This is a genomic window from Streptomyces sp. SP17BM10, from assembly GCF_036322405.1.
Classification (GTDB): Bacteria; Actinomycetota; Actinomycetes; order Streptomycetales; family Streptomycetaceae; genus Kitasatospora.
Genome location: NZ_JAQYXB010000577.1, coordinates 115343 through 171878 on the forward strand (window position 1 = coordinate 115343; position 56536 = coordinate 171878).

Here is a 56536-nt window from a genome sequence, read left to right on the forward strand (position 1 = left end):
CTGGTCTGCAGCGTCCAGTTCTGCTCCGGGACGACCTGCTCGCCGGGCGCCGCGGCGGCGGTCAGGCCGCGGGCGTCCACCGCGCAGTTCGGGTTCACGGTCGGGGAGCCGGAGGCCGACGGGGACGCCGAGGCGGACGGCGCCGAGGCGGAGGCGGACGGCGCGGCGGACCCGGACGGCGCGGCTGAGGCACCGGACGAGGCGCTGGCCGACGGCGCCGGCTTGGTGGGCGCCTTGCCGGCCGCGGGCGGCTTCGGGGCCTGGGTCACCGTGCCGGCACCGGGCACCTGTGCGGACGGCTGGGTCGGGGGCTGCGGCTGTCCCGGCTGGACCGGGGCGCCGACCCTCGGGGCGGGGGCGGCGGGCGCCGCCGTGGTCGCCGGGGCCGGGGTGGCGGTCGGCGACGCGGAGGGCGACGGGGATGCCGAACCGCCCGGGTTCAGAAGGTTGTTGATGCCGCCGAGGATGTCGTCGATCAGCCCGGCCTGGGACGCCTTGGCCGTCCCGTTCGCGTCGCCCTGGTAGACCGCGCTCACCGCCCCCGCGCCGCCGCTGGCGGCGGACCGGACGGCCGGCGCGGTGGTGGTCGCCGTCGCCGTCGGGGCGGCGGCCGGCGTCTTCACCGGCGCGGACGGCTGCGGGGTGGGCGCCGCCGTCGGGGCCTGCGTGGGGACGCTCGTCGCACCGGCACCCACGGAGGGCGTCGCGGACGGACCGGGCGGCGGCGCCGGCAGCTCGCTCTTGGGCACCGGCGTCTCCTCGATCGGCGAGACGTCCGGCACCGCCACGGGTGCGGTGGGGCACGCCTTGCCCGCCGTGGACTCGGCCGACGCCGGATTCGGCGTGTAGGCGGCGGCCATCAGCAGCGCCGTCGGCACCGCGGCCATCGCCAGCGCCCGGCCCCGCAGCCGCACCCGGACGGGCGTCCGGCGCGCGGCGTGGCGCCCGGAGCGCTTCGGTTGGTCGTCGCCCGTGCTCACCGCGCCTCCCCGGGGTCCGCCGTGGCAGGCTGCTCCCCCGGCCCGGCCTGGGCGGGCAGCTTGGCGGTGGGTGCCTCGGCGGACGCCGGGGCGGCCTCCTCGGGGGCCACGCTCTTCGCGACGGCGCTCGTGGCCGCGCCCGACTCCGTCACCGCGGCCTCGGCCGCGTCGGGCTCCGGCAGCGGAGCCCAGGAGACCATCAGCCCGCCGCCGATCAGACCGGGCAGCAGCGCCATGCCGAAGCCGGCCAGATTGGAGACCGGGATCGAGACCAGCGTCAGCAGGATGGTCGCGATGCCCGCGAAGAAGCGGACGGCCGGCTGGAACCAGCCGGTGAGTCCGAGGATCATCATCAGGATGCCGATGATCATCGAGCCGGCGCCGGCCGTGGTCGACATCGCGATGGTCACGCTGCCGAGCGCGAGGTGGGCGTAGGGGAAGTACAGGATCGGGACGCCGGCGATCATGGCCAGCAGGCCGCCCCAGAAGGGCCTGGTACGACGGAACGTGCGGAAGTTCCGCCAGAGCCACCTGAGCGGACTCTGCTGGCCGGTCCGGGTTTCGACCGTTGCGCTGGACATGGTGCAGCTCCTCGACATCGCTACGAGGGAAGAACGATTGGCGTGGGGCCGGGAACGGCGGTCGCCCGCCGCCCCGGCCCGCGAGGACCCGTCAGGCCGGCGCGCCCGTCGGCACGCCGTCAGGAAGGGCTCAGAAGCACTCGTTGCCCGGGCCGTCGCCCTGCTTGAGCGACAGGTTCAGGCCACTGAGCACGAAGTTGCCCGCCGAGGTGGCGCGCGCGGTCTGCTCGACGTTGTCCAGGACGGCCTTGTCCGCGGACTGCGCGAAACCGGTCGGACCGGTCGGCAGGCCCTTGCCGCCACCCGCCGCCGTGACACCCGGGTGCGGGGTCCAGCCCTGGGTGGCGGTGCCCTTGAGGGTGGACGCGTCCTGACCGATGCTGATGTTGGTGAAGGTCGCGTCGGCCTTCAGCTGCTCCAGGTCGATGAGCAGGTTGTCAGCGTGCACCGGCTTGCTGCCCGGGCCGCCGGCCTTCAGCTGGAGGGTGATCTTGCCCAGGCCGAAGGTGGACAGGTCGGTGACCACCGACTGGCACAGGTTGGTGATGTCGGCCTTGTCGAAGGCCGAGACCGCGACGGGGTGCGGCTTGCCGCTGGCCTCGATGTCGACGGTGCCGAACTGGGCGAAGTTGGTGCCCTCAAGGTGGTCGGTGTGCACCTTGAACTGCTGGCCGGAGATGCTGAACGAGGCGGCGAGCGCGCTGTTGGCAATGGAGAAGCCCACCGCGGCGGTGGCCGCGATGCTCGGCACCATCACCAGGGCGAAGCGCTTCCAGCGGGTCTTGCCGTAGGTCTTGGACATGCGAGTCCTCCTTCTGGGACGTACATCTCCGGCTCCCCGGCGGCGGCTCCCGCGCCGGTGGGGGCCTGGGATGGGAGAGAGCTACGTCCTCGGTAGCGGAGAGCGCCTTGGGCGTCGTCGGACGCGGGAGCGGCCTGCGTGGAGCGGCACTCCCGTCCCTGGACCGGCCGTCCTTGTGGGGCGGCGGGCAGGACCGGCGACATCGGCGATCACCCCCGAGCGACAACCAGCGACCGCGCAGGGCGCACGGCCGGTCGAAGGACAGGAACCGCCGTGGGACCGCGGATACCCCCCTGCCCTCCCTACCGCCGGCCACGGCCGGCGGATCACCCGGTGGGGATCCCGCGCTCCCCGTGGCCGACCGGCTGTCGGGGGAAGGAGTCTGGGACCGGGCGTGGCCGATCGTGCTTGAATCCCGGGCGAAGCACAAGAGGTGCCTTACTGACGGGTAATGCAACAGTCGGTGGCGTCGATCATGAAATCGGCCAGATCCGCACCGTGCGTGACGTCGTGCAGGAATCATGGCGGCGAAATCCCCCGGAAACACCGCCGAAACACCCGTGGGTGGTCACACTTGGTGACCACCCACGGGTGAAATCAAGATTTGGTAACCCTCGGCCGGGTTGACCGGATTGTCGCCAAATCACCAGCGACACCGCAGGTCACCCACCGTGCCAGACGCGCCGCCCGGCACACGCGCTCACGAGCACGCGCGCCCGGGAAGGGGGCGCGCTCAGAAGAGCACGCGCGCCAGCCCGGCCCGGGCCACCACGACGCGCGGGTCCTCCGCGCCGATGACCTCGAAGAGTTCGAGCAGGCGCAGCCGGGCGGTGTCCCGGTCCGCGCCGAAGGTCCTGCCGACGGTGTCGACCAGGCGCGCGAAGGCGTCCTCGACGTGGCCGCCGACCAGGTCCAGGTCGGCCGCCTGGAGCTGCGCCTCGACGTTCTTCGGGTCGGCCGCGGCGGCGGCCCGGACGGCCTGGAGGTCCAGCCCCTCGACGCGGTGCAGGAGTTCGGCCTGGGCCAGGCCCAGCTTGGCCTCGGTGTTGCCGGGCTGGTCGGAGAGCACGTTCCGGTAGGCCTGGATCGCGCCCGCGAGGTCGCCGCGGTCGAGCGCGTCGTGCGCGGCGGCGAGCGCCGGGTCCTCGAAGCGCTGCGGGGGGCCGGCCGGCCCGGCCTCGCCGTCCGCGCCGACGGGGGCGCCCTGGCCGCCGACGATGCCGAAGCGCTGCTCGGCGACGAGGATCAGCTGGTCGAGGACCTTGCGGACGTTGGCCGCGCTCTCCGCGCCCTGGAAGAGCGGCACCAGCTGGCCGGCCACGACGGCCATCACGGCCGGGATGCCCTGGATGCCGAACTGCTGGGCCAGCATCTGGTTGGCGTCGACGTCGATCTTGACGAGGACGAACCGGCCGGCGTACTCCTCGGCCAGGCCCTCCAGGATCGGGCTGAGCTGCTTGCAGGGCCCGCACCACTCGGCCCAGAAGTCGATGACGACCGGCACCTCGGCGGAGCGCTGGACGACCTCGGTCTCGAAGGTGTCCTCGGTGACGTCGATGACGAGCTCGTAAGCGGGTTCGGCGGGGGCGGTGCCGGCCGCCTCGGCGGCGGCGGCCTGGCGGGCCCGCTCGGCCCGCGCCTGCTCGGCCTTCTGGGCTGCCTCACCGGCCGCCTTCACGGCGGCGAGGTCGACCGCACCACGCAGGGCGGAGCTGTTCTGACGCGAATTCCGTGGCTGCATGGCACCATCCTCCCCCGTCCGCGCCGCCTGCGAGCACCAACCTCGGGAAAGTCGTCCCGCGCGGGCCGCGCGGCGCCTCTCCCCGGAGCGTCGTGCGCTCCCCCCAGTAGCCTGCGTCCTGCGGTGCGGATCCCCACCCGCACCCGCGCCGTTCCCGTCCCACGGGATCCGGCGCCCGGTTGTCACTGCTTTCGCTACGAGTCGTAGCGTAACTGGAGCGAGTGCCCCGCCCGCAACCCCCACTCGCGGTTCCGTGACGTGACCTGCCCCACTTTCGCGGACCGCCCGGCTGTCCGAACGGCCGGACAATCGCTACCGTTACCAGCCCCACCCAAGTTACTTACCAGTAAAGTGCAAGGAGGCCCGGTGCCGGCCGCCCAGCCCCCCGTGAGCCAGCCGACCGCCGCGAACCCGTCCGCCGCGGCGCTGCCGGCGGCCCCGGGCGCCCCGGCGGAGGCCGTCGCGGTCCGGGCCAAGGGGCGCCCACGCAGCGCCGCCGCCGACCTCGCCATCCTCGACGCCACCCGCGAGGCGCTCGCCGAACTCGGCTGGGGCGGGCTCACCATGGGCCACGTCGCCACCCGCGCCAAGGTCGCCAAGACCACCCTGTACCGCCGCTGGCCGTCGAAGAACGAGCTCGTCGTGGACGCCGTCGCCAGCCTCTTCGACGAGCTCGTGATGCCCGACCTCGGCAGCCTGGGTGCCGACATCGAGGCCGTGGTGGCCCAGTTCGCCGATCTGCTGGCCCGGCCCGAGACGCAGGCCGCGCTGCTCGCCCTGTTCGCCGAGGGCACCCGCGACCGGCAGCTGCGCCGACGGATCCGGGAGGCGATCGTCGACCCGCAGAAGCGGCTGGTCCGCCAGGGCCGGGCGGCCGCCCAGGCGCGCGGCGAACTCGCCCCGGACACGGACCCGGCGACGGCCCGCGAGGAGATCGACATCATCTTCGACACCATCGCGGGGACGGTCGAGCACCGCGTCCTGGTCAGCGGCGAGCCGATCACCCCGGAGTGGACCCGGCGCTTCACCAGCCTCCTGCTGGGCCCGTTCCCCAGCCTCGTCACCGACTGACGGCGGGCATGACGGAGCCGCCCCGCGCCCGGTGGCGCGCGGGACGGCTCCGGAAACGGCCGACCGGAAGGCCGACCGGAAGGCCTGCTAGAAGGCCGCCGTCTCCTGGTAGGTGCCCCACTCCTGGCGCAGCGCGTTGCAGATCTCGCCCAGCGTCGCCTCGGCGCGGACCGCGTCCAGCATCGGCGGGATCATCGACTCGCCCGACCGCGCCGCCGCGAGCATGGCGTCCAGCCCGGCCCGCACCGCCGCCTCGTCCCGGGCCGCCTTGCGCTCGCGCAAGGCGCGCACCTGCTCGCGCTCGACCTCGTGGCTGACCCGCAGGATCTCCAGCTCGGGGGTGACGCTGCGCGGGTGGCAGTTGACGCCGACCACGCGCTTCTCGCCCTTCTCCACGCCCTGCTGGTACTGGAAGGCGGCCTCGGCGATCTCGCCGGTGAACCAGCCCTCCTCGATCCCGCGCAGGATGCCCGCGGTGATCGGGCCGATCTCGTGGCCCTCACGGCCCTTGTCGAGACGTGCCTTGTCCAGGATCTGCTGGAAGATCGCCTCGGCCTGCTGCTCGATCCGGTCGGTCAGCGCCTCGACGTACCACGAACCGCCCAGCGGGTCGGCCACGTTGGCGACGCCGGTCTCCTCCATCAGCACCTGCTGCGTGCGCAGGGCGATCTCGGCGGCCTGCTCGGAGGGCAGCGCCAGCGTCTCGTCCAGGGCGTTCGTGTGCAGCGAGTTGGTGCCGCCGAGCACCGCGGACAGCGCCTCGACGGCGGTGCGGACCACGTTGTTGTACGGCTGCTGCGCGGTGAGCGAGACGCCGGCGGTCTGGGTGTGGAAGCGCAGCCACTGCGCCTTGTCGGTCTTGGCGCCGAAGCGGTCGCGCATCCAGCGGGCCCAGATCCGGCGCGCGGCACGGAACTTGGCGATCTCCTCGAAGAAGTCGAGGTGCGCGTCGAAGAAGAACGACAGGCCCGGCGCGAACACGTCCACGTCCAGCCCGCGGGACAGGCCCAGCTCGACGTACGCGAAGCCGTCGGCGAGCGTGTACGCGAGCTCCTGCGCGGCCGTCGCGCCGGCCTCGCGGATGTGGTATCCGGAGACGGACAGCGGCTTGTACGCGGGGATGCCCTCGGCGCAGTACGCCATCAGGTCGCCGATCAGGCGCAGGTGCGGCTCGGGCGCGAAGAGCCACTCCTTCTGGGCGATGTACTCCTTGAAGATGTCCGTCTGCAGGGTCCCGTTGAGCACCGCCGGGTCCACGCCCTGGCGCTCGGCGGCGACGAGGTACATGCAGAAGATCGGGACGGCCGGGCCGCTGATCGTCATCGAGGTGGTGACCTCGCCGAGCGGGATGCCGTCGAACAGCACCTCCATGTCGGCGGCCGAGTCGATGGCCACGCCGCAGTGGCCGACCTCGCCGAGCGACTTGGCGTCGTCGGAGTCGTAGCCCATGAGGGTCGGCATGTCGAAGGCGACGGAGAGGCCGCCGCCGCCCGCCTCCAGGATCATCCGGTAGCGCTCGTTGGTCTGCCGCGCGTTGCCGAAGCCGGCGAACTGGCGGATGGTCCAGGTGCGCCCGCGGTAGCCGGTGGGGTGCAGCCCGCGGGTGAACGGGTACTCGCCCGGCCAGCCGATCCGCTCGAAGCCCTCGTACGGCTGCCCGGTCGGCGGGCCGTAGACCGGCGCGACCTCGTCGCCGGAGAGGGTGGTGAAGTCGGCGTCGCGCTTGCGGGCCGCGTCGTACCGCTGCTGCCAGCGCTGCCGTCCGCGCTCGATCTCCTCGGCGTCCATGGGCCGAACTCCGCTCCGTACGGCCGCCACGGCATCGGGGCGGCACAGCTATTAGGACGTCCTACTAATTTACTCGGACGTCCTAGTACTTGTCGATGGACGCACCGGGTCGAGCCGGTGCACGTCGCGGGGAACTCCCGGGGAACGGCGGAGGGCCCTCTTCCCCCGCGCGGGGGAAGAGGGCCCTCGGGGGCCTGTTCGCTCAGACGCCGGCCGGCTGGCGGGCGTCAGACCCGGCCGGGAGGCTCGCGGCGGCCTCGCGGGCCACCCGGCGCTCGAAGACGAAGGAGAGGAACGGGATGCAGCCGGCCGCCAGGGTCAGCACCAGCCGGCCGAGCGGCCACTTCAGCTTCTGGCCCAGCAGGAAGGTCACCACGAAGTACCCGATGTACAGGTAGCCGTGCAGCATCGCGACGTACGTCGTCACGTCCTCGCCGGTCTGGAAGCCGTACTTCGCGACCATGAAGCCGCAGAACACCAGCAGTGCCACACCGGTCGCGACGGCCAGGGCCCGGTACCAGCCCAGCAGGGGGGTCGCCTTCATCTTCTACATCGCCTCGCTCGGCTGGATCGGCCGGTGCGCCCGGATCCGCGCACCGCTCCGAACGAGGGTAGCCGCCCTCACGGCCGCGCCGGCGCAGGCCCCTCGTCGGCTTCGTCACCCTCGTCGGTGAAGTCCCCGGCCGCGACCCGCAGCGGCCGGAGCAGCTCGAACACCTGGCGGCACTGCCCGGCGTCGTACTCCTCCAGCCCGAACTCCATCGCCATGAGCTCCCGGGTGGCCTCCTCGACCACCTCGCGGCCGCGCGGGGTGATCGACGCGAGCACCCCTCGGCCGTCCAGCGGATTGGGACGGCGGGCGACCAGGCCGGCCCGCTCCAGCCGGTCGACGGTGTTGGTGACGCTGGTCGGGTGGACCATGAGCCGCTCGCCGATCTTGGAGAGGGACAGCTCGCCGGTCCGGCTGAAGGTGAGGAGCACCAGCGCCTCGTAACGGGCGAACGTCAGCCCGTACGGCTTGAGCACCGCGTCGACCCGCGAGAGCAGGATCTGGTGGGCGCGCATGATCGAGGTGATCGCCGCCATCGAGGGGGCGCCGCCCCAGCGACGCGTCCACAGCTCGTCGGCGCGGGCGATCGGGTCGAAGTCGAGTGCGAGGGGCTTGGCCACCTCCTTACCGTACCGGCGGAACGGACGTGTGCTACCAGCTGTCCTGATGGTGGACAAGCGACGGCGCGTGGCGGGAACCCGCCAATCGGGCGGGCAGGTCCATACCAGGACATTGCGGCGATGTGTCGGCCCGCCAACGCGCGTTCACGGCACGGTCGTTGACGGCCGATCGGCGGTCCGGCCCACTATCAGGCCTCGGTTCGGGCGGTAACCCGCTGAAAGGCGGGGTCATTCGCCGGTTTTGTCGGCCCGTTCACAATCCTGCGCCCTGGCGGGACTTGGCCAATTCATGAACCAGACCTGTCATTTCGTTTGCTCGATTGTCATGCTTTCGGCCAACCCCGTTCAGCGGCCACCACCCCCACCCATCGGTGCGCCGCCCGCTGCCGCACGGGGTTGCCCAGCACGTCAGCGCCCGTTCCGCCCCCAAGGTGCCGACCCCGGCCCCCGGGACGCGGCGCGACCGCGCACCCGCGGTTTCCCGGAAGGACTCGCACGTGAAGCGAAAGCTCGCAGCCGTCGCCGTACTCTCCGCCACCGCCCTCCTGACCGGCGTCGTCCAGGTGGGCACCGCCGCCGTGGCGGCCCCCGCGCCCGCGCTCCAGGCGCAGGCCGCCCAGCAGTACGCCGCCGCGCTCGCGCTGGCCGGCGGTCAGGCGGGGCCGCTCGGCAAGGCCCTGGCCCTCGGCGGCCAGGAGCAGCTCGTCGCCAAGGACGCGGTGGTGGACGCCGACGGCACCCGCCACCTGCGCTTCGAGCGCACCTTCGCCGGCCTGCCGGTGCTCGGCGGCGACCTGGTGGTCCACCAGAGCGCCGGCGGCGTCGTCGAGTCGGTCGACAAGGCGGTGACCGCTCCGATCGCGGTGCCCAGCCTGAGCCCGGCGATCCCCGCGGACCAGGCCGCCGCGCAGGCCGGCAGCGCCGTGCAGTCGACCGTCGGCATCGCCGCCGACAAGGACGAGTCCCCGCTGGCGGCCGTCCACCAGACCGGCAAGGCCGAGCTGGTGGTGTGGGCCTCCGACGGCAACCCGCGGCTCGCGTACCGCACCACCGTCGAGGGCGTCCGCGCCGACGGCACCCCGAGCAGCCAGCTGCTGGTGACCGACGCGGCGAGCGGCGAGGTGCTGTCCTCGCACGAGCAGGTGCAGACCGCGGCCGGCAGCGGCACCGGCGTCTTCGTCGGCAAGGTCCCGCTCACCACGACGCAGACCACCAGCGGGTACTCGCTGAAGGACGCCACGCGCGGCGGGCAGTCCACCGTCAACATGAAGAACCGGACCTCGGGTTCGGGCACCCTCTACGCCAAGTCGACCAACACCTGGGGCGACGGCACCGCCTCCAACGGCGAGTCCGCCGCCGTGGACGCCCAGTTCGGCGCGGCGGCCACCTGGGACTTCTACAAGAACACGTTCGGCCGCAACGGCATCAAGAACAACGGCGTCGGCGCGACCAGCCGGGTCCACTACGGCAGCAACTACGTCAACGCCTTCTGGAGCGACACCTGCTTCTGCATGTCCTACGGCGACGGCGCGAGCAACACCCACCCGCTCACCGAGATAGACGTCGCCGGCCACGAGATGACCCACGGCGTGACCTCGGCCACCGCGGGCCTCAACTACTCGGGCGAGTCCGGTGGCCTCAACGAGGCCACCTCCGACATCCTCGGCACGATGGTCGAGTTCTCCGCCAACCTGCCCTCCAACCCGCCGAACTACTGGATCGGCGAGCTGATCAACCTCAACGGCGACGGCACCCCGCTGCGCTACATGGACAAGCCCAGCAAGGACGGCTCCTCGGCGGACTCCTGGTCCTCCGGGGTCGGCAACCTGGACGTCCACTACTCCTCGGGCGTCGCGAACCACTTCTTCTACCTGCTGTCCGAGGGCAGCGGCGCGAAGAGCATCAACGGCTTCAACTACAACAGCCCGACGTCCAACGGCTCGACGGTCACCGGCATCGGCCGGGACAAGGCCGCGCAGATCTGGTACCGCGCGCTGACCGTCTACTTCACGTCCACCACCAACTACGCGGGCGCCCGCACCGGCACCCTCAAGGCGGCGGCGGACCTGTACGGCGCCACCAGCGCCGAGTACAAGGCGGTCGCGGCCGCGTGGAGCGGCGTCAACGTCAACTGACGCCCGGACAGCTCGGGGCGCGGGCCCTGCGGACGTCCCGACGTCCGCAGGGCCCTTTCCCGGCCAATCCCCCGAGGCGTCCTGTTCTTCCCCACCCCGACTTGTCATGCTTCTGTCGGAGCCACCCCCGGAAACGGCGACAGGCTGTCGCGGCCCTTGGGAGAGGAGGCCGCGACAGCCTGTCGACCGGGTGCACGTGCGCTCAGGCGGTCGCCGGCCGCAGCTCCCCGCGCTCCTCCTTGCCGAGCATCCGCTCCGCGAAGAAGCCGCCGGTCGGCAGCACCGCGAGGACGAACAGAAGCACGCCGCGCTTGGCGTCCCACTTCTGCGCCTGCCACGCCTGGATCCAGAAGACCACGTACAGGATGAACAGGATCCCGTGGACCATCCCCATCACCGGGACGGCGTCGAAGCTGGTGGTCCGCTTCAGCACCGAGCAGATCAGCAGCAGGATGAACGAGACCCCTTCGGGGCCGGAGACCAGGCGCAGGCGGTGGACGGCGCTGCTGTTCACGATGGATACCTCAATGCGGGGGTCGGAGGTCGCTTGTGAACCTGCTCACAAGCCTCCCGGCCATTATCACCGAGCACACGTCCGAACCGGCCCCCGGGGTGCCCGGCAGCCCGCCCGGGGTGCCCGATGTCACAACCGGGCCCCAGAACGGCGCCGCCCGGAGCACCGTGCGGCCCGCTGCCCCTATCCTGCTGCCCGCACGCCCGGCGAACCGGGCGCCGTACGCATCGCACGACGGGGGTAGCCACCGATGTTCAAGCGGGACTGGGACCGCAGGACCTGCGCCAAGCGCGGGCACGTCACCTACGCGCCGGCCGAGCCCGAGCTCGCCGCCCGGCTGCACACCGAGACCGCCCTCGGCGACGCCTGGCGCTGCCTGCGCTGCGGGGACTTCGCCCTCGGCGCCCCGCACGGCTCCGGCCCCGCCGGGGACGCCCCGCTGGTGCCGCGCGGCAAGGCCCTGCGCGACCTCTTCATCCTGCGCTTCCTGGCCGTCGAGCGGATCCTGCGCGGCGTGCTGATCCTGATCGTCGCGTTCGGCGTCTGGAAGTTCTCCAACAGCCAGGACGCCGTGCACCGGGTCTTCGACCAGGACCTCACGGTCTTCAAGCCGGTCACCGACCACTTCAACTGGGACATCGAGCACTCCCCGATCGTCGACACGATCCGCAAGACGTTCGACTACAAGAAGAGCACCCTGGTGATCGTCGCGGGCGCGCTGGTCGCCTACGCGCTGATCGAGATCGTCGAGGCGTTCGGCCTCTGGCTGGGCAAGCGCTGGGCCGAGTACCTGACCGTCATCGCGACCGCCGCCTTCCTCCCGCTGGAGGGCTACGAACTGCACGAGAAGGTCAGCGTGCTGAAGATCTGCACGCTGCTGCTGAACATCGCGGCAGTGGTCTGGATCATGCTCTCCAAGCGGCTGTTCGGCCTGCGCGGCGGCGTGGTCGCCTTCGAGGCGGAGCGCCACTCGGCGTCGCTGCTGGAGGTCGAGGAGTCGGCCGGCACGGTGCCGCCGTCCCGGGGCGCGCACGCCCGCACATGACCCCCGACGCGCGAGGCGCCCTCCCCCGACCACGGCCGCTGCGGTTACATTGCGGCCGTGGCACAGTTCAGACTCCAGGGGTCCCGGGTGCTCGCCGTCGAGCTGGCGGGCGACGCCGTGAAGGCCAGGAACGGCTCGATGGTCGCCTACACCGGGCAGATGGCCTTCAAGAAGCTCACCGGCGGCGGTGACGGCCTGCGCGGCATGGTCGCCAGACGGCTGACCGGCGAACAGATGGAAGTGATGGAGGTCAAGGGGCAGGGCACCTGCTACTTCGCCGACCGGGCCACCGAGATCAACCTGGTCCGGTTGACCGGCGAGGCGCTGTTCGTCGAGGCGGACAACCTGCTCTGCACCGAGGCCGCCCTGCGCACCGGCACCACCTTCACCGGACTCAACGGCGTCTCCTCCGGCAACGGCCTGTTCACCACCAAGGTGGAGGGCCACGGCTGGGCCGCCGTCACCTCGAACGGCCCCGCCGTCGTCCTGCGGGTCGGCAAGGACATGCCCCTGCGGGTGGACCCGGGCGCGTACGTCGCGCACACCGGCAGCCTGCACCGCAGCCTCAGGTCCGGCGCGGGGTGGACGACGGCGATCGGCGAGGGCGGCGGCGAGGCCGTCCAGGTGGAGTTCACCGGCGAGGGCCTGGTGTACGTCCAGCCCTCCGAGAAGCACACCCTCGGGGGTGACGTCTGATGGCCTTCCGGCAGCTCAACGGCAAGCTGGTCGAGGCCCGGGTGGTCCCCGGACAGCGGCTGTTCAGCCAGCGCGGCGCGATGATCGCCTACACCGGGGACGTCCGCTTCACGCCGAACATCACCGGCGGGCAGGGCGGCGTGCTGTCGATGATCGGCCGCCGCGTGGCGAACGAGGACACCCCGCTGATGACCGTCGAGGGTCAGGGCACCGTCATGTTCGGCCACGGCGGCCACCACGTGCACGTGATCGACATGACCGGGGACACCCTGTTCGTCGAGGCGGACCGGCTGCTGGCCTTCGAGGGCTCGCTGCGCCAGTCCACCGCGTTCCTCGGCGCGCAGGGCGGGGTGATGGGCGTGGTCCGCGGCCAGGCCACCGGCCAGGGGCTGTTCACCACCCGGCTGGACGGGCACGGCGCGGTGGCGGTGATGGCGCACGGCGGCGTCTTCGAGCTGCCGATCGTCCCCGGGCAGCCGGTGCACGTCGACCCGCAGGCCTACGTCGCCCACCGGGGCGAGGTGCGCAACCGGCTGTCCACCGCGCTGGGTTGGCGCGAGTTCATCGGCCGCGGCTCCGGCGAGGCGTTCCAGCTGGAGCTGGAGGGGCACGGCGCGGTGTACGTCCAGGCGAGCGAGGAGAAGCTCTGATGTCCCATCCGCCCCAGCCGCCGTACGGCCGGCCGTCCTACGAGCAGCCCTCCTACGGGCAGTCGCCCTACGACCAGCCGACGCAGCCCGGCCTCGCGATCCCGATGCCCACCCAGTACGACCTCTCGGTGCCCCTCCCGGAGCCGCGGGACGGCGCCGGCCCGGTGGTCCACGACGCGTACACCCTGCCGGTCGACGACAACGTCAACCCGTACGCGTTCTCGGTCGACCTCAACGGCTCGTACTTCCTGCAGAAGGGCAAGATGATCGCCTACTACGGCGACATCTCCTTCCAGGGCGTCGGCGCCGGCGCGCTCGACCGGATGCTCAGCCTGCACTTCAACTCGCCCCTGCACGCGGCCGATTGGGTCGTCGCCCGGGGCCGCGGCAAGCTGTTGCTGGCGGACCGCGCCTACGACCTCAACTCCTACGACCTGGACGACGGCAACCTGACCGTCCGCGCCGGCAATTTGCTCGCCTTCGACCCGGCGCTGCGGCTCAAGCAGTCGATCGTCCCGGGTTTCCTGACCCTGCTCGGCACCGGCCGGTTCGTCGCCGCCTCCAACGGCCCGGTGCACTTCGTCGACCCGCCGATCCGGGTGGACCCGCAGGCGCTGGTCGGCTGGGCGGACTGCCCGGCACCCTGCCACCACTACGACCACGACTACCTGCACGGCGTGGTCGGCGGCCTGCGGCGGCTGACCGGCATCGGCGGAGTGTCCGGCGAGGAGCACCAGTTCGAGTTCGTCGGCGCCGGCCAGGTGCTGCTGCAGTCCACCGAGCGCGTGATGGCCGCGCGGCCGGTCGGTCTCGTGGGCGCCGAGGGGTCGCTACCCTGAGCGGGACGACGTTTCGCCAGGTAAACTCGTACAAGATTTAACTAATCGGGGTATGCTGGCGCCATGGACACGCACCCCACCGACACCGCGGACGCCCCCGCGTCGCAGCCCGAGGACGAGACGCCCTGGCTGACCGCCCGGGAGCAGCGGATGTGGCGCGCCCATCTGGAGGTCGCCAAGCTGCTGGACTACCAGCTCGGCCGCGAGCTCCAGCCGCACAACCTGGCGATCAACGACTACGAGATCCTGGTCGTCCTCTCCGAGGCGCCCGACCGCCGGATGCGGATGACCGACCTCGCGACGGCCACCCTGCAGTCCAAGAGCCGGCTCTCGCACCAGATCACCCGCATGGAGACGGCCGGCCTGGTCCTGCGCCAGGAGTGTCCGGGCGACCGCCGCGGCCTGTTCGCGCACCTCACCGAGGAGGGCTGGGAGACGATGCAGCGCGTCGCCCCGGACCACGTGCGCAGCGTCCGCAGCCACTTCATCGACCGCCTCACCCCGGAGCAGCTGGACGCGATGTACGACGCCCTCGCGCCCATCGCCGAGCACCTGCGCGGCCTGCGCGGCCGCTCCTAGCGCGCACCGGGGGCTCTTGCCCTGCCGCGATCGTGAGGCGACGCTTCGAGCTCGGCCGGCCGCTTCGTGTGCAGGAAGGCGGTCCGGCCGACTTCCTGCGCAGAAGGGCGGACGGGCAGCGGCGGAAGCCGCTCAGGACATCAACGCTGCGTCAGGCCCGCCACCAGGGCGTCGGCGGCGCCGTACGGGTCCAGCTCGCCCGTGACGACGCGCTCGGCGAGCCCGGCCAGCTGCCGGTCGCCGCGCAGGTCGCCGATCCGGGCGCGCAGCTCGGCCAGTGCGATCGCCTCGATCTCTTCGGCGGCCCGCCGACGGCGGCGCACCGCCAGCTCGCCGTGCTCCTCCAGCCAGGCACGGTGCTTCTCCAGCGCCTCGACGACCTCGTCCACGCCCTCGCCGCGCGCCGCGACGGTCTTGACGATCGGCGGGCGCCAGTCGCCGGCCTCGCGGGCCTCGCCGAGGCCGAGCATGTGGTTGAGCTCCCGGGCGGTGGCGTCGGCGCCGTCCCGGTCCGCCTTGTTGACCACGAAGAGGTCGCCGATCTCCAGGATCCCGGCCTTGGCGGCCTGGATCCCGTCGCCCATCCCCGGGGCGAGCAGCACCACGGTGGTGTCGGCCTGAGCGGCGATCTCCACCTCGGACTGGCCGACGCCGACGGTCTCCACCAGGATCACGTCGCAACCGGCCGCGTCCAGCACCCGCAGGGCCTGCGGGGCGGCCCAGGACAGGCCGCCGAGGTGGCCGCGGGTGGCCATCGAGCGGATGAAGACCTCGGGGTCGGTGGCGTGCTCCTGCATGCGGACCCGGTCGCCGAGCAGCGCGCCGCCGGAGAACGGCGAGGACGGGTCGACGGCCAGCACCCCGACCCGCTTGCCGAGCCGCCGGTAGGCGGAGACCAGGGCCGAGGTGGAGGTGGACTTGCCCACGCCGGGGGAGCCGGTGAGGCCCACGGTGTAGGCGCGTCCGGTGTGCGGGGCCAGCGCGGCCATGACCTCGCGCAGCTCCGGGGCGGCGTTCTCGACCAGCGTGATGAGCCGGGCGACGGCGCGCGGTCGGCCGTGCCGGGCCTGTTCGACCAGCGTGGCGACATCGATCATCGGGTGCTCCTTGGCGGATGCCGACGGGGCCGCGGCCCGCTCGTGGCGGTCCGCAGCCCCGGACAGGTCGAGGTTGATCAGGCCTTCGGAACGCGGACGATCAGGGCGTCGCCCTGGCCGCCGCCGCCGCACAGGGCGGCCGCGCCGACGCCGCCGCCGCGCCGCTGGAGCTCCAGGGCCAGGTGCAGCACCACGCGGGCGCCGGACATGCCGATCGGGTGGCCGAGGGCGATCGCGCCGCCGTTGACGTTGACGATGTCCGAGGAGACCCCGAGGTCCTTCATCGACTGGTGGGCGACGGCCGCGAAGGCCTCGTTGATCTCGATCAGGTCGAGGTCGGCGACGGTCAGGCCGTCCTTGGCCAGCGCGTGCTTGATCGCGTTGGACGGCTGGGACTGCAGCGAGTTGTCCGGGCCGGCCACGTTGCCGTGGGCGCCGATCTCGGCGATCCAGGTCAGGCCCAGCTCCTCGGCCTTGGCCTTGCTCATCACGACCACGGCGGCGGCGCCGTCGGAGATCTGCGAGGCGGAGCCGGCGGTGATCGTGCCGTCCTTGGCGAAGGCCGGACGCAGCTTGGCGAGGCTCTCGACGGTGGTGTCCGCGCGGATGCCCTCGTCCTGGCCGAACAGGACCGGCTCGCCCTTGCGCTGCGGGATCGCCACCGGGACGATCTCGGCGTCGAAGAGGCCGTCGGCCTGGGCCTTGGCGGCGCGCTGGTGCGAGGCGGCGGCGATCTCGTCCTGGACCTCGCGGCCGATGCCGAGGCGGGTGTTGTGCTTCTCGGTGGACTCGCCCATCGGGATGTTCTCGTAGGCGTCGGTGAGGCCGTCGTACGCCATGGCGTCCAGCACCTCGACCGCGCCGTACTTGTAGCCCTCGCGGGACTTCGGCAGCAGGTGCGGGGCGTTGGTCATCGACTCCTGGCCGCCGGCCACGACGACGTCGAACTCGCCCGCCCGGATCAGCTGGTCGGCCAGGGCGATCGCGTCGAGGCCGGAGAGGCAGACCTTGTTGATGGTCAGCGCCGGGACGTTCATCGGGATGCCGGCCTTGACGGCGGCCTGGCGGGCCGGGATCTGGCCGGCGCCGGCCTGGAGCACCTGGCCCATGATCACGTACTGGACCTGCTCTCCCGTGATCCCGGCCCGCTCCAGCGCGCCCTTGATCGCGAAGCCGCCGAGGTCGGCGCCGGAGAAGCCCTTGAGCGAGCCGAGCAGGCGCCCCATGGGGGTCCGCGCACCGGCAACGATCACAGAGGTGGTGTTGGTCATGGGACGGGCCCCTTCGCACGTCGTGGCCAGGTGAGGATGCCGCTCAATGTACTGACCAGTCACCCGCCCGTCACCGGAGCTACGGTGTGATCGAGCGCACTGGCACCATCCAGTCAACACCGTGTCAACGCGGTCCGGGTGAACCCCGGGCGTGTGAGCAGGCTCGCACGTCCGGCGCTGGCGCCGGTTAAGCGCGATGCGCTGCACTGGTGGCCACCTGTTCCGCGACCCGCCACCGGAGGCCGCCGTGCTGACCCGTATCGACCACATCGGCATCGCCTGCCGAGACCTCGACAAGACGGTCGAGTTCTACCGCGCCACGTACGGCTTCGAGGTGTTCCACAGCGAGGTCAACGAGGAGCAGGGCGTCCGCGAGGCCATGCTCAAGATCAACGACACCGGCGACGGCGGCGCCTCCTACCTCCAGCTGCTGGAGCCCACCCGCCCCGACTCGACCGTCGCCAAGTGGCTGGAGAAGAACGGCGAGGGCGTCCACCACATCGCCTTCGGCACCGCCGACGTCGACGGCGACGCGGAGGCGATCCGGGGCAAGGGCGTCCGGGTCCTGTACGACCAGCCGCGGATCGGCTCGATGGGCTCGCGGATCACGTTCCTGCACCCCAAGGACTGCGGCGGCGTCCTGACCGAGCTGGTCACCTCGGCCGAACCGGCCGCCCACGACGAGCACTGAGACCCCCCCGACGGTGCCGCCCCTGCCCCGGGCGGCACCCCACTCCTCCCCCGCTGCGCCCGGCAGGCGCCGGGCGCAGCACGCACCTTTCGACGGGGCCCTCGCTCCGCTCGGGCCCAGTGACCCGTCAGTAACCTGACCCGGTACCCGGGAAAACCCCCACGCGGCCATTCCCCCGCACTGCGCTCCCACTACAATGCCCAGGTGCGCGAAGACTCCGGGGGACGGAGGGGACGGGCACGGCCGATGACAGGCCCGTCCGCCCTCCGGCGGCGGCCCGTCGCAGGGGAGTCCACTACGCGGGCACGGCTGAACAGTCGCAAGTCGGATCTGTCACCATTCTCCACAAGGCAAGAGTTCGCCCAGGAGTCCACCCGGACGGGGGAACGCGGCATCACCGCGCTCCCACACCGAGGGCTCCGACGACCGCGGCGGGCGGCCCCGGCTTGAACGTGGGGGCCCATCGGCGCGGATGCAAGGACCAGTCGGAGCGGCACCCGGAACCACGGGGGCCTCGCACCGGCCGGGTCGAGGACGCGACCAGGAGATGGATGGGACCGCGGAGTGCGGGGCAACGACCGCTACGAGGCTGACGATCACCTCTCCCAGTTCGAGGCCGAGATGGGTCGGACTCGAAAGGAGCGGGACAAGGCAGTCGAGCACGCCGAGGACCTCGCCTACCAGGTGGAGGTGCTCCGGGCCAAGCTGCACGAATCCCGTCGCATGCTCGCCCAGCCGCGTGCCTTCGACGCCGTCTCCGGCCAGGCCGAGCAGATGCTCCGCACCGCCGAGATGCAGGCCCAGCAGATGCGCGCGGACGCCGAGCGCCAGCTGCGGGACTCCCAGGCCGCGACCCAGCGGATCATGGCCGAGGCCGCCGAGCGCACCGCCCGCCTGGAGGCCGAGCTCACCGCCCGCCGCCGCCAGCTGGAGGACGAGCTCGCCGAGCTGCGCCGCAACGCCGAGCAGCATCTGAACGGCTGGGCCGAGCAGACCAGGACCGGCAGCGAGCAGGAGGCCCACCGCCTGCTCCAGGAGGCCCGCGCCGAGGCCGAGCGGATGATGGCCGCCGCCCGCGCCGAGGCCGTCGCCCTGGCCGACCAGGCCCGCGCGCAGACCGCCGCCGACGTGGACGCCGCCCGCGGCGAGGCCCAGGCCGCCGCCGAGGCCGCCCTGCACAGGGCCCAGAACGATGCCGAGCGCCTCCTGCGCGCCGCCTCCGAGCAGGCCCAGCAGGCCGGCGCCCAGGCCGCCGCCGACGTGGACGCCGCCCGCGGCGAGGCCCAGCAGCGGCTGGCCGCCGCCCACGCGGCCGCCGAGCAGCAGCTCGCCGCCGCGCAGAGCGAGATCGGCCGGCTGAAGGAGCACGCCGCCGCCGAGCGGGCCCGCACCGAACAGGAGCTGGCCCACGCGCAGGCCGAGATAGAGCGGCTGCGCGCCGAGGCGATCGCCGAGGCCGAGCGCACCCGCCGGGAGGCCGCCGAGCTGCGCGCCCAGGCCGAGCGGGCCGCCGAGCAGCTCCAGGCCGACGCCGAGGCCGCCGTCGAGCGCCGGGTCGCCGACGGCGACGCCGCCAACGAGCAGCGCTCCCAGACCGCGCGGGCCGAGATCGCCCGCCTGGTCGCCAAGGCCACCAAGGAGTCCGAGGCCATCCGCGCCGAGGCCGAGGCGATCCGGGCCGAAGCCGCCACCCGGCAGGCCGAGGCGGACGCCGCGAAGGCCGCCGCGGCCGAGGAGAGCGAGCGGCTGCGGGCCACCGCCGAGTCCGTCGCCGCCGAGCTGAAGGCCGAGGCCGAGGCGGCGATCGCCGACCTGCGCGCCCGCACCGAGCGCGACCTCGCCGACCTGCGCGCGCAGGCCGAGGCCGACGCGCTGCGCCTGCGCAGCGAGGCCGAGGAGGAGGGCCGCGCGGCCGGCGCCAAGGACGCCACCGTCCACCTCGCCAAGGCGGCCAAGACGGCCGAGGAGGTCCTCGACCGGGCCAACCGGGACGCCGAGGCGGCGCGCGGCGAGGCCGCCGCGGAGGCCGAGCGGATCCGCGCCGAGGCCGCCGCGGAGGCCCAGCTCCTGCGCGAGCAGGCCCAGGCCGCCGTCGAGCAGGCCCAGAACGCCGCCCTGGACGACGCCGCCGCGATCCGCGAGCGGATCGAGCAGATGCAGGACGAGGCCGCCCGGCTGCGCGCCGAGGCCGAGGAACTGCGCGCCCAGGCCGCCGCCGAGGCCGACAAGCTCCGGGGCGAGGCCCGCCGCCAGGCCGTGCTGCAGATCGAGGAGTCGGCGAAGAACGCCGAGGACCTGCTCACCAGGGCCAAGGCCGACGCGGACGAACTGCGCGCCGGCGCCGCCGCGGAGATCGAGCGGCTGCGCGAGCAGGCCCAGGAGCAGGCCGCCGAGACCCAGGGCCGGGCCGAGCAGACCCTGTCCCGGGCCCGCGCCGAGGCCGGGAAGATCACCGCCGCCGCCGAGCAGCAGGGCCAGGACGCGCTCGCCGCCGCCCGCGCGGCAGCCGCCGAGAACCGCACCGCCGCCGAGCGCGAGACCGCCGAACTCCGGCGCGAGGCCGCCGAGTTCGACCAGCGGGTGCGCGCCGAGGCAGGCACCGTCGCGGAGGCCCTGCGGGCCGAGGCCGAGGCCGCGGCGAAGGCCGTCCGGGACGCCGCGGTGGCCGACGCCGAGCGCGTGCGCACCGAGGCCGACGCCGAGGCCGCCCGCACCCGGGGCGAGGCCGAGACGGTCGCCACCGCGCTGCGCGAGGAGAGCCGGCGCGAGCACGAGGAGGCCGCCGCCGGACTCCAGCGCGAGCGCGAGGAGACCGCGGAGCAGCTGGCCGCCGCCCGGGCCGCGCGCGAGCAGGCCGAACAGGGCGCCGAAGAGCTGACGAAGCGCACGGCCGCCGAGACGGCCGCCCTCCGCGAGGCCGCCGAAGCGTACGCCGACCGCGTCCGCAGCGAGGCCGAGCACACCGCCGCCGAACTCACCGAGCGCACCGCCGCCGAGACCGCCGCCCAGCGCACCGCCGCCGAACAGGCCGCGGACGAGCTGACCAGGCGCACGGCCGCCGAGACGGCCGCCGTCCGCGAGGCCGCCGAAGCGTACGCCGACCGCGTCCGCACCGAGGCCGAGCACACCGCCACCGAACTCACCGAGCGCACCGCCACCGAAACGGCCGCCCAGCGCGCCGACGCGGAGGGCTACGCCGAGCGCGTCCGTACGGAGGCCGAGCAGGCCGCCGCCGAGCTCACCGAGCGCACCGCCACCGAGGCGGCCGCCCAGCGCGCCGAGGCCGAGGAACTGCTCGAGGCCGCCCGCGTCTCCGCCGAGCAGCGCAAGGCCGAGGCCGCCCAGGCCGCCAAGGAGGTCCGCGAGAAGGCCGCCGCCGACCTGGCGCTGGCCGCCGAGCAGGCCGAGACGGTCCGCGCCGAGGCCGGCCGCGAGCTGTCCGAGGCCCGCGCCACCGCCGACTCCATCCGCGCCGAGGCCGGCGCCGTGCTGGAGCAGGCCCGCGCCGACGGCGACGAGCTGATCGCCGCCGCCAAGGCGGAGTGCGCCGCGCTGGTCGAGACCGCCGAGGACGAGGCCGCCGAGGTCCGCCAGTCGGTGGCCGGCCTGCACGAGGCCGCCTCCCAGCAGATCGCCGAGCTGACGGCCACCGCCGAGCGCGAGGCCGCCGAGGTCCGCGAGCAGGCCGAGCAGGCCGCCGCCGACCTGCGCGCCGACGCCGAACGGGAGACCGCCGAGCTGCGCGAACTGACCGACCGGGAGACCACCGAGCAGCGCGAGCTCGCCGACCGCGAGACCGCCGACCTACGCGCCCGCACCGAGGCCGAGACGGCCGCCCTGCGCGAGCAGACCGAGCTGGAGCTCACCGCCGAGCGCGAGGCCGCCGAGGCCGAGCTCGCCCGCCGGCGCGCCGAGGCCCAGGCCTACGACGAGCAGCTGCGTGCCGAGGCCGACCACGAGCTGCGCACCGCCCAGGAGGCCGCCGACCAGCTGCGCGCCGACGCCGAGGCGCAGGCCGCCCGGACGGTCGCCGCCGCCGAGGAGCACGCCGCCGGCCTGGTCGCCGACGCCGAGGAGCTGGCCGCCGCGCTGCGCTCGGAGGCCGAGGAGTACGCGCTCGCCACCCGCACCCTGGCCGACGAGTACGACGCCGCCACCCGCGCCCGCGCCGACGCCTACGACGCGGACACCCGGGAGGCCGCCGAGCAGTTCGACAAGGCCACCCGCGACCAGGCGAAGTCCGTCCTGGAGCGGGCCTTCGCGGACGCCGAGTCGCTCGGCGAGGACGCCCAGACCACCGCGCTGGCCACCACCGCGGCCGCCGAGGAACAGGCCGACGCCATGGTCGCCGCCGCCCGCAAGGAAGCCGACCGGCTGGTCGCCGCCGGCGAGGCGGCCGGCCAGGGCGAGGTGGAGAAGGGCCGCGCCGACGCCGACGCGCTGCTCGCCGAGGCCCGCCGGGACGCCACCGCGATCCGCGAGCGCGCCGAGGAGCTGCGCGAGCGCACGGACGCCGAGGTCGAGGCGCTGCACGAGCGCGCCCGCAAGGAGAACGCGGCGGCCATGAAGTCGGCCGGCGAGCGCGTCGACGCGCTGGTGACCGCCGCCCAGGAGCAGCTCACCGAGGCCGAGGAGCAGGCGGTCGCCACTGTCGCCGAGGCCGAGGACCGCGCGGCGGCCCTGGTCGCCGCCGCCGAGGAGCGGGCCGCGGAGCTCACCTCGCAGGCGTCCGCCGAGGCGAGCAAGGTCCGGCTGTCGGCGGTCCGCAAGGCCGAGGGCCTGCTCAAGGAGGCGGAGACCAAGCTCGCCACCTCCACCGAGCGGGCCGAGGCGCTGATCGAGAAGGCCGAGGCCAAGCTGCGGTCCTCCCAGGAGGAGGCCGAGGAGCGGGTGGAGAAGGCGTCGGCCGAGGCGGAGAAGCGGCTGCAGGCCGCCGACCGCGCGGCGGACGAGCAGGTCGAACTGGCCAAGGCCGAGGCCGAACGCCTGCTGGAGGAGGCGCGCGCCGAGGCCGAGCGCGTCACCGCCGAGGGCCGTCGCGAGCTCGACGAGCTGGTGCGCCGTCGCAAGGACATCAACACCGAGATCTCCCGGGTCCAGGACGTCCTGTCCGCCCTGGAGGCCTTTGAGGCACCGTCACCGGTCGCACAGACCAACGGGGGAAACAGCAAGAAGGACGGGGGTGCCAAGGCCGGTGCCGGAGTTGGCTCCCCCCGGTCGGGTGGCAATCGCTCCAAGAACGCACCACCCGATTGAGCGGACATTGTCCGCGGGACGACGGCATTTCGCCGTCGACACTCCGGTACCGTGTCAGGATTCCCTCAACCACCTCAGCGGTTTGACGACAGGAAGCCCAGAACCCCATGAGCGACAGTCACTCCCCTCACGGCTTCGACCTGGTGCGCCGTGGGTACGAGCGTGCCCAGGTCGACGAGCGGATCACCAAGCTGGTGGCCGACCGTGACAGTGCCTTGACCCGGATCAGTGCGCTGGAGAAGCGCATCGAGGAGCTCCACCTGGAGACCCAGACCGCCCAGGCGGCGGTCGCCGAGCAGGAGCCGTCGTACGCCGGTCTCGGCGCCCGGGTCGAGAAGATCCTGCGCCTCGCCGAGGAGGAGGCCAAGGACCTGCGCGACGAGGCGCACCGCGCCGCCGAGCAGCACCGCGAGCTCGCCGAGGCCGCCGCCCAGCAGGTCCGCACCGAGGCCGAGAACTACGCCAAGGACCGCAAGGCCAAGGCGGAGGACGAGGGCATGCGGATCGTCGACAAGGCCAAGAGCGACGCGGCCCAGCTGCGCGCCGAGGCCAACAAGGACGCGCAGAACAAGCGCGAGGAGGCGGACGCCCTCTTCGAGGAGACCCGCACCAAGGCCGCCCAGGCCGCGCTGGAGTTCGAGACCAACCTGGCCAAGCGCCGCGAGCAGTCCGAGCGCGACCTGGCCGCCCGCCAGGCCAAGGCCGAGAAGCGCCTCGCCGAGATCGAGCACCGGGCCGAGCAGCTGCGCCTGGAGGCCGAGAAGCTGCGCACCGACGCCGAGCGCCGCGCCCGCCAGACCGTCGAGACGGCCCAGCGCCAGTCCGAGGACATCGTGGCCGACGCGAACGCCAAGGCCGACCGGATCCGCAGCGAATCCGAGCGCGAGCTGGCGGCGCTCACCAACCGCCGCGACAGCATCAACGCCCAGCTGACCAACGTCCGCGAGATGCTGGCGACGCTGACCGGCGCGGCCGTGGCCGCCGCCTCGCTGCCGAACGACGACACCATCGGCGTGCCCGCCCAGCAGGGCCGCTGACGCAGCAGCACGGCGGGCCCTCACCCTCCCGGGTGAGGGCCCGCCGTCGTTCAAGGCCTCATCATCTCGGGTAGGCCCCGTCCGGCCGCTGGTGGCCGCTGCTGAGCTGGTTGCCCTCGTCGTCCGAGACGGTGCCGAACCACGACGTGCACCACACCGAGACCGAGTCCGGCCAGTACTGCACCTCGAACGGATGCCCCGAGCCGTGGTCGCCGTACGAGGTGACGATGAAGGTCTCCCCCGGGCGCATCCAGTAGTCCTCGCCGAGCGGCTCCAGCGTCAGCTCCAGCAGCCCCTCGCCGCGGTTGGTCAGCGGCATCCGGCCGGTCACCTCCAGGGCCGAGAAGTCCCAGCCGGCCTCCTCCTCGGTCATCCGGCGGCCACCCGGGCGAGCAGCTTGCGCACGGCGTCGTCGAACGCCTCCGGAGCCTCCAGGGCGCTCAGGTGGCCCACCCCGGGGATGACGGTCAGCTCGGCGTCCGGCCGCAGCCGCGCCATCAGCTCGGCCTCCTCGACGGCCACCAGGGCGTCCTCCGCGCCCGCGACGAGCGCGGTCGGCACCCGCAGCCCGGCGAGCACCTCCCGGGAGTCCGGCCGGGCCGCCATGGCCCGCTGCGCCCACGCGACGGCGGCCGGCGGGGCGGCGGCCACCAGCGCCTGCACCCGCTCGACCAGGTGCCGCGAGTCCGGCCCGAGCTGGCCGGCCGCCACCTCCTCGTCGAGCAGCAACTGGACGCTGTCCCGGGCGAGGACGGCGGCGGCGATGCGCTCCCGGTTGGCGCGGACGGCGTCGGCGTCGGCCGTCGCGCGGGTGTTGGCCAGCAGCAGCCCGGCGAGCCGGTCCGGGTGGCGGCGGGCGAAGGCCAGCGCCACGTAGCCGCCCATGGAGAGTCCGCCGACCACCGCGCGGTCGATGCCGGCCGCGTCCAGCAGGAGCGCGAGGTCGTCCGCGACCAGGTCCAGCGAGGGCTCGTCGGTGCCCAGCGCAGTGCCGCCGAACCCCCGTTGGTCGGGGGCGAGCACCCGGGTTTCGTCCCCGGTCAGTCCGGGCAGCGCGTCCAGTTGGGCGGACCACATCGCTGCGTTCAGCGGGAAGGCGTGCAGGAGCACGAGGGGCGTTCCGGTGCCGCTCTCGCGCACCGACAATGCTGAGGGGAGCTGGGTCATGGGGCCACCGTATTCCGGTGCGCCCGGCGGGCCCACTCAGCGGGCCGCGATATCCGCTTTGTCCTAGCCTGACAGAGAGTAAGGGAGCGCGAATGATCGAGTTGCACGACCTGACAAAACGTTACGGCAAGACCCTCGCGGTGGACCGGCTCAGCTTCCGGGTGCCCCAGGGGGTCGTCACCGGCTTCCTCGGCCCCAACGGCGCGGGCAAGTCCACCACCATGCGCATGATCCTCGACCTCGACAGACCCACCTCCGGCCGGGTCACCATCGACGGCCGGAGGTACGGACAGCTCAGCGAACCGCTCAAGTACATCGGCGCCCTGCTGGAGGCCAAGGCCGTCCACCCCGGGCGCACCGCCCGCGACCACCTGCTCTGGCTCGCCCAGAGCAACCGGATCCCCGAGCGCCGGGTCGACGAGGTGCTCTCCCTGGTCGGCCTCACCCCGGTCGCCCGCAAGCGCGCCCGCGGCTTCTCGCTCGGCATGGGCCAGCGCCTGGGCATCGCCTCGGCGTTGCTCGGCGACCCGGAGATCGTCATGTTCGACGAACCGGTCAACGGCCTGGACCCGGAGGGCATCCTCTGGATCCGCAACCTCATGAAGCGGCTCGCCGCCGAGGGGCGCACCGTCTTCGTCTCCTCCCACCTGATGAGCGAGATGGCCGTCACCGCCGACCACCTCGTCGTCATCGGCCGGGGCCGGCTCCTCGCCGACCTGCCGATGCCCGAGTTCATCCGGCGCAACTCCCGCTCCGCCGTGCGCCTGCGCACCCCGCACCCCGAGCGGCTGCTCGACGTCCTGGCCGGCGCCGGGATCCGCCACGAGCCCGGGCCGGACGGCTCCTACGAGGTGGTCGACGGCGACCTCGCCGGGCTCGGCGACCTGGCGGCCGCCAACGGCGTCGTCCTGCACGAACTCAGCCCCCAGCAGGCCTCGTTGGAGGAGGCCTTCATGCAGATGACGGCCGACTCGGTGGAGTACCACGCCGGTGACGGGCCGGGCCGGGACGCGGTCGGGGCGCCCGGCGTGTGGGGCGCCGGCTGGCAGCCCGTCGGCGAACGGACGGCCGCCACGGCCGGACAGGAGGAGAACTGAGATGGCGTCCTTCCCGGCGATCCTGCGCTCCGAGTGGACGAAGATCCGCAGCGTCCGCTCGACGATCTGGACCCTCGCGCTGACCTTCGTCGTCACGGTCGGCATCGGCGCGCTGCTGTCCCTGCTGACCAACAACAACTTCAACGAGTTCCGGCGCAACGCCGAGAGCCAGTTCGACGCCACCGGTACGGCCTTCTCCGGCATCATGCTCGGCGAACTCGCCATCATCGTCTTCGGCGTGCTGGCCATCGGCAACGAGTACAGCACCGGCATGGTCCGGGTCAGCCTGGCCGCCGTCCCGCAGCGCGGCACCCTGCTCACCGGCAAGGCGGTCGTCCTCGGCACGCTCGCCCTGGCCGTGTCGATCGTGACGGCCTTCGTCACCTTCTTCATCGGCCAGGCACTGCTCGGCTCGCACTCCACCACCATCGGCGAGCCGAACGTGCTGCGCGCGGTGCTCGGCGCCGCGCTCTACCTGACGATGCTCTGCCTGTTCTCGGCCGGCGTCACGACGATGCTGCACAACCAGACGCTCGCGCTGGGCGTGCTGGTGCCGTTCTTCTTCCTGCTCTCGCCGATCCTCTCGGCGGTGCCGAAGGTCAAGACGCTCGCGCACTACTTCCCGGACTACGCGGGCTCGCGGATGCTGCTGGTGTACGAGCAGCACGGCCAGCCGTACGGCCCGTGGGCGGGATTCGCGATCTGCCTGGCCTGGACGCTGGCCGCGCTGGCCGGCGGCGCGCTCGTGCTCAAGAACCGCGACGCGTAGGGCTGTCGCCCGCCGGGAGCGTCGGACTCAGTACCGCGGAGCGCCGCGGCCCCGCAGCAGGTTGGAGGCCCGGCGCTCCCGCGCTCCCCAGCACGCGCGGTGCCAGTGCCGCCGGTCGTCCACCCCGGCGCCGTGCATCGGCCAGGCCACCACGTGGCCGACCCCGGACGGGATCTCCTGGTCGCAGCCCGGGCAGCGGTAGTTGCGCCCGGCCGTCCCGGCGACCGTCTGGACCACCCAGTCGTCGCCCTGGTAGCTCTCGGTGCGGCGCAGCGAACCGCCCAGCGGGGCGGCCGGTTCGTCCGCCCGGTCGGCGGCGCTCTTGATCCGGTTGCGGCGGGGCGACACGGCGACTACCTCTCTCCGGTGGCTCGGGACCGTTCCAGCCTACGGCCGGGCACGACCTCCGAAAGCCTCTATCACGGCATCACGCGCCGGTTCGGGGTTTCCGGCGAGATCCACCCGATCTTCCCCGAAATTCGTGGTTCGGCGTGCCATTGGCACATGACATCCGATACCCACAAGGGGAACAGGCGGGGCCCGCAGACCCTGCGCGCACCCGAGGAGGCCCACCGATGTCCAAGACCACCGCCCGCGCCGAGACCCGTCGGCCCGTCGGGGTCCGGCCGCCCGCCCCCGGGCCCGCGCTGAGCTCCGTCCCCCCCGTGACGGCCGCCGCCGGCGATCCGCTGCCCGCCGCGCAGCGGGCCGCGGCGTTCTCCGCGGACACCGCGCCGATCCGGGTCGGCGCCTTCATGCTCTCCGCGCAGTTCCCCGGACAGAGCCACGGGGAGGTGCTCGACCGCACCGTGCGCGCCGCCGTCGAGGCCGAACGCGCGGGCCTGGACAGCGTCTGGCTGGCCGAACACCACTTCGTCCCGTACGGGGTCTGCCCGAACGCCGCCACGCTCGCCGCGCTGCTGCTCGGCCGCACCCGCCGGATCGGCGTCGGCACCGCCGTCAGCGTGCTGTCCACCGCCCACCCGGTGGCACTCGGCGAGCAGGCCGCGCTGCTGCACCTCACCTCCGGCGGACGCTTCACGCTCGGGGTGGGCCGCGGCGGCCCGTGGATCGACCTGGACGTGTTCGGCAGCGGCGTGGACGCCTTCGAGAGCGGCTTCCCGGAGCGGCTGGACCTGCTGCTGCGCTGGCTGCGCGGCTCCCGGGTCGGCGCGGACGGGCCGCAGTTCACCTTCCCCGAGGTCGCCGTCGTCCCACGGGCGACCGAGCCGCTGCGCCGGCCCGGGCTGGGTGCCTGGCTGGGCCTGGGCGAGCCCGGCGGCCGGGTGCGCCTGCCGCGTCAGCGCCAGGACGTCGAGGGGGCCGGTGCGGGCGCGGGCGAGGAACTCACCGCCGCCGGACGGCCGGTGGCCGGCCCGCCGGTGGTCGTCGCGTGCACGTCCCCGGCCGGGGTCAGGCTCGCCGCCGAGCGCGGCCTGCCGATGTTGCTGGGCATGCACTCGGGCGACGACGACAAGCTGAACATGCTGCAGCTGTACCGCAGCGCCTGGCTGGCCGCCGGACGGGACGAGGAGCAGCTGCGCCGGATCAACCGCCGGCACGTCGCGGCCGGCGTGGCCCAGGTCGACGACCGCACCTCGACGGCGCGGGCCACACTGCTGAGCGCGATGCCGGGCTGGTTCGAGTACGGGCTCGGCGCCCACCGCACCGTGGACGGCCGGGAGCGCAAGATGCGCGACCCGCACCAGTACACGGAGCTCCTGTGCGACCTGCACGCGGTGGGCACCCCGAAGCAGTGCGCCGACCGTCTGCTGGCCACCGCCGAGCGGACCGGCATCCGCCGCTTCGCGCTGCTCGCCGAGGGCAGCGGCGACCACGAGGCGACCCTGCACAACATCGCCCGGCTCGGTTCGGAGGTGCTCCCGCACCTGGGCTGAGCCGAACCGCGCCGCCCCCTCCCCCCGCACCGGGGGAGGGACCGACGGCGTTCCGGCGCCGCCGTGAGCGGGTCGATCAGCAGTCCCGGAGTTCCTCGGACTGGTTCAGCAGCTGCTCCCGGACGGACGTGAAACGGTCGAACCGCGCCTCGTTGGCGTCGGACGGCAGGAACACCGCCACCCGGTGACAGTTCTGGAAGGCCAGCCGGACCCCGAAGTGCCGCTGAAGGGCACCCCGGATGGCGTCGCTGGCGAGCGCCCGCAGGAGCTGGCCGCGGGCCTGCTCGCTGGGCGGCGGTACCTGATTGTCTGCGAAGTCGGTGCCGTCGACCTTGGCCTGGGCGACCAGCGAGCTGATCAGGTTCCAGGCGTACGGCAGCGAGACGCGGACGCAGTCGACGAATTCCCGCTCGTCGACCTCGCCCCGCTCGGCCTTTTCGAGCAGGGCCGGTGAGACGTCGAGCGACATGGATTCTCCTCTCGCGGACCACCCGCGCGCGGCGCGCGGGTGGTGGTGCGTGGTCCGAAGCTCACAGTGAGGGTGGGCGACATCGCACGGGATGTCCGGAACAGCGACGGAACGGCTGTTTCCGGCACCGTTTCCGGCACCGTGCGAAGGTGCGGCGGCGCCACTGGACGTAACGTCCCGGACACCGACCGCGCTCAGAACAGCGTGGCAGTCAACGGCGGGCCAGGCCGGTGGTTCCTGGGGATTGCTCCGTAAATACGCCGTGGTGCACCAGAATGGCCGGATCCTGTCGGATCGTTCATCTGAAGTCTCCATCCCCGTTGACAGCGGCTCCGCACGCATGCCGTCACACACGGTAGCGACCTCAGCGTAGGGGCGCCAGACCGCGGGGGGACATCCCCGGAACCGCCGAACCTCCATGGTCGCGGGGTTCGCGCTTCCTTCACCCCGTCGTCGCGGAATCGCATCAACTGGCCCCGGTGGGCTAGCGTGGTCGACCGTGCGTCTCGTAATTGCCCGCTGCTCAGTCGACTATGCCGGTCGGCTCTCCGCCCATCTGCCCTCCGCCACCAGGCTCATCCTGGTCAAGGCCGACGGCAGCGTCAGCATCCACGCCGACGACCGCGCCTACAAGCCGCTCAACTGGATGTCCCCGCCGTGCGCCCTCAAGGTGGCCGACGGGGTCTGGACGGTGGAGAACAAGGCCGGCGAGAAGCTCATCATCACCCTGGAGGAGGTGCTGCACGACTCGTCCCACGAGCTCGGGGTCGACCCGGGCCTGATCAAGGACGGCGTCGAGGCGCACCTCCAGGAGTTGCTGGCGGACCGCATGGAGGTGCTCGGCGCCGGCTGGTCGCTGATCCGCCGCGAGTACCCGACGGCGATCGGCCCGGTCGACATCCTGTGCCGCGACTCCGACGGGGCGACGGTCGCCGTCGAGATCAAGCGCCGCGGCGAGATCGACGGCGTCGAGCAGCTCACCCGCTACCTCGAACTCCTCAACCGGGACCCGCTGCTGGCCCCGGTCAAGGGCGTCTTCGCCGCGCAGGAGATCAAGCCCCAGGCCCGCGTGCTGGCCACCGACCGGGGCATCGGCTGCGTGGTCCTGGACTACGACGAGCTGCGCGGCATCGACGACGACAAGCTGAAGCTGTTCTGACGCCTCAGCCCGTCGGCTTCGCCGTCGGGCTGCCCGATCCCGTCGGTGCCGGCGTCGTCGGCTGGGACGAGGACGACGGGCTCGGGGTCGAGGTCGTCGGCGAACTGCTCGGCGCCGACGGCTGACTCGAGTGCGTCACGGACGGCTGCTGCGGCCCCGGCTGCGCCGGCGGCTGCGGGTCCCCCGGAGCGGGCGGCTGCGGCTGCTGCGGGGCGCCCGACTCGGTCGCACCGGGCGAGCGGCTCGGCTTCTTCGACGCCGTCGCCGAGGCGGACGCCGACGCGGACGGCGAATGCGTCGCACTGCCGCTCGCCGAGGGCTCCGAGCTGGTCCCGTTCGCCGCCGGACTGGCGCCCGCGGCGTCCGCGCCCGCGGGCGTGGCGGCGCCGGAGCTGGAGCGCGGCAGCGGGACCTGCCCCCCGGTGCCGGTGTCGTCCTGGTCGAGCCGGGTGTGCGGGTCGTTGGTCCGCTGCTCCCCCGGCCCGGTGACGCTCATCGCCACCGCCGTGCTGAGCACCCCGAGCGTGAGCACCGCCGCCGACGCGACGACCACCCGCCGCCGCCTGCCCGAACGCAGCCCGGACGGCACCCTGGCCGCGATCTTGCGGATCACCGGACCGCGCGCGGGCGCCGCCGCGGGCTGGGCGCCCGGCAGTTGGCGGCCCTCGGCCCGCAGCAGGTCGAGCATCCGGCGCGCCGCCGCGACGCCCCGCTGCTCGCCGACGACGGCCCGCAGGGTGAGCGCGGTCTCCAACTCGGCGATCGCCTGGGACGGTTCCTGCGCGCAGATCGCGTAGACGCCCAACTCGTGGTGGAACCAGGCCTCGTCGGCCTTGGAGGCGGTCCGCCGGGCGGCCTCCAGACCGAGCTGCAGCGCCCGCTCCCAGGCCCCCCAGCGCAGCGACAGCGCCAGTGCCGGAGCGGCGGCCCTGGCCAGCCGGACGACGGCCTCGTGGCGTCCGGCGGTGCGGTCGGCCAGCAGGACGCCGATCACCACCTCCGCCTCGGCCGCGATCTGCCCGAGCGACACCGAGCTGTGCCCGACCCACCAGGCGAAGTGCTGCGCCGCGCCGTCGACGCTGCCGCGCGCCGGCCAGTGCGGGAGGAGGAGTTCGAGCGCCCCGGCGGTCAGCCGGTGGTGGCCGCCGATCGACACCGCGAGCCCGGCGTCGGCTAGTTCGGCGAGCGCGCTCTCGCCCTGGCCGACGTCGATCAGCGCGGGCAGGTGCGGCGCCGTCGGGCACTCGCCGCCGAGCGCCACGGCGAGCCGCAGCACGGCCTGCGCGGGCTCGCTCAGCCCCTCCGCGAGGCGGACCGCGGGCGAGGCGGTCTCGGCGACGGACGGCAGCGGCACGGTCCGGCGCAGCGCGCCCTCGCGGACGGCCGGGTCGGGGTCGGTGACGGGCCCCTCGACCGCGCCGAAGACGTCCAGTCGGTCCTCCTCGGCGGCGACCAGCGCGTCCACCGCGACGTCCCGCTGGCGCAGCAGCGCGGCCGCCTGGACGAAGCGCAGCGGCAGTCCCTCGGACTCGAACCAGAGGTCGACCGCCCAGGCCTTCTCGGCGACGTCCAGCGGCCGCCCGGCCAGCCGGGCGGCGAGCGCCAGGCAGGCGGCGCGGGAGAGTCCGGCGACGGGGTGGTCCTGGAGCCGGGAGCCGGCCGGCAGCGGCGGGGCGGCGGAGTCGACGGAGATCAGGAAGGCGCAGCGGGGGGCGGCGGAGAGCAGGTCCTCCAGCTCGGTGCCGGAGGGTTCGGCGCCGTCGATCACGACGATCGCGCCGACGTCGGCGAGGTGCGCGGCCAGCTGGCCCGGGTCGGGGCGGTAGCCGGGGGCGTGGTGGGTGGCGGCGAACAGCTCCTGGAGCACGTCGGCGGCGGTGCGGCGGTGGCCGCAGAGCTGGACGACGCCGCCGGGGGCGAGGTCGGCGGCGGCCTCGGCGACGGCCGACAGCAGGGCGCTGCGACCGGAGCCGGCCTGGCCGACCAGGCGTATCGAGCGGCCCTCGGCGAGCAGGCCGAGGAGTTCGGCGACGTCCGCCTCGCGGTCGAGCAGCGGCAGGTCGGCCGGGCCGGCGCCGAGGGCGAGCGGGCCGACCGCCCGCTCGACGCCGCCGACGGGTCCGCGGGCGGGCTCGCTGCGCAGCACCCGGCGGGGGCGCGGGCGCCACTCCTCGGGGCAGGGCCGGGCCTCGGAGCCGTCCGGTGCGCCGACGCCCACCAGCAGAGCGCCGGAGACCAGCTCGCCACTGCGGGCGCGGACGGCCTCCTGCCGGAACTCACCGGATGGCTGTGCCACGTTCTGCTCCGCATCGTGCTCGGCCGCCGGCGTGCCGCGCCGGCCGGCTGACGTCTCGGTCGCGGCCGTGCGCGGGACCGGGCGGGCATGGCCCGGCGCCGACGGCCGTCTTCTGACGGGCAGACTCTCGCACATCCGGCCGCGCGCGTGCAGCACGGTCCGGTCACACGCGCCGCACGGGGGCTTCGTGCGCCCCCGGAGCGGTCGCGCGGAACGCCGTGCGGCGTGCGGCGTGCGCTCAGAGACCGACCCCGTGCGCCTCGGCGACGCCGCCGTCCACCGCGAGGATGCGGTGCAGCTTGGTGGCCACCAGCAGGCGCTGGAGCTGGGCCGGGACGGAGCGCAGCACGAGCCGGCGGCCGATCCGGCCGGCCCGGCGGTGGGTGCCCATGATGACGCCGAGGCCGGTGGCGTCCCAGAACTCCAGCCGGGCGAGGTCGAGCACGAGGTCGCCGAGGCCGGTGTCCACGGCCTGGTGGAGCCGGACCCGCGCGTCGGCGGCGGTGCGCACGTCGAGGCGGCCCTCGATGGCCAGCGCCCTGTGGTCGCCGGTGATGCGCATGCTCTCCTCCTCCTTCGCCCGGCCGGTCGTGGTGTCGGGGGTGTGGGTCCGCCCCGGCCGCGCCGGGCCGGGGAGCGGGGTGCCGCCCGGGCGGGCCGTGGCCCCTCGCCCGGGGTCGGCCTCGGCGTCGACGCGCCCGGGGCCGGCCACTCCTCGTTCGAACCTGGGCCCCTCATCTGACGGCGAACCAGCACCGCAGGTTGCTGGTTGCGGTCAGATCTGAAGCAACTTCACTCGTCCGAGGGAATATACGCAGGTAGTCTCCACACCTACGCTCGATTACCGCCCAAATCACCCGTCTGCGGCACCCGGCGTGAGGAAACTCACCCGCCCCGGGCGGGGCGGCCGTACGATGCTCCGATCGCCCGGCCCGCCCGTCCCGACGGCCTCGTGGGTTACTTGCCCTCGTGGCCGTAGAAGCCGCGGCCGCTCTTGCGGCCGAGGTCGCCGGCGGTGACCATGCGGGCCATGACCTCCGGGGCGGCGAACTTCTCGTCCTGGGTCTCCTCGTAGATGTTGCGGGCGGCGTGCAGCAGGATGTCGACGCCGGTCAGGTCGGCGGTCTCCAGCGGGCCCATCGGGTGGCCGAAGCCGAGGCGGCAGGCCTTGTCGATGTCCTCCGCGGTCGCCACGCCCGTCTCGTACAGCTTGGCGGCCTCGACGACCAGGGCGGTGATCAGCCGGGTGGTGACGAAGCCGGCCACGTCGCGGTTGACCACCACGACCTCCTTGCCGACGCCCTCGGCGAAGGCGCGGGCGGTGGCCAGCGTCTCGTCGCTGGTCTTGTAGCCGCGGACCAGCTCGACCAGCTTCATCAGCGGCACCGGCGAGAAGAAGTGCACGCCGATGACGGACTCCGGACGCTGGGTGGCGGCGGCGATCCGGGTGATCGGGATGGCGGAGGTGTTCGAGGCGAGCACGGCGCCGTCCTTGGCGAGCTTGTCGAGCTCGCGGAAGACGGCCTCCTTGACTTCCAGCTTCTCGAACACGGCCTCGACCACGATGTCGGCCCCGGCGACGGCGCCCAGGTCGGTGGTGGTGGTGATCCGGCCGAGGGCGGCCTCGGCGTCCTCCGCGCTCATCCGGCCCTTGGCGACGAACTTCTCGTACGAGGAGCGGATGCCGGCGAGGCCGCGCTGCAGCGCCTCGTCGGTGACGTCCCGCAGCACCACCGGGTGGCCGGCCTGGGCCGACACCTGGGCGATGCCGGCGCCCATCAGGCCGGCACCGATCACGGCGATCTGCTTGCTGGACGCATTGCTCATGGCGGGTCTCCCGATGCCGTCGCCGCCTCGCGGGCGGGCCCTGAAAGCGGCTCGGGGCAGGGGTCACCGCCAAGAGCCGCGTCGCTCATTCTCCCGCCTCGCTCGCGCTCGACGGTCGCTCCGGCGAAGCGCGCCCCCTGATCGGTTCACTCGCTCCGCTCGTTCACGCGGGGACTCTAATGCCCATTTCGTCCGTGCAATAGCAATCGGGAGTGTGATCTGCAACTGACCTGGTCAGGTGAACCAATTCGCCCACGGCACCCACGGGCACCGACCGGCACCGACACGTCTGATGGTCAGATCGCCAATCCGAGGTCCTGCGCCAGGATCGCCGCCTGCACCCGGCTGCGCAGCCGCAGCTTGGCGAGGATCCGGCTGACGTGCGTCTTCGTGGTCGCCTCCGCCATCGCGAGCCGGGCGGAGATCTCCCCGTTCGACAGCCCGGCGCCGATGCAGGCCAGCACCTCGCGCTCGCGCGGGGTGAGCCCGGCCACCGCCTCCCGGGTGTCCGGCCCCACCGCCCGGTCGGGCCGGGCGAAGGTGCCGATCAGCCGCCTGGTCACCGAGGGCGCCAGCATGCCGTCCCCGCGCGCCACCGTCCGGATTCCCTCGACGAGGGTGTCCGCCTCCAGGTCCTTGAGCAGGAACCCGGCCGCGCCGGCCCGCAGCGCGCCGTACACGTACTCGTCCAGGTCGAAGGTGGTCAGCACGAGCACCTGGGCCGCCCCGGCGGCCACCACCTCGCGGGTCGCCGAGACCCCGTCCAGGCGCGGCATCTGCACGTCCATCAGCACCACGTCCGGCCGCAGCTCCAGGGCCAGCCGGACGGCCTCCTCGCCGTCGGCGGCCTGCCCGACCACCTCGACGTCCGGCTCGGCCCGCAGGATCATCACCAGCGCCGCCCGCACCGCGGCCTGGTCCTCGGCCACCAGCACCCGAATCGTCACGCGCGCCCCTCGTTCCCTTCGCTCCCCTGCGCGTGCGGCAGCACCGCGCGCACGCTCCAGTTCCCGTCCTGCGGCCCCGCCTCGAAGCTGCCGCCGAGCAGCCCGGCCCGCTCCGACATGCCCACCAGCCCGGCCCGCGCCCCGGGCAGCCCGCGGCCCTCCTCGGCGCGGTACGGGCTGTCGACGGCGATCCGCAGCTCCTGCGCCCCGAAGTCCAGCCGCAGCCGCACCAGGCCGGGCCCGGCGTGCTTGAGCGCGTTGGTCAGCGACTCCTGCACGATCCGGTACGCGGCCAGGCCGACCGGCACCGGCACCTCGACGCGCTCGCCGTGCTCGCTCAGCTCGAACTCCAGTCCGACGTCCCGGCCGGCCGCGCGGGCCTTCGTCAGCAGCGCGTCCACCGCCGCGAGGTCGGGCGCCGCGTAGGACTCGTCGGCCTCTCCCCCGCCGCTGTCCCGGAGCAGTCCGATCATGCGACGCATTTCGGCCAATCCTTGGACGCTGTTCTCCCGGATCACCGCGAGCACCTCGACCAGCGGGTCGTCCTCGGCCCGCCGCTGGCGCCGGGCGACGGACTGCGCGCCGGTCGCGTGGATCGCGATCGCCGACAGGTGGTTGGCCACGACGTCATGCAACTCCCTTGCCATCCTGGACCGTTCGGCGACGACGGCCTCGCGTCGGTCCATCTCGGACAGCAGCGCGGTCTGTTCGGCGCGCAGCCGCTCGGTCTCCGCCTCCTGCCGGTGCTTGCGCACCACGTCCCCGGTCCACACCGGCGCCAGGAAGACCAGCGAACTGACCACCACCACCAATAGCCCGGACGGCGTGCCGCCGTAGATCAGCGCCAGGGTCGAGAGCACCAGCACGGTGACCCCACCGGTCAGGTGCAGCACGCGCGACATCCGGGCGGTGCCGTAGATCACCGCCGCGTACAGCAGATCGGTGTACATGATGGTCGTCGCCAGCAGGCTGCCCGCGAGGATCCCGCCCGCGAAGGCGAGCCCGCCGAGGGAGACCGCCAGGACCGGCCTGGTCCGCCGGACGAGTTCCAGCGCGGACATCACCAGCAACGGCGCCACCACCGCCGGCAGCGGGATGTCGTCGGGCCGGTCGTACACCTTGAAGACGATCAGCACCGCACCGCCGAGCAGCCCGCAGAGGGCGATCAGGCGGTCCAGCGCGCGCGGTGGCAGGGACGGACGGAGCACGCTCCCATCTCACCATCCCCGGCGGACCGTCCTGATCCGGTGCGCGGAGGATCCGGCTACATCGAAAGATGCACGCGGGGACGGCACTCCACGACGACGACGCGGACGCGGACGCGCACGAGGCTGGAACCACCGCCGAACAGTCCGGGAGAAGAACGTGATCGTCACCCTCATCGTCGCGGCCGAGATCTCCTGGTGGCTGGTGCTCGGCCTCGGTCTCGGCGCCCGCTACCTCCTGCGGTGGCGCCGCACCAGCACCGTGCTGCTGATCGGCCTGCCGGTGGTGGACCTCGCGCTGTACGCGCTGACCGTCCTGAACCTGCGGGGCGGCGCCGAGGCGAGCTGGATGCACGCGCTGGCGGCGAGCTACGTCGGCTTCTCGGTCGGCTACGGGCCCTCGCTGGTCGCCTGGGCCGACCGGCACTTCCTGCACCGCTTCGCCGGCGGCCCCAAGCCGCTGCCCGCCCCCGAGTACGGCCCGGAGCGGACCGCGCACGAGTGGCGGATCGCCCGGCGCACGGTCGTCTCGGCCGCGATCACCCTGAGCCTGATCGGCCTCCTCGTCCCGCTCTCCGGCGGCAGCGCCCACTTCGGGACCTTCGCCCAGTGGTACTGGAAGCTGGGCATCGCCGCCGTCGTCAACCTCGTCGTGGCCGGCTGCTACTCGATCTGGCCCAAGGAGGCGCCGGCCGGCGTGACGGTCGTCGACGGCCGGCCGGTCGAGCGGCCCGCCCCGGAGAAGGCCCCGCTGCCCTGATCGGCGCTAGCGGTTCTCCCCCGGCACCCACAGGACGTCGCCGCGCTCCTTGTTGGCCGCCCGGGCCAGGATGAACAGCAGGTCCGAGAGCCGGTTGAGGTACTTGGCGGTCAGCGGGTTGACGGTGTCCCCGTGCGTCTCGATCGCCGCCCAGGTGGCCCGCTCGGCCCGCCGCACCACCGTGCAGGCCAGGTGCAGGTAGGCCGCGCCGGGCGTGCCGCCGGGGAGGATGAAGCTGCGCAGCTTCTCCAGCTGCTCCAGGTAGTGGTCGCAGTCGCCTTCGAGCCGGTCGATGTAGGACTGCAGGACCCGCAGCGGCGGGTACTCGGGGTTCTCGACGACGGGCGTCGCGAGGTCCGCGCCGACGTCGAACAGGTCGTTCTGGATCCGGGTGAGCACGGTGACGACGTCCTGCGCCAGCGCCCCCGCGGCAATGGCCACGCCGATCGCCGCGTTCGCCTCGTTGGTGTCGGCGTACGCGACCAGGCGCGGGTCGGTCTTGGTGGTCCGGCTCATGTCGCCGAGCGCGGTGGTGCCGTCGTCGCCGGTACGGGTGTAGATGCGCGTCAGATTGACCATGCGGCCAGACTAACCGGGCCGGTCAGGCGACGTTGACCCGCTGTCCGGGCGGGGCCGCCTCCAGCCAGGCCAGGAAGCCGGTGAGCGCGTCCTCGCTCATCGCGAGCTCCAGCGGGGCCCCGTTGTGCAGGCAGCGCAGCACCACCGAGCCGGAGAGCAGGGCGAGCTCCTCCTGGCCCTCCGGGTAGCGCCGGCCGAGCACCTCGATCTCCCGGCGCGGGAGCACCTTGCGCGGGCGCGGGGCGTACGAGAAGACCCGGAACCACTCGATCGAGTCGCCGCTGTACCGGCCGATACCAAAAACCCACCCCTTGCCGTCGGTCTGGGGGACCGGGGCCGAGGTGGGTTTGCCGTTCTCGTCGAGGTCGGGCTGCGTCGAGGCGTCGGCGGGCATTTTGAGCCGGTAGCTGCAGTCGAACGTGCCGCCCACCCGCTGGATGAGGCGGCGCCGTACCGCGAACGCGACCAGGCCGATCACACCGAGTGCCACGACCGCCGCACACACCACGAGGGCGAGGACCATGCTCACCTACCTCCTCGCTACCCGCGTTCCCCGTATCGGTCGTACAAGGCGACCGCGTTGACCTACCAACTGAGACGACAGTCCCGGGGTCACGCTCGCGCGTCCCCGGGACAGTCGGTCGACCCCGCCGAGGCGGGGTCCGGCGTACTCAGACGTGCGCCTTGAGGCCGCGCGCCGCGAACAGGCGCACCTCGGCGCGACGCTCGGCGTGCGCGTCCAGGTCGGACTTGGCCTGCTCCAGCGCGCGCTCGGCGCGGGCGACGTCGATCTCGTCCGCCAGCTCGGCGATCTCCGCGAGCAGAGACAGCTTGTTGTCGGCGAAGGAGATGAAGCCGCCGTGCACCGCGGCGACGACGGTGCCGCCGTCCACCGTGCGGATGGTGACCGGGCCGGTCTCCAGCACGCTCAGCACCGGGGTGTGACCCGGCATGATGCCGGTGTCACCGGAGGCCGTACGGGCGACGACGATGGTGGCCGCACCGGACCACACCTTGCGGTCGGCTGCGACCAGCTCGACGTGCAGCTCAGCCAACGTGGGCTCCTAGGCTCATGCAACCCCCGATCACTCGGGAGTTTCGGTAAGAATAACGGCCCCGCGCCCCCGGCATGAAACCGGCGGCACGGATTTGACCGGAATCACAGCCGATGCGACGTGAGGGGTGGGCCCCAGGCTCGGGGGCCACCCCTCACGGTCACTCTGCTGCTACCGGCCGCGATTACTTCTTCGCCAGCTCGGCGGCGTTCTTCTCGAGGTCCTCGATGCCACCGCACATGAAGAAGGCCTGCTCCGGGACGGTGTCGTACTTGCCGTCCGCGATCGCGTTGAACGCCTCGATGGTCTCCGACAGCGGAACGGTCGAGCCGTCGACGCCGGTGAACTGCTTCGCCACGTAGGTGTTCTGCGAGAGGAAGCGCTCGATGCGACGGGCGCGGTGCACCGTGATCTTGTCTTCCTCGGACAGCTCGTCCATACCGAGGATGGCGATGATGTCCTGCAGGTCCTTGTACTTCTGCAGGATCCCCTTGACGCGGACGGCCGTGTCGTAGTGGTTCTGCGCGATGTACCGCGGGTCGAGGATGCGGGACGTGGAGTCCAGCGGGTCGACGGCCGGGTAGATGCCCTTCTCCGAGATCGGGCGCGACAGAACGGTGGTCGCGTCCAGGTGGGCGAAGGTGGTGGCCGGGGCCGGGTCGGTCAGGTCGTCCGCGGGGACGTAGATCGCCTGCATCGAGGTGATCGAGTGACCGCGGGTCGAGGTGATGCGCTCCTGCAGGAGGCCCATCTCGTCGGCCAGGTTCGGCTGGTAACCCACCGCGGAGGGCATGCGGCCGAGCAGGGTCGACACCTCGGAACCGGCCTGGGTGAACCGGAAGATGTTGTCGATGAAGAGGAGCACGTCCTGCTTCTCGACGTCACGGAAGTACTCCGCCATGGTCAGCGCGGAGAGCGCGACGCGCAGACGGGTGCCCGGCGGCTCGTCCATCTGGCCGAAGACCAGCGCGGTCTTGTCCAGGACGCCCGAGTCGACCATCTCGTGGATGAGGTCGTTGCCCTCACGGGTGCGCTCGCCGACGCCGGCGAACACCGACACACCACCGAAGTTCTCGGCGACGCGGTAGATCATCTCCTGGATCAGAACGGTCTTGCCGACACCGGCACCACCGAACAGACCGATCTTGCCACCCTGGACGTACGGGGTGAGAAGGTCGATGACCTTGATGCCGGTCTCGAACATCTCGGTCTTCGACTCGAGCTCGGCGAAGTTCGGGGCCTTGCGGTGGATGGGCCACCGGACCTCGACCTGCGAGTCGAACTCGGCCTTGTCGACGTTCAGCACCTCGCCGAGGGCGTTGAAGACCTTGCCCTTGGTGATCTGGCCGACCGGCACCGAGATGGCGGCACCCGTGTCGGAGACCTGAGCGCCACGGACCAGGCCGTCGGTCGGCTGCATCGAGATGCCGCGGACCAGGCCGTCGCCGAGGTGCTGGGCGACCTCGAGGGTGAGGGTCTTCTTGCCCGAGCCGTCGGGGTTGTCCACCTCGACGTGCAGGGCGTTGAACATCTCCGGAATAGCGTCGACGGGGAACTCCACGTCGACGACCGGGCCGATGACCCGCGCGACGCGGCCCGTCGCCGTGGTCGGCTCAACAGTGGTGGTCATACTCATTCGCTCCCGCGGCTAGCGTCGGCGAGGGCGTTGGCACCGCCGACGATCTCGCTGATTTCCTGGGTGATCTCGGCCTGACGGGCCGAGTTGGCAAGCCGCGTGAGCGACTTGATGAGCTCGCCGGCGTTGTCCGTCGCGCTCTTCATCGCGCGCCGACGTGCGGCGTGCTCGGAGGCGGCCGACTGCAGCAGCGCGCTGTAGATCCGGCTCTCGACGTACCGCGGCAGCAGCGCGTCGAGGACGCCCTCCGCCGACGGCTCGAAGTCGTACAGCGGGAAGATCTCCGTCTTGGCCGACTGGTCGCCCTGCTGGACCTCGTCCAGCTTCAGCGGCAGCAGCCGGGCCTCGACCGCGTTCTGCGTGAGCATCGAGACGAACTCGGTCGACACGATGTGGATCTCGTCCACGCCACCGGTCTCGGCCGTGAAGGCCTCGATCAGCTCGGCCGCGACGGCCTTCGCGTCACCGTAGCCCGGCTTGTCCGAGAAGCCCGTCCACGACTGGCCCACCGCGAGGTTGCGGAAGGTGTAGTAGGACAGACCCTTGCGGCCCACGATGTAGGTCACGACGTCCTTGCCCTCGCCGCGCAGGCGCTCGGAGAGCACCATCGAGGCCTTGATGGCGTTGGACGAGTAACCGCCGGCCAGGCCGCGGTCCGCCGTGATCAGCAGGACGGCGGCGCGGGTGGCGTTCGGGTTCTCGGTGGTGAGCGGGTGCTTGGCGTTGGACCGGGTGGCCACCGCCGTCACCGCCCGGGTGAGCTCATCGGCGTACGGGGTGGAGGCGGCCACCGCGCGCTGCGCCTTGCCGATGCGCGCCGCGGAGATCATCTCCATCGCCTTGGTGATCTTCTTCGTCGCGGTGACAGAGCGGATCCGGCGCTTGTAGACCCGAAGCTGTGCTCCCATGGGTCGTTACGTCCTTTCCCTCGTTACCGGACTCAGGCCTGCTCGCCGAGGAGCTTGCCGTCGGCGGTGGTGAAGCCCTGCTTGAAGGCGGCGATCGCGCTGGTGAGAGCGTCGATGGTGCCGTCCTCCAGCTTGCTGGTCTCGACGATGCCGGCCAGCAGGTCCTTGTGCTGAAGGCGCAGGTGGTCCAGGAACTCGCGCTCGAAGCGGCGGATGTCCGCGACCGGGACGTCGTCCAGCTTGCCGGTGGTGCCGGCCCAGATGGAGACGACCTGCTCCTCGACCGGGAACGGCTGGTACTGGCCCTGCTTCAGCAGCTCGACCATGCGCGCACCGCGCTCCAGCTGGGCCTTGGAGGCCGCGTCCAGGTCGGAGCCGAAGCCGGCGAAGGCCTCCAGCTCGCGGTACTGGGCGAGGTCCAGGCGCAGACGGCCGGCGACCGACTTCATCGCCTTGATCTGGGCCGAGCCACCGACGCGGGAGACCGAGATGCCGACGTTCACGGCCGGGCGGATGCCGGCGTTGAACAGGTCGGACTCCAGGAAGCACTGGCCGTCGGTGATGGAGATGACGTTGGTCGGGATGTACGCCGAGACGTCGTTGGCCTTGGTCTCGATGATCGGCAGACCGGTCATCGAGCCGGCACCCAGCTCGTCGGAGAGCTTGGCGCAGCGCTCCAGCAGGCGGGAGTGCAGGTAGAAGACGTCACCCGGGTAGGCCTCGCGGCCCGGCGGGCGGCGCAGCAGCAGGGAGACGGAGCGGTAGGCCTCGGCCTGCTTCGACAGGTCGTCGAAGATGATCAGGACGTGCTTGCCGTCGTACATCCACTCCTGGCCGATGGCCGAACCGGTGTACGGGGCGAGGTACTTGAAGCCGGCCGGGTCGGAGGCGGGAGCGGCCACGATCGTGGTGTACTCCAGCGCGCCGGCCTCCTCCAGGGCGCCGCGGACGGACGCGATGGTGGAGCCCTTCTGGCCGACGGCGACGTAGATGCAGCGGACCTGCTTCTTCGGGTCGCCCGAGCGCCAGTTGTCGCGCTGGTTGATGATCGTGTCGATCGCCACGGCGGTCTTGCCGGTCTGGCGGTCGCCGATGATCAGCTGGCGCTGGCCGCGGCCGATCGGGGTCATCGCGTCGATGGCCTTGATGCCGGTCTGCATCGGCTCGTGGACCGACTTGCGGACCATGACGCCGGGGGCCTGCAGCTCCAGGGCGCGGCGGCCGGTGGAGGCGATCTCGCCCAGGCCGTCGATCGGGTTGCCCAGCGGGTCCACGACGCGGCCGAGGTAGCCGTCGCCGACCGGCACGGACAGGACCTCGCCCGTGCGGCGCACGGTCTGGCCCTCTTCGATGCCGCCGAACTCACCGAGGATGACGACACCGATCTCACGGGTGTCGAGGTTCAGCGCGAGGCCGAGCGTGCCGTCCTCGAACTTCAGCAGCTCGTTCGCCATGACCGAGGGGAGACCCTCGACATGCGCGATGCCGTCCGCCGCGTCAGTGACCGTGCCGACCTCTTCCACAGAAGCGGCGTCCGGCTGGTACGACTGGACAAAGTCGGCCAGCGCGTCCCGGATCTCCTCCGGACGGATCGTAAGCTCCGCCATCAGGCTTCCCTGCTCTCCTAGTTTGCGATCCTCGGCCCGCCATTGAGGGCCGCAAGTATTCGACTCTCGGCCGGGTCTGCCGAACCGGCCGTACGATGTGCCGGCTCCGTTGGGAGCCGGTTTCCCGACCGAGGGTCGGATGTGCTGCTTGGGTGCTCAGCCTTCGAGCGACTGGCGAGCGCCTTCGAGACGGCTCGCCACGGTGCCCTCGATGATCTCGGCGCCGATCTGCACCCGGACACCACCGACGACCTCGGGGTCGACGTCGATGTTCAGGTGGACCTGGCGGCCGTACATCCGGCCCAGAGCACCGGACAGGCGCTCCTTCTGTGCGTCCGACAGCGGCACCGCGGTGGTGACCAGGGCCACCACCCGGCCGCGACGCGCGGCGGCGAGCTTCGAGTAGGACTCGAGGCCCTGCTCCAGGCTACGGCCACGCGGCGCGTTCACCAGGGCGGTGACCAGCCGGACGGTGCCCGCGTTGGCGCGGCCGCCGAGCAGCTTCTTGATCAGCCCCGCCTTGGCGGCGGTGCCGGCCTTCGGCTCGGTCAGCGCGGCGCGCAGCTCGTGCGAGCCGGCCACGACGCGGCCGAAGCGGAACAGCTCGTCCTCGACGTCGTCCAGCGCGCCCGCCTTGTCGGCGGCGATGACCTCGGCGTACGCGGCGAGCTGCTCGGTCGCGTCGACCAGGTCGCGCGAGCCGGACCAGCGCGAGCGGACCAGGCCGGCCACCAGGTCGGCGGTCTCGCCGGAGACCTGGCCGGTCAGCAGCGAGGAGACCAGCTGGGCCTTGTCCTGCCCCGACCGGGACGGGTCGGTCAGGACGCGGCGCAGCGACACCTCGCGGTCCAGCAGGACCGTGACGGCGGTGAGCTCCTCGGCGAGCTTGACCGCGTCCACCGAGGTGGAGTCGGTCAGGCTCTCCAGGTTCTGCCGCCCGGCGGCGAGGGCCTCACGGCTTGCGCCGATCACTTGGCCGCACCCTGAGCAACGGCGGCCTTGGCCTCCAGCTCGTCCAGGAAGCGGTCGATGACTCCGCTCTGGCGGGCGTGGTCCTCGAGGGACTCACCCACGATGCGGGAGGCCAGCTGGGAGGCCAGCGAGCCCACGTCCTGGCGCAGGGCGGCAGTCGCCTGCTTCTTGTCGGCCTCGATCTGCGCGTGGCCGGCGGCGACGATGGCCTCGCGCTGACGCTGGCCCTCCTCGCGCATCTCGGCGAGCTGGGCGGCACCCTGCTCGCGAGCCTGCTCGACGATGCGGGCAGCCTCGTGACGCGCCTCGGCGAGCTCGGCGCGGTACTGCTCAAGCAGGGCCTGGGCCTCCGCCTGAGCGGCCTCGGCGCGCTCCATCCCGCCCTCGATCGCGTCCCGGCGCTCCGACAGCACCTTCTCGATGCTGGGGAGGAGCTTCTTGCCGAGCAGACCGAAGACGATGAAGAAGCAGAGCAGGCCGATGATGATCTCGGGCCACGCGGGGAGGAGAGGGTTCATCTTCTCCTCGGCCGCGAGCTGGACGATCGCCATGCTCATATCTGGACCTTCCTCAGAAAGGGTCTACGGCGGATTACTTGTTGCCGAAGACGAACGGCATGACGATGCCGATGAGGGCGAGCGCCTCGGTCAGCGCGAAGCCGATGAACATGTTGGAACGGATGAGACCGGCAGCCTCGGGCTGGCGGGCCATGGCCTGGACACCGTTACCGAAGATCAGACCGACGCCGATGCCGGGGCCGATGGCGGCGAGGCCGTAGCCGATGGAGGCGACGGAACCGTAGACAGTGCCCTCAGCGATGAAGCTCATTGACGTGTGTCCTTTGCAGGGGTGGTGAACCGGTGGTGATTGGCCACCGGGCGATCCGGGATGTGGTTCGGGTCGGGGCCGAAGCCCCCTGGCTCAGTGCGACTCTTCGAGGGCACCGGCGATGTAGCTGCTGGCCAGCATCACGAAGATGTAGGCCTGCAGGAACTGGACCAGCAGCTCGAAGGCGGTCAGCGCGACGGCCACGATGAAGGAGGCCGAGCCGTACAGCGCGCCCAGGGTCGGGCTGAGCAGGTACCAGGAGGCGATGGAGAACATCACGATCAGCAGGTGGCCGGCGAACATGTTCGCGAAGGCTCGGACCGCGAGCGTGAAGGGGCGCACGAAGATGTTCGAGAAGAACTCGATCGGCACCAGGATGAACATGACCCAGCCGGGGATGCCCGAGGGCCAGCAGAGGTTCTTGAATCCGCCGACGAAACCGTGCTTCTTGAAGGTCAGCGTCATGTAGGTGATCCACACGACCGCCGCGAGGCCGGCCGGGAACGCGATCGCCGCCGTGACCGGGAACTGCGCGAAGGGGATGATCGACATGATGTTCATCAGCCAGATGAAGAAGAACATCGAGACGAGCATCGGGACGTACTTCTCGCCCTTCTTGCCGATCGTCTCCAGCACGATGGAGCGCTTGACGAAGTCGTAGCCGATCTCCGCGACGAGCTGCATCTTGCCGGGGACCAGGCGGGGCTTGGCGAAGGCGGCCCAGAAGAAGACGACGACAAGCACTGCGACGATCATCGACAGCAGCATCGGCTTGTTGAAGTAGAAGCTGCCGATCGTGAAGATCGGCTTGAAGTCGAACTCGTTCAGGCCCGGAGCCGGGAAGCCGCAACCAGCGTCCCCGAAGTGGCAACTGCCTGAGGCGAGGGACATGAGTGGTTCAGCACTCACCACGGACTCCTTCGTCGTGACGCATGGTTACGGCAACCTCGGTGTGTCGGCGTGGCCTGCGACCACGGAGCGGCACTGGAACTTGATGGGTTTCTCGCGGATCCTGCGCGGCGGTGCGCTGCACTGCTGCGGGATCATCGAAGACTGCGCGGATCCGGGGGGCGATCCGTCCACTGTCAGGACAGACCTGGCCTCTTCCCGTACTCCGTTGTTGCGACGGACGATAGCAGCCCGTCAGTGGCGCATAAACACCGCCCCCCTCGTTGGGGGGACAGTCGGGGCTCGTCACTGTTGACGTCCCGAGCCGGAGGACTTGTCGTCCTTCTTTTCGGAGGCGTCGGGGACGACGTAGAAGGTCTTGGCCTTGAGTGCGCCGCGCACCTGGAAGCCCGTCCAGACGAGGGCGCAGCCGAGCAGGGTGAAGGCGAAAGCCTGCCGGTTGAAGAGTTCGGTGTCCTTGAAGACCGCGAGGACGATGCCCACCAGCAGGATCTGGGTCGTGTACACGAGCAGGGCCGCGGCCATCATGATGTGCGGGTTCGACCTGGTCAGCCGGTCGAGCGCGACCTGGCCGAAGCTGAAGAACGCCATCACGAGCAGCGCGCCGAACAGGGCGCCGAGCAGAGCCTTCCCACCGGCGACGGGGAACGAGATCGCCATGGCGATGATCCCGGCGACCGCAGTGGGAATCGCGGCGCCTCGGAGGATCCGGGCGTCGGTGGACGGCATGTCGGCAGCTCCGGCGGCATGTCGGTGTTACGGGGACGGGGCAGAACACTCGGTGGGGGCACCGGACCGAGGGGCCGCCGCCGGGCCGCCCGCTGGAGCGGCGGGCCCGTCGAGGGAGACCGACCGGGGACGGAAGTCCTCCACCTGTCAGGTCTTTCGGCGTGTTCTCGGTACTCGTGAACGGTATCACAAACTATTTGATGAGAGCTTTACCATGATTGTGTGGCTCCTGTCACACTGACGGAGCAAGAGTGCCGCCGAACGGGTGAAGCCATCCGGCGTAACGTCAATTCCCTTGCTAGCGCCGCCCGGTGGCCCGGCCGTGGTGTTCGGAGGAGGCCGAGGAGCCCTGGCCGGCTTCACCCAGAAGTTGCTTGTCCTTGGCCGACAGTTCAGCCATCGGACCGGAGGGCTGCCGGCGGTAGCGCGGCGGCACGAAAGCCTGCACCGCACGGGGGGCGCGCGGGCGGAACCGCGGCGTGAGGAGCACGACCAGGCCGACCAGGCAGAGCCCGGCGAGCGTCAGCACCACCGTGCGGCCGGTGTTGGTGACCGAGAACGCCACCGTGCCGAAGGCGATCAGCGCCGCCCAGAAGTACATGATCAGCACGGCCCGGCTGTGCGAGTGCCCGACCTGGAGCAGCCGGTGGTGCAGGTGGCGCTTGTCCGCGGCGAACGGCGACTGGCCCGCCCAGGTGCGGCGCACGACGGCGAGCAGCAGGTCGGCCAGCGGCAGCGCGATGACCGTCAGCGGCAGCAGCAGCGGGATGTAGATCGGCACGAGGGCGTGGACGGTGGCGGTCTGCGAACCGGTCTCGTTGTTGATCAGGTCCGGGTCGACCCGGCCGGTGATCGAGATCGCGGCGACGGCCAGCATCAGGCCCAGCATCATCGAGCCGGAATCGCCCATGAAGATCCGCGCGGGGTGCATGTTGTGCGCCAGGAAGCCCAGGCACATGCCGATCAGCAGCACGCTGAACAGCACGGCCGGGGCGGCGTCGGTGATCGCGTAGCCGTACCAGAGCCGGTAGGAGTACAGGAAGAACGCCATCGCGGCGATGCAGACCATGCCGCCGGCCAGGCCGTCGAGGCCGTCGATGAAGTTCACCGCGTTGACCATGACGACGACCAGCGTCACCGAGATGACCATGCCCTGGGTGGGGCTGACCGCGACCGCGCCGACGCCGGGCACCGGGAGGGTGATCACCGTGACGCCCTGCCAGACCATCACGCCGGCGGCGATCATCTGGCCACCGAGCTTGACCAGGGCGTCCACGCCCCACTTGTCGTCGAGCACACCGAGCAGCCACATGATCCCGGCGCCGGACAGCAGCGCGCGGATGTCGGTGCCCTGGGTGAACACCTTGCTCAGGTTGTCGAGTTGGGAGGCGACCAGGATGCCCGCGCACAATCCGCCGAACATCGCGATGCCGCCGAGCCGCGGGGTGGGCTCGCGGTGCACGTCGCGGGCCCGGACCGGCGGCATGGCGCCGGCCGCGATCGCGAACTTCCGGACCGGGCCGGTCAGCAGGTAGGTGACGGCCGCGGTGGTGAACAGCACCAGCAGATACTCACGCACCACTGGCCTCCTGCGTCACTGTCCTGCGGGAAGGTACCCAAGGTACTCCCGTGCCTGTCCGGGGTTCGAGGTGCGTCGCCACGGCACACACCTTATTGAGTCGGACGCCGTGGGCGTGCATCGCGGTTCGCCCTACCGGGTAGGAGGGCCGGATACGTCGCCGTGCGCCCGCCTCGCTGCGTCCGGCGGTCGCTCCGCGAAGCGCGCACCTCCCGATCGGTTCTCTCGCTTCGCTCGTTCACCGCTGATCGGCGAAGGCGAGGGCCAGTTCCCGCACCCTCGCGCCGACCGACGCGACCGCGTCCCCGGCGAGCAGCCGCCCGATCAACCCGGCGATCTCCGCGAGCTCCCGCTCGCCCATCCCCTGTGTGGTCACGGTACCGGTGCCGAGCCGGATCCCGGAGCCCTCGGAAGGCGGCGCGGAGTCGTACGGGAGGGCGCTCTTGCCCAGCAGCAGCCCGGCCGCCGCGCAGCGCCGCTCCGCCTCGGCCCCGGTGACGCCGAGCGGGCGCACGTCGGCCGTCACGAGGTGGGTGTCGGTCCCGCCGGTCAACGGGCGCATGCCGACCTGTGCGAGCCCCTCGGCGAGCACACGCGCCCCGGCGACCGTCCGCCGCGCGTACTCCCGGTAGTCGGGCGTCGCCGCCTGCGCGAACGCCACGGCCTTGCCCGCCACCTCGTTCATCGCCGCACCGCCCTGGCTGAACGGGAACACCGCCCGGTCGATCCGCTCGGCCAGCTCCGCGGTGGACAGCAGCAGGCCGCCGCGCGGCCCGCGCAGCAACTTGTGGGTGGCCGCCACCGTGACGTCCGCGTACGGCACCGGGGAGGGCGCCGCACCGGCCGCGATCAGGCCCGTGGTCTGCGCGACGGAGGCGATGAGGTAGGCGTCCACCTCGTCGGCGATCTCCCGGAAGGCGGCCCAGTCGGGGTGCCGGGGGTGGGAGATCGAGCCCGCCACGATGGCCTTCGGCCGTACCCGGTGGGCGAGTTCGCGCACCTGGTCGAGGTCGATGAGCCCGTCGTCCTCGCGCACGCCGTAGCCGGTGAAGGCGAACCACCGGCCGGAGAAGTTCGCCCGCGAGCCGCAGCTCAGGTGCCCGCCGTGCTCCAGCGACATCGCCAGCACGCCGTCGCCGGGCCGCAGCAGCGCCGCGTAGGCCGCCAGCATCGCCGAAGTCGCCGACCGCGGCTGCACATTGGCGTGCGGGGCGGCGAACAGCTCGCGCGCCCGGTCGATCGCGAGGAGCTCCGCGGCGTCCGCGAGCGCGCAGCCAGTGTGGTGGCGCCGTCCGGGGTACCCCTCGGCGTACTTGTCGATCAGCGGGCCGCCCAGGGCCGCCAGGACGGCCGGTGAGGTCAGGTTCTCCCCTGCCAGCAGCTGGACCGTCTCGGCCCGCCGCTCGGCCTCCGCGGCCAGCAGGTCGGCCAGCTGGGGATCGGCCCGGTGCAGCGCCTCGGACGCCCAGGGGCGCCCCGTCGTCGTGGTCGTGCCGGAGGCGGCGTCGGTGACGGTCATGGCGGTGCTCCCGGGCGCTACGGGGGTCGGTCCCTCCAGCGTAGGACCGGGCCCCCCGGCCGGCTCGCCGACGCGGGCCGGGTGCACCCGGGCGGGCGCGCGGAGGTGCTCCGAAGGACCAGCGGCCAGTGCCGCGGCCCTAGCGCGCGGCGACGCCGGTGAGCGCGGTGACCACCGGGTCGACCGCGTGGAATATCTCCTCGCCGCAGTTGCGGAACATGCCGATCGGCGCCCCGTACGGGTCGTCCACCTCGTCGGACTCCGGGGTGGCGGCCAGCAGCCAGCCGCGCAGCGCGGCGGCGGCCCGCACCAGCGCGCGGGCGCGTTCGGTGACGTCCGCGCCGCAGCGCGGGTCGGGCAGGGTGCCCGGGTCTATCGTCCGCACCAGCCGGGTGAACTCCTTCAGCGTGAAGGTCCGCAGCCCCGCCTCGTGGCCCATCGAGATCACCTGGGCGCGGTGGTCCAGGGTCGCGGTGAGCACGAGGTCGGCCTCGACCACGTGCTCGTCCAGCAGCTCCCGGCCGGTGAAGCCGCCGCTGTCGGCGCCGTACTCGTCGAGCACGGTCGCGGCGTGGTCCTCCATCGGCGCGCCCACGTGACCCCAGGTGCCGGCGCTCTCCACCAGGATCCGCCCGGCCACCCGGGGGCTGAGCCGGGTGTCGAGCTCACGCCGGGTCAGCCGCTCGGCGATCGGCGAGCGGCAGATGTTGCCGGTGCAGACGTACAGGATCCGGAAGTGGTCCAGCGGCCTGGGTCCCACGCTCAGGTACGGCGCTATGCCCGGACCGGCGTGGAGCGAGGCGGTGGGTGTCAACTTCCGGCCTCCAGGTCGGGGACGACCTCCCTCAGCTGCTCGACGCTGATCGCGCCGGCCCGCAGCAGGACCGGGACCTTGCCCGTGACGTCGACGATGGACGAGGCGGTCGCGTGGTCGGCCTGGCCGCCGTCCAGGTAGACCGAGATGGCGTCGCCGAGCTGCGCCTGCGCCTCGTCGCAGGTGGCCGGGGACGGGCCTCCGGTCTTGTTGGCGCTGGAGACGGCCAGCGGGCCGGTGGTGTTCAGCAGCTCGATGGCGACCGGGTGCAGCGGCATCCGGACGGCGACGGTGCCGCGGGTCTCGCCGAGGTCCCAGCGCAGCGAGGGCTGGTGCTTGGCGACCAGGGTGAGGCCACCGGGCCAGAAGGCGTCGACGAGCTCCCAGGCCTGCTCGGAGAAGTCGGTGACCAGGCCGTGCAGGGTGGTCGGGGAGCCGACCAGGACGGGCGAGGGCATGTTGCGGCCCCGGCCCTTGGCGGCCAGCAGCGCGGCCACGGCCTCCGGCGAGAACGCGTCGGCGCCGACGCCGTACAGGGTGTCGGTGGGCAGCACGACGAGTTCGCCGCGGCGGATCGCGGAGGCGGCCTCCCGCAGACCGGTGGCGCGGTCCCCGGCATCGGCACAGTCGTAGCGGCGGCTCATCGGTGCGGTCCCCTTCCGGAGTGGCTCATGACGTTCACGGCGCGGCCGGTCACAACGACGCCTTGCGGGCGGTCGTGAAGCGCGGCCGGTTGTTCAGGTCGCGGTGGTCGGCGGTGTCCGTCCAGCCGCGTTCCTCGTTGAAGATCCACGGCACCTGGCCGCCCTGCTGGTCGGCGTGCTCGATCACCACCGCGCCGCCCGGACGCAGCAGTCGGGCGGCCACCCGCTCGATGCCGCGGATGGTGTCCAGGCCGTCCTCGCCCGAGAACAGCGACATCTGCGGGTCGTGGTCGCGGGCCTCGGGGGCGACGTACTCCCACTCCGTGAGCGGGATGTACGGCGGGTTGGAGATGACCAGGTCGAAGCGGCCGTCCCAGGAGCGGTCGTCGGCGAAGGCCTCGGTGGCGTCGCCGGCGTGCAGGGTGACGCGGGCCCGGTCCGGGCTGGCCTCGATGTTGCGCCGGGTGTACTCCAGCGCGCCCTCGTCGAGTTCGAAGGCGTGCACGGTCGAGCGCGGCAGCTCCTGGGCGAGCGCGAGCGCGATGGCGCCGGAGCCGGAGCACAGGTCGACGACCAGCGGCTCGGCGACGTCCATGTCGCGGACGGCGTCTATGGCCCACTCGACGACGCTCTCGGTCTCCGGCCGGGGCACGAACACCCCGGGGCCGACCGCCAGCTCCAGGTAACGGAAGAACGCCCGCCCGGTGATGTGCTGGAGCGGCTCGCGCGCCTCCCGGCGGGAGACGGCCTCCCAGTAGCGGGCGTCGAAGTCCGCGTCCTTCACCGTGTGCAGCTGGCTGCGCTTGACGTTGTGGACGTAGGCGGCGAGCTCCTCCGCGTCGAAGCGCGGCGAGGGCACGCCGGCCGCGGCCAACCGCTGGGTGGCCTGGGCCACCTCGGCGAGCAGCAGGTTCATCCGTACGACCTCTTGTTTCTGCGCTCCGGCTGCGGGGTTGTCCGGCGCTGGGGCGCCGGTCTCAGTTCTGTTGGGCCGCGGCGAGCTTGGCCGCCGCGTCCGCGTCGACGCAGGACTGGATCACCGCGTTGAGCTCGCCGTCCAGGACCTGGTCCAGGTTGTACGACTTGAAGCCCGTGCGGTGGTCCGAGATGCGGTTCTCGGGGTAGTTGTACGTGCGGATCCGCTCGGAGCGGTCCACCGTGCGGACCTGGCTGCGGCGGGCGTCCGAGGCCTCCCGCTCCGCCTCCTCCTGCGCGGCCGCGAGCAGGCGCGAACGCAGGATGCGCATCGCCTGCTCCTTGTTCTGCAGCTGGCTCTTCTCGTTCTGGCAGGACGCCACGATACCGGTCGGCAGGTGGGTGATCCGGACCGCCGAGTCGGTGGTGTTGACCGACTGGCCGCCGGGGCCGGACGAACGGTAGACGTCGATGCGCAGGTCGTTGGCGTGGATCTCGACCTCGACCTCCTCCGCCTCGGGGGTGACCAGCACGCCCGCCGCGGAGGTGTGGATGCGGCCCTGCGACTCGGTGGCCGGCACGCGCTGCACGCGGTGCACGCCGCCCTCGTACTTCAGCCGGGCCCAGACGCCCTGGCCGGGCTCGGCGTTGCCCTTGGTCTTGACCGCGACCGAGACGTCCTTGTACCCGCCGAGGTCCGACTCGTTGGAGTCGATGATCTCGGTCTTCCAGCCGATCCGCTCGGCGAAGCGCAGGTACATCCGGAGCAGGTCGCCGGCGAACAGCGCGGACTCCTCGCCGCCCTCGCCCGCCTTGATCTCCAGGATGACGTCCTTGTCGTCGCTCGGGTCGCGCGGCACGAGCAGCAGCCGCAGCTCCTCCGTGAGCTCCTCGCGACGCCGCTCGGAGGCCTTCGCCTCGGCGATGAACTCCCCGGCTTCCTCCGAATCAGCGGTCTCGGCGGCGAGTTCGCGGGCCGCCTCGATGTCCTCGCCGGCCTGTCGCCACTCCCGGTAGACCCGGGTGATCGGGGTCAGCTCGGCGTACCGCTTGGCCAGCTTGCGGGCGTTGGCCTGGTCGGCGTGGACGGACGGGTCGGCCAGCCTCTTCTCGAGGTCGGCGTGCTCGACGAGGAGCTCTTCGACTGCCTCGAACATGGGGGTGGCCTTCTTCCCGGGGATCGGATGGAGTGGTGAGACGCGAACGGCGCCGGTCCCCAGCGCCCCCGGAACGAGTACGGGGGCACCGGGAACCGGCGCCGAGGGAGCGCTAGGCCTTCGCGCTGTGCTGCTTGCCGAAGCGGGCCTCGAAGCGGGCCACGCGGCCACCGGTGTCGAGGATCTTCTGCTTGCCGGTGTAGAACGGGTGGCACTGCGAGCAGACCTCGGCGCGGATCTCGCCGCTGGTCTCGGTCGAGCGGGTCACGAACTCGGCGCCGCAGGTGCAGGTCACACGGGTGACCACGTACTCGGGGTGAACGTTGGACTTCAAGGGGTTCTCCTAGGTATCGGGAGGGCACCGGGTCGGCGGCTGGAATGCCGCTCGTGAACCGGGACCGACGGTCCAGTCTGCCAGGACCGGCCGCATCTTCCCAAACCGGGTCGTGTTCCGGGTTATTCCGGACGCCCTCAGCGCCGCGCCGCGGCCGCCGGGGAGGCCGTCGGGGCCGCCTGGGCGGGGTTCTGGGGCTGGGCCGCCACGACCGCCTGCGGGATCGGCTGGTCGGCCTTGAGCGCCGCCCAGACCTGGTTCGCCTGGGGCTGCTGCTCGACCACGCGGTTGGAGTCGCTGGGGGAGGTGACCACCGGCAGGGTCACCATGCTCAGCTGGTCCGGGCCGATGCCCTTGAGCTCCTGCGCCAGGCCCACCAGCGCGTTCACCGAACCGAGCGCCGAGTCGGTGGTGATGCTCTTCGTGACGGTGTCGCCGATCGACCACAGCTTGACCGGGTCGGCGAGCAGGCCCGCGCCGCCGCTCTGCTGGAGCAGCGACTTCACCATCTGCTTCTGCAACTCGATCCGGCCGAGGTCGCTGCCGTCGCCGACGCCGTGGCGGGTGCGGACGAAGGCGAGCGCCTGCTGCCCGTCGAGGTGGTGCTCGCCGGCCGGGAGGTCGAGCCCGCTGTCCTTGTCGTGGATGGCCACCGTCGTGGTCACGGTGGCCCCGCCTATCGCGTCCACGACCCGGGCGAACCCGGCGAAGTCGACCTGGACGTAGTGGTCCATCCGCAGCCCGGTGAGCTGCTCCGTGGTCTTGACCGCACAGGCGGCGCCGCCGGTCTCGAAGGCGCTGTTGTACATGGCGCGCTTGAGGGCCGGCACGGGCTTGCCGCTCGCGTCCGTGCAGGCGGGGCGGTCGACGAGGGTGTCGCGCGGGATCGAGACGACCTCGGCGCCCGAATGGCCCTGGTCGACGTGCACGACCATCGCGGTGTCGGAGCGCGCCGTGTCGCCGGTGTTCCCGCCCGCCAGGCCGCCGTTGTCGCCGGCCCGGGAGTCGGAGCCCAGCACGAGGACGTTGAACGAGCCGTCGGTGGCGGCCGGCGGCCGGGCCTCGCCCAGGCGGGCGTCGATGTCGACGCTCTTGATGTTGCCGTCGAGCGTGAAGTACGCCCACGCGGCGGCCCCGGCGCCGAGGACGGCGATCGCGGCGGACGCGCAGGCGACCACCCGCAGGACTCTGCGGCGGTTGCTCGGGACGCTCTTCTGCTCGGCCATACGCTCCAGGGTAAATCGGACAAGAGTCACCAATGTGGTCGAGTTGTCCCGACTCTGGAACAAACGGCCCGGCGACTGACCGGGCGACCGGCCCGGGAACGCCGGAACCCCGGACCGCTCGCGCGATCCGGGGTCCCGTGCAGACGGTGCCGTGCGACTACGGTCAGTCGCCCGAGCCGGGGGTCGTCTTGGCGATCTGCATCAGGAACTCGGCGTTGCTCTTGGTCTGCTTCATCTTGTCCAGCAGGAGCTCGATCGCCTGCTGCGAGTCGAGCGCGTGCAGCACCCGGCGCAGCTTCCAGACGATGGCCAACTCCTCGCTGCCGAGCAGGATCTCCTCCTTGCGGGTGCTGGAGGCGTCCACGTCGACGGCCGGGAAGATGCGCTTGTCCGAGAGCTTGCGGTCGAGCTTGAGCTCCATGTTGCCGGTGCCCTTGAACTCCTCGAAGATCACCTCGTCCATGCGCGAGCCGGTCTCGACCAGCGCGGTGGCCAGGATGGTCAGCGAGCCGCCGTTCTCGATGTTGCGCGCGGCGCCGAAGAACTTCTTCGGCGGGTACAGCGCGGTCGAGTCGACACCACCGGACAGGATGCGGCCGGAGGCCGGCGCCGCCAGGTTGTAGGCGCGGCCGAGGCGGGTGATCGAGTCCAGCAGGATCACGACGTCGTGGCCGAGCTCCACCAGCCGCTTGGCCCGCTCGATCGCGAGCTCGGCGACGGTGGTGTGGTCCTCCGCCGGGCGGTCGAAGGTCGAGGAGATGACCTCGCCCTTCACCGACCGCTGCATGTCGGTGACCTCCTCCGGACGCTCGTCGACCAGGACGACCATCAGGTGGCACTCGGGGTTGTTGTGGGTGATCGCGTTGGCGACCGCCTGCAGCACCATCGTCTTTCCGGTCTTCGGCGGCGCGACGATCAGACCGCGCTGGCCCTTGCCGATCGGCGACACGAGGTCGATGATCCGGGTGGTCAGCACGCCCGGGTCGGTCTCCAGGCGCAGCCGCTCCTGCGGGTACAGCGGGGTGAGCTTGTTGAACTCGGGACGGCCGCGGCCGCTCTCCGGGTCCATGCCGTTGACGGAGTCCAGGCGCACCATGGCGTTGAACTTCTCGCGGCGCTCGCCCTCGCGCGGCTGGCGCACGGCACCGGTGATGGCGTCGCCCTTGCGCAGGCCGTTCTTGCGGACCTGGGCGAGCGAGACGTAGACGTCGTTCTGGCCCGGCAGGTAGCCGGAGGTGCGCACGAACGCGTAGTTGTCGAGGATGTCGAGGATGCCCGCGACCGGGATCAGGACGTCGTCCTCGCCGATCTGCGGCTCGGGGGCGCCGGTCTCGAAGCCCTCGCGGCGGCTGCCGCGGCCACGGCGGTCGCGGTAACGGCCACGACGGCCGCGGCGGCCGTCGCCGAACTCGTCGTCGTCGTATCCGCCCTGCTGCGCCTGCGGCTGCTGCTGGGCCTGCTGCTGGCCGCCCTGGCGGGCCTGGCCCTCGCCCTGGGCGCCCTGCTGCTGGCCGCCGCCCTGCTGACCCTGGCGGTCGGCGCGCTCACGGCGGTTGCGGCGGTCGCGGCGCGACTCACGGGAGTCGCC

At 72.4% G+C, this 56536-nt stretch carries 54 protein-coding genes (2 of these 54 cut by a window edge); 15 read left to right on the plus strand and 39 right to left on the minus strand.

The window, feature by feature from the left end:
* The 4 genes from PUR71_RS17510 to PUR71_RS17525 all read right to left on the minus strand — a co-directional run.
* Positions 1–980: the 5' portion of a hypothetical protein gene (locus PUR71_RS17510; RefSeq protein ID WP_329927940.1), read on the minus strand. Its footprint begins 454 nt before the window's first position; the window shows 980 of its 1434 coding nt (coding positions 1–980); its start codon is at positions 978–980; the stop codon falls past the left edge of the window.
* Positions 977–1561, minus strand: coding sequence for a DUF6114 domain-containing protein (locus PUR71_RS17515; protein ID WP_329927941.1), 585 nt, complete (start codon positions 1559–1561; stop codon positions 977–979). Before PUR71_RS17515 ends, PUR71_RS17510 begins: the two co-directional genes overlap by 4 nt.
* A gap of 130 nt (positions 1562–1691) precedes the next feature.
* Positions 1692–2363, minus strand: coding sequence for a DUF6230 family protein (locus PUR71_RS17520; RefSeq protein WP_329927942.1), 672 nt, complete (start codon positions 2361–2363; stop codon positions 1692–1694).
* A 733-nt stretch (positions 2364–3096) separates the two neighbouring features.
* A complete protein-coding gene (locus tag PUR71_RS17525; RefSeq protein WP_329927943.1) occupies positions 3097–4104 on the minus strand; it encodes a tetratricopeptide repeat protein in 1008 nt (335 codons plus the stop codon).
* A 426-nt stretch (positions 4105–4530) separates the two neighbouring features.
* On the opposite strand from PUR71_RS17525, the gene PUR71_RS17530 reads away from it, so the two are divergent.
* Complete coding sequence (locus tag PUR71_RS17530; RefSeq protein ID WP_329928145.1) at positions 4531–5175, plus strand: TetR/AcrR family transcriptional regulator; 645 nt, start codon at positions 4531–4533, stop codon at positions 5173–5175.
* An 87-nt stretch (positions 5176–5262) separates the two neighbouring features.
* Here PUR71_RS17530 and PUR71_RS17535 read toward each other — a convergent pair whose 3' ends face one another.
* From PUR71_RS17535 to PUR71_RS17545, 3 genes are all read right to left on the minus strand, one after another.
* Complete coding sequence (locus PUR71_RS17535) at positions 5263–6963, minus strand: acyl-CoA mutase large subunit family protein (protein WP_329927944.1); 1701 nt, start codon at positions 6961–6963, stop codon at positions 5263–5265.
* 202 nt (positions 6964–7165) lie between these two features.
* A complete protein-coding gene (locus tag PUR71_RS17540; RefSeq protein ID WP_329927945.1) occupies positions 7166–7507 on the minus strand; it encodes a DUF3817 domain-containing protein in 342 nt (113 codons plus the stop codon).
* A gap of 77 nt (positions 7508–7584) precedes the next feature.
* The gene (locus tag PUR71_RS17545; protein ID WP_329927946.1) at positions 7585–8133 is read right to left on the minus strand and encodes a MarR family winged helix-turn-helix transcriptional regulator; all 549 of its coding nucleotides are present in this window, start codon (positions 8131–8133) and stop codon (positions 7585–7587) included.
* A 497-nt stretch (positions 8134–8630) separates the two neighbouring features.
* Here PUR71_RS17545 and PUR71_RS17550 point away from each other — a divergent pair, with 497 nt between their 5' ends.
* The gene (locus PUR71_RS17550; protein ID WP_329927947.1) at positions 8631–10268 is read left to right on the plus strand and encodes a M4 family metallopeptidase; all 1638 of its coding nucleotides are present in this window, start codon (positions 8631–8633) and stop codon (positions 10266–10268) included.
* Between the two features lie 202 nt (positions 10269–10470).
* Here PUR71_RS17550 and PUR71_RS17555 read toward each other — a convergent pair whose 3' ends face one another.
* Entirely contained in the window at positions 10471–10782 is a 312-nt protein-coding gene (locus PUR71_RS17555) for a DUF3817 domain-containing protein (RefSeq protein ID WP_443077472.1), read from the minus strand.
* Positions 10783–11032: 250 nt separating this feature from the next.
* Between PUR71_RS17555 and PUR71_RS17560 the strand changes: the two genes are divergently transcribed.
* The 5 genes from PUR71_RS17560 to PUR71_RS17580 all read left to right on the plus strand — a co-directional run bounded on the left by PUR71_RS17560 (position 11033) and on the right by PUR71_RS17580 (position 14591).
* A complete protein-coding gene (locus tag PUR71_RS17560) occupies positions 11033–11827 on the plus strand; it encodes a DUF2127 domain-containing protein (RefSeq protein WP_329927948.1) in 795 nt (264 codons plus the stop codon).
* 57 nt (positions 11828–11884) lie between these two features.
* Complete coding sequence (locus PUR71_RS17565) at positions 11885–12523, plus strand: AIM24 family protein (protein WP_329927949.1); 639 nt, start codon at positions 11885–11887, stop codon at positions 12521–12523.
* Entirely contained in the window at positions 12523–13173 is a 651-nt protein-coding gene (locus PUR71_RS17570) for an AIM24 family protein (RefSeq protein WP_329927950.1), read from the plus strand. Before PUR71_RS17565 ends, PUR71_RS17570 begins: the two co-directional genes overlap by 1 nt.
* A gap of 104 nt (positions 13174–13277) precedes the next feature.
* Positions 13278–14012 (plus strand): AIM24 family protein, encoded by a 735-nt coding sequence (locus PUR71_RS17575; protein WP_329928147.1) that lies wholly within the window; start codon positions 13278–13280, stop codon positions 14010–14012.
* A gap of 63 nt (positions 14013–14075) precedes the next feature.
* Positions 14076–14591 carry a MarR family winged helix-turn-helix transcriptional regulator gene (locus PUR71_RS17580; protein ID WP_329927951.1) on the plus strand — a complete coding sequence of 172 codons (516 nt, stop codon included), beginning with the start codon at positions 14076–14078 and terminating at the stop codon, positions 14589–14591.
* A gap of 140 nt (positions 14592–14731) precedes the next feature.
* Here the strand turns inward: PUR71_RS17580 and meaB are convergent, their stop codons facing one another.
* Both meaB and PUR71_RS17590 read right to left on the minus strand, forming a co-directional pair.
* Positions 14732–15688 (minus strand): methylmalonyl Co-A mutase-associated GTPase MeaB, encoded by a 957-nt coding sequence (meaB, locus tag PUR71_RS17585; protein WP_329927952.1) that lies wholly within the window; start codon positions 15686–15688, stop codon positions 14732–14734.
* Between the two features lie 77 nt (positions 15689–15765).
* Positions 15766–16959 carry an acetyl-CoA C-acetyltransferase gene (locus tag PUR71_RS17590; protein WP_329927953.1) on the minus strand — a complete coding sequence of 398 codons (1194 nt, stop codon included), beginning with the start codon at positions 16957–16959 and terminating at the stop codon, positions 15766–15768.
* Positions 16960–17206: 247 nt separating this feature from the next.
* Here PUR71_RS17590 and mce point away from each other — a divergent pair, with 247 nt between their 5' ends.
* The 3 genes from mce (at position 17207) to PUR71_RS17605 (ending at position 23943) form a co-directional block, all read left to right on the plus strand.
* Positions 17207–17650 carry a methylmalonyl-CoA epimerase gene (gene mce, locus PUR71_RS17595; protein WP_329928148.1) on the plus strand — a complete coding sequence of 148 codons (444 nt, stop codon included), beginning with the start codon at positions 17207–17209 and terminating at the stop codon, positions 17648–17650.
* A 564-nt stretch (positions 17651–18214) separates the two neighbouring features.
* Entirely contained in the window at positions 18215–22906 is a 4692-nt protein-coding gene (locus tag PUR71_RS17600; protein WP_329927954.1) for a hypothetical protein, read from the plus strand.
* 107 nt (positions 22907–23013) lie between these two features.
* Complete coding sequence (locus PUR71_RS17605) at positions 23014–23943, plus strand: cellulose-binding protein (RefSeq protein WP_329927955.1); 930 nt, start codon at positions 23014–23016, stop codon at positions 23941–23943.
* 61 nt (positions 23944–24004) lie between these two features.
* On the opposite strand, the gene PUR71_RS17610 is transcribed toward PUR71_RS17605, so the two are convergent.
* Together PUR71_RS17610 and PUR71_RS17615 are read right to left on the minus strand one after the other, a co-directional pair.
* Entirely contained in the window at positions 24005–24316 is a 312-nt protein-coding gene (locus PUR71_RS17610; protein WP_329927956.1) for a hypothetical protein, read from the minus strand.
* Complete coding sequence (locus tag PUR71_RS17615; RefSeq protein WP_329927957.1) at positions 24313–25110, minus strand: alpha/beta fold hydrolase; 798 nt, start codon at positions 25108–25110, stop codon at positions 24313–24315. Before PUR71_RS17615 ends, PUR71_RS17610 begins: the two co-directional genes overlap by 4 nt.
* A 92-nt stretch (positions 25111–25202) precedes the next feature.
* Here PUR71_RS17615 and PUR71_RS17620 point away from each other — a divergent pair, with 92 nt between their 5' ends.
* Positions 25203–26207, plus strand: coding sequence for an ABC transporter ATP-binding protein (locus PUR71_RS17620; protein WP_329927958.1), 1005 nt, complete (start codon positions 25203–25205; stop codon positions 26205–26207).
* 1 nt (position 26208) lies between these two features.
* Positions 26209–26976 (plus strand): ABC transporter permease subunit, encoded by a 768-nt coding sequence (locus tag PUR71_RS17625; protein WP_329927959.1) that lies wholly within the window; start codon positions 26209–26211, stop codon positions 26974–26976.
* Positions 26977–27003: 27 nt separating this feature from the next.
* Here PUR71_RS17625 and PUR71_RS17630 read toward each other — a convergent pair whose 3' ends face one another.
* Positions 27004–27324, minus strand: coding sequence for an ATP/GTP-binding protein (locus PUR71_RS17630; protein ID WP_329927960.1), 321 nt, complete (start codon positions 27322–27324; stop codon positions 27004–27006).
* Between the two features lie 389 nt (positions 27325–27713).
* On the opposite strand from PUR71_RS17630, the gene PUR71_RS17635 reads away from it, so the two are divergent.
* Positions 27714–28874 (plus strand): LLM class flavin-dependent oxidoreductase, encoded by a 1161-nt coding sequence (locus PUR71_RS17635; protein ID WP_329928149.1) that lies wholly within the window; start codon positions 27714–27716, stop codon positions 28872–28874.
* Positions 28875–28950: 76 nt separating this feature from the next.
* On the opposite strand, the gene PUR71_RS17640 is transcribed toward PUR71_RS17635, so the two are convergent.
* Complete coding sequence (locus PUR71_RS17640; protein ID WP_329927961.1) at positions 28951–29343, minus strand: SCO5389 family protein; 393 nt, start codon at positions 29341–29343, stop codon at positions 28951–28953.
* A 499-nt stretch (positions 29344–29842) separates the two neighbouring features.
* Between PUR71_RS17640 and nucS the strand changes: the two genes are divergently transcribed.
* Positions 29843–30502, plus strand: a complete 660-nt coding sequence (gene nucS / locus PUR71_RS17645) for an endonuclease NucS (RefSeq protein ID WP_329927962.1) — start codon at positions 29843–29845, stop codon at positions 30500–30502.
* Positions 30503–30506: 4 nt separating this feature from the next.
* Here nucS and PUR71_RS17650 read toward each other — a convergent pair whose 3' ends face one another.
* The 5 genes from PUR71_RS17650 to PUR71_RS17670 form a co-directional block, all read right to left on the minus strand.
* Complete coding sequence (locus tag PUR71_RS17650; protein WP_329927963.1) at positions 30507–32798, minus strand: ATP-binding protein; 2292 nt, start codon at positions 32796–32798, stop codon at positions 30507–30509.
* A 238-nt stretch (positions 32799–33036) separates the two neighbouring features.
* Complete coding sequence (locus tag PUR71_RS17655; protein WP_329928150.1) at positions 33037–33360, minus strand: STAS domain-containing protein; 324 nt, start codon at positions 33358–33360, stop codon at positions 33037–33039.
* A gap of 395 nt (positions 33361–33755) precedes the next feature.
* Positions 33756–34625: a 3-hydroxyacyl-CoA dehydrogenase family protein gene (locus PUR71_RS17660; RefSeq protein WP_329927964.1), complete on the minus strand. Its 870-nt coding sequence runs from the start codon at positions 34623–34625 to the stop codon at positions 33756–33758.
* Between the two features lie 296 nt (positions 34626–34921).
* On the minus strand, positions 34922–35572 hold the full coding sequence (locus PUR71_RS17665) for a response regulator transcription factor (RefSeq protein WP_329927965.1): 651 nt from the start codon (positions 35570–35572) through the stop codon (positions 34922–34924).
* Entirely contained in the window at positions 35569–36780 is a 1212-nt protein-coding gene (locus tag PUR71_RS17670; protein ID WP_329927966.1) for a sensor histidine kinase, read from the minus strand. The genes PUR71_RS17665 and PUR71_RS17670 overlap by 4 nt, the downstream gene beginning before the upstream one ends.
* A 157-nt stretch (positions 36781–36937) precedes the next feature.
* Between PUR71_RS17670 and PUR71_RS17675 the strand changes: the two genes are divergently transcribed.
* Positions 36938–37537 carry a hypothetical protein gene (locus PUR71_RS17675; RefSeq protein WP_329927967.1) on the plus strand — a complete coding sequence of 200 codons (600 nt, stop codon included), beginning with the start codon at positions 36938–36940 and terminating at the stop codon, positions 37535–37537.
* Positions 37538–37543: 6 nt separating this feature from the next.
* On the opposite strand, the gene PUR71_RS17680 is transcribed toward PUR71_RS17675, so the two are convergent.
* The 20 genes from PUR71_RS17680 to rho form a co-directional block, all read right to left on the minus strand.
* Complete coding sequence (locus PUR71_RS17680; protein WP_329927968.1) at positions 37544–38116, minus strand: cob(I)yrinic acid a,c-diamide adenosyltransferase; 573 nt, start codon at positions 38114–38116, stop codon at positions 37544–37546.
* 22 nt (positions 38117–38138) lie between these two features.
* Positions 38139–38639, minus strand: coding sequence for a DUF2550 domain-containing protein (locus tag PUR71_RS17685; protein ID WP_218201846.1), 501 nt, complete (start codon positions 38637–38639; stop codon positions 38139–38141).
* A gap of 148 nt (positions 38640–38787) precedes the next feature.
* Positions 38788–39171 (minus strand): F0F1 ATP synthase subunit epsilon, encoded by a 384-nt coding sequence (locus PUR71_RS17690; protein WP_329927969.1) that lies wholly within the window; start codon positions 39169–39171, stop codon positions 38788–38790.
* 184 nt (positions 39172–39355) lie between these two features.
* Positions 39356–40801, minus strand: coding sequence for a F0F1 ATP synthase subunit beta (atpD, locus tag PUR71_RS17695; RefSeq protein WP_329927970.1), 1446 nt, complete (start codon positions 40799–40801; stop codon positions 39356–39358).
* 2 nt (positions 40802–40803) lie between these two features.
* On the minus strand, positions 40804–41715 hold the full coding sequence (locus PUR71_RS17700) for a F0F1 ATP synthase subunit gamma (RefSeq protein WP_329927971.1): 912 nt from the start codon (positions 41713–41715) through the stop codon (positions 40804–40806).
* A 32-nt stretch (positions 41716–41747) separates the two neighbouring features.
* The gene (gene atpA / locus PUR71_RS17705) at positions 41748–43322 is read right to left on the minus strand and encodes a F0F1 ATP synthase subunit alpha (RefSeq protein WP_329927972.1); all 1575 of its coding nucleotides are present in this window, start codon (positions 43320–43322) and stop codon (positions 41748–41750) included.
* 156 nt (positions 43323–43478) lie between these two features.
* Positions 43479–44294: a F0F1 ATP synthase subunit delta gene (locus PUR71_RS17710; protein ID WP_329927973.1), complete on the minus strand. Its 816-nt coding sequence runs from the start codon at positions 44292–44294 to the stop codon at positions 43479–43481.
* Positions 44291–44851: a F0F1 ATP synthase subunit B gene (locus tag PUR71_RS17715; RefSeq protein WP_329927974.1), complete on the minus strand. Its 561-nt coding sequence runs from the start codon at positions 44849–44851 to the stop codon at positions 44291–44293. The genes PUR71_RS17710 and PUR71_RS17715 overlap by 4 nt, the downstream gene beginning before the upstream one ends.
* Positions 44852–44885: 34 nt before the next feature.
* Entirely contained in the window at positions 44886–45122 is a 237-nt protein-coding gene (gene atpE / locus PUR71_RS17720; protein WP_329927975.1) for an ATP synthase F0 subunit C, read from the minus strand.
* Between the two features lie 93 nt (positions 45123–45215).
* Positions 45216–46013, minus strand: a complete 798-nt coding sequence (gene atpB, locus PUR71_RS17725; RefSeq protein WP_329928151.1) for a F0F1 ATP synthase subunit A — start codon at positions 46011–46013, stop codon at positions 45216–45218.
* 303 nt (positions 46014–46316) lie between these two features.
* Positions 46317–46760: a hypothetical protein gene (locus PUR71_RS17730; protein WP_329927976.1), complete on the minus strand. Its 444-nt coding sequence runs from the start codon at positions 46758–46760 to the stop codon at positions 46317–46319.
* Positions 46761–47058: 298 nt separating this feature from the next.
* The gene (locus PUR71_RS17735; RefSeq protein WP_329927977.1) at positions 47059–48339 is read right to left on the minus strand and encodes an MraY family glycosyltransferase; all 1281 of its coding nucleotides are present in this window, start codon (positions 48337–48339) and stop codon (positions 47059–47061) included.
* A 238-nt stretch (positions 48340–48577) separates the two neighbouring features.
* A complete protein-coding gene (glyA, locus tag PUR71_RS17740) occupies positions 48578–49858 on the minus strand; it encodes a serine hydroxymethyltransferase (RefSeq protein WP_329927978.1) in 1281 nt (426 codons plus the stop codon).
* A 139-nt stretch (positions 49859–49997) separates the two neighbouring features.
* Positions 49998–50636, minus strand: coding sequence for an arsenate reductase/protein-tyrosine-phosphatase family protein (locus PUR71_RS17745; protein WP_329928152.1), 639 nt, complete (start codon positions 50634–50636; stop codon positions 49998–50000).
* A gap of 32 nt (positions 50637–50668) precedes the next feature.
* A complete protein-coding gene (locus PUR71_RS17750) occupies positions 50669–51316 on the minus strand; it encodes an L-threonylcarbamoyladenylate synthase (protein WP_329927979.1) in 648 nt (215 codons plus the stop codon).
* Positions 51317–51365: 49 nt separating this feature from the next.
* Positions 51366–52232 (minus strand): peptide chain release factor N(5)-glutamine methyltransferase, encoded by an 867-nt coding sequence (gene prmC / locus PUR71_RS17755; RefSeq protein ID WP_329927980.1) that lies wholly within the window; start codon positions 52230–52232, stop codon positions 51366–51368.
* Between the two features lie 61 nt (positions 52233–52293).
* Positions 52294–53388, minus strand: coding sequence for a peptide chain release factor 1 (gene prfA / locus PUR71_RS17760; protein WP_329927981.1), 1095 nt, complete (start codon positions 53386–53388; stop codon positions 52294–52296).
* A gap of 112 nt (positions 53389–53500) precedes the next feature.
* Complete coding sequence (gene rpmE / locus PUR71_RS17765) at positions 53501–53722, minus strand: 50S ribosomal protein L31 (protein WP_329927982.1); 222 nt, start codon at positions 53720–53722, stop codon at positions 53501–53503.
* A gap of 137 nt (positions 53723–53859) precedes the next feature.
* Positions 53860–54948: an LCP family protein gene (locus PUR71_RS17770; RefSeq protein WP_329927983.1), complete on the minus strand. Its 1089-nt coding sequence runs from the start codon at positions 54946–54948 to the stop codon at positions 53860–53862.
* A 163-nt stretch (positions 54949–55111) separates the two neighbouring features.
* Positions 55112–56536: the 3' portion of a transcription termination factor Rho gene (gene rho / locus PUR71_RS17775; RefSeq protein WP_329927984.1), read on the minus strand. The gene runs 669 nt beyond the window's last position; 1425 of the gene's 2094 nt are visible here — the last part of the coding sequence; its start codon lies beyond the right edge, outside the window; its stop codon occupies positions 55112–55114.

Bases quoted from the DNA above. Each gene is read 5' to 3' on its own strand.
- PUR71_RS17590 (WP_329927953.1), bottom strand. From the start codon at position 16,959: ATGACCAACACCACCTCTGTGATCGTTGCCGGTGCGCGGACCCCCATG.
- PUR71_RS17520 (WP_329927942.1), bottom strand. From the start codon at position 2,363: ATGTCCAAGACCTACGGCAAGACCCGCTGGAAGCGCTTCGCCCTGGTG.
- PUR71_RS17625 (WP_329927959.1), top strand. From the start codon at position 26,209: ATGGCGTCCTTCCCGGCGATCCTGCGCTCCGAGTGGACGAAGATCCGC.
- PUR71_RS17770 (WP_329927983.1), bottom strand. From the start codon at position 54,948: ATGGCCGAGCAGAAGAGCGTCCCGAGCAACCGCCGCAGAGTCCTGCGG.
- PUR71_RS17610 (WP_329927956.1), bottom strand. From the start codon at position 24,316: ATGACCGAGGAGGAGGCCGGCTGGGACTTCTCGGCCCTGGAGGTGACC.
- PUR71_RS17700 (WP_329927971.1), bottom strand. From the start codon at position 41,715: ATGGGAGCACAGCTTCGGGTCTACAAGCGCCGGATCCGCTCTGTCACC.
- PUR71_RS17535 (WP_329927944.1), bottom strand. From the start codon at position 6,963: ATGGACGCCGAGGAGATCGAGCGCGGACGGCAGCGCTGGCAGCAGCGG.
- PUR71_RS17715 (WP_329927974.1), bottom strand. From the start codon at position 44,851: ATGAGCATGGCGATCGTCCAGCTCGCGGCCGAGGAGAAGATGAACCCT.
- atpA (WP_329927972.1), bottom strand. From the start codon at position 43,322: ATGGCGGAGCTTACGATCCGTCCGGAGGAGATCCGGGACGCGCTGGCC.
- PUR71_RS17685 (WP_218201846.1), bottom strand. From the start codon at position 38,639: ATGGTCCTCGCCCTCGTGGTGTGTGCGGCGGTCGTGGCACTCGGTGTG.
- atpB (WP_329928151.1), bottom strand. From the start codon at position 46,013: ATGTCCCTCGCCTCAGGCAGTTGCCACTTCGGGGACGCTGGTTGCGGC.
- PUR71_RS17560 (WP_329927948.1), top strand. From the start codon at position 11,033: ATGTTCAAGCGGGACTGGGACCGCAGGACCTGCGCCAAGCGCGGGCAC.
- PUR71_RS17680 (WP_329927968.1), bottom strand. From the start codon at position 38,116: ATGGTCAATCTGACGCGCATCTACACCCGTACCGGCGACGACGGCACC.
- PUR71_RS17655 (WP_329928150.1), bottom strand. From the start codon at position 33,360: ATGCGCATCACCGGCGACCACAGGGCGCTGGCCATCGAGGGCCGCCTC.
- atpD (WP_329927970.1), bottom strand. From the start codon at position 40,801: ATGACCACCACTGTTGAGCCGACCACGGCGACGGGCCGCGTCGCGCGG.
- PUR71_RS17605 (WP_329927955.1), top strand. From the start codon at position 23,014: ATGAGCGACAGTCACTCCCCTCACGGCTTCGACCTGGTGCGCCGTGGG.
- PUR71_RS17730 (WP_329927976.1), bottom strand. From the start codon at position 46,760: ATGCCGTCCACCGACGCCCGGATCCTCCGAGGCGCCGCGATTCCCACT.
- PUR71_RS17615 (WP_329927957.1), bottom strand. From the start codon at position 25,110: ATGACCCAGCTCCCCTCAGCATTGTCGGTGCGCGAGAGCGGCACCGGA.
- prmC (WP_329927980.1), bottom strand. From the start codon at position 52,232: ATGAACCTGCTGCTCGCCGAGGTGGCCCAGGCCACCCAGCGGTTGGCC.
- meaB (WP_329927952.1), bottom strand. From the start codon at position 15,688: ATGATCGATGTCGCCACGCTGGTCGAACAGGCCCGGCACGGCCGACCG.
- PUR71_RS17750 (WP_329927979.1), bottom strand. From the start codon at position 51,316: ATGAGCCGCCGCTACGACTGTGCCGATGCCGGGGACCGCGCCACCGGT.
- PUR71_RS17540 (WP_329927945.1), bottom strand. From the start codon at position 7,507: ATGAAGGCGACCCCCCTGCTGGGCTGGTACCGGGCCCTGGCCGTCGCG.
- PUR71_RS17620 (WP_329927958.1), top strand. From the start codon at position 25,203: ATGATCGAGTTGCACGACCTGACAAAACGTTACGGCAAGACCCTCGCG.
- atpE (WP_329927975.1), bottom strand. From the start codon at position 45,122: ATGAGCTTCATCGCTGAGGGCACTGTCTACGGTTCCGTCGCCTCCATC.
- glyA (WP_329927978.1), bottom strand. From the start codon at position 49,858: ATGACCGTCACCGACGCCGCCTCCGGCACGACCACGACGACGGGGCGC.
- PUR71_RS17575 (WP_329928147.1), top strand. From the start codon at position 13,278: ATGCCCACCCAGTACGACCTCTCGGTGCCCCTCCCGGAGCCGCGGGAC.
- PUR71_RS17660 (WP_329927964.1), bottom strand. From the start codon at position 34,625: ATGAGCAATGCGTCCAGCAAGCAGATCGCCGTGATCGGTGCCGGCCTG.
- PUR71_RS17570 (WP_329927950.1), top strand. From the start codon at position 12,523: ATGGCCTTCCGGCAGCTCAACGGCAAGCTGGTCGAGGCCCGGGTGGTC.
- PUR71_RS17515 (WP_329927941.1), bottom strand. From the start codon at position 1,561: ATGTCCAGCGCAACGGTCGAAACCCGGACCGGCCAGCAGAGTCCGCTC.
- prfA (WP_329927981.1), bottom strand. From the start codon at position 53,388: ATGTTCGAGGCAGTCGAAGAGCTCCTCGTCGAGCACGCCGACCTCGAG.
- PUR71_RS17640 (WP_329927961.1), bottom strand. From the start codon at position 29,343: ATGTCGCTCGACGTCTCACCGGCCCTGCTCGAAAAGGCCGAGCGGGGC.
- PUR71_RS17525 (WP_329927943.1), bottom strand. From the start codon at position 4,104: ATGCAGCCACGGAATTCGCGTCAGAACAGCTCCGCCCTGCGTGGTGCG.
- PUR71_RS17580 (WP_329927951.1), top strand. From the start codon at position 14,076: ATGGACACGCACCCCACCGACACCGCGGACGCCCCCGCGTCGCAGCCC.